Origin of the sequence: Streptomyces sp. NPDC015220 (assembly GCF_043079345.1) — a bacterium.
GTDB lineage: Bacteria > Actinomycetota > Actinomycetes > Streptomycetales > Streptomycetaceae > Streptomyces.
Window position 1 is genome coordinate 793,479 of sequence record NZ_JBIBUK010000002.1, and the last position, 57,671, is coordinate 851,149.

A 57,671-nucleotide genomic window follows, 5' to 3' on the forward strand; every position below is an offset into this window, starting at 1 on the left:
AGCGCGGCGAGCGCCGGGCCCCAGACGTCGGCGTAGGAGGGGAGGGCGACGACGGTGACGAGGATCAGGCCGGTGAAGCCGACCGCCTTGCCGACGACCGACAGGTAGGCGGCGATCGGCAGGGGCGCGCCCACATAGGTGTCGGGCACCCAGAAGTGGAAGGGGACGGCGGCCGTCTTGAAGGCGAAGCCGACGAGGGTGAGGACGACTCCGGTCTGGGCGAGGGTGTGGAACTGCCCGTCGACGTGCTGGACGCGGTCGGCGACCTGGGTGAGGTAGAGGGTGCCGGTGGTGGCGTAGACGAAGCTGATGCCCATGAGGCTGACGGCGGTGGCGGTGACCGACGACAGGAAGAACTTCAGCGCGGCGTCGGAGGACCTGCGGTCGCCGTGCCGGAGGCCGACGAGGGCGAAGGCGGGCAGGGAGGCGACCTCCAGGGCGACGATCAAGGTCGCCAGGTCGCGGGCGGCGGGCAGCAGGGCGGCGCCGGCGGCGGAGGACAGCAACAGGAACCAGTACTCCCCTTCGGGGAGTCCGCCGCGGGCGTCCTTGAGCGCGGTGACCGACAGCAGGGCGGTCAGGAGAGCTCCGCCGAGGACCAGGAACTGGATGACGAGGGCGAAGTGGTCGGCGGTGTAGCTGCAGACGCCCGGCCGCCCGGCGAGGCAGAAGGTGCTGCGGTCGCCGTCCAGGAGGGGGAGCAGCAGCAGCGCCGAGGCGGCGAGGCCCGCCACCGAGACCCAGCCGAGAAGGGGTTTGCGGGTCCTGGGCAGGAAGAGGTCGGCGACGAGCACCGCGAGGGCGATCACCGCGGTGAGGGTGGGGGGCGCGATGGCGAGCCAGTCGACGGACTGGACCGCCGACACGGCCGGCGACTGGGCCAGGGCGCTCATCGGGTGCCTCCTGCGAGGAGCTGCTGGACGGCCGGGTCGGTGAGCCCGAGCAGGGCCTTCGGCCAGAGTCCGGCGAGGACGGTGAGGGCGACGAGCGGGGTCCAGGCCGCGAACTCGAAGCCGTGCACGTCGGCGAGTTCCGGGGTCTCCCGCGGTCCGGCGCCCATGCAGACGCGGCGGACCACCGCGAGCATGTACGCGGCCGTCAGCAGGGTGCCGAACGCGCCGATCGCCATGAAGGCGAGGAAGGCGGGCCGGCTGAGGCCGGCGGCGGGCCGGAAGGAGCCGAACAGGGCGAGCATCTCGCCCCAGAACCCGGCCAGGCCGGGCAGGCCGAGCGAGGCGACGGCGGCGAAGGCGAGCAGGCCGCCCAGGCGGGGGGCTCTGCCGTAGAGCGCGGCGCCCGTCCGGACTTCGCCCGGCGCGGCGGAGTCGCTCGCCGGCCGGCGGTGGCCGGACGCGGGGAGGGCCAGGGCGTCCAGGTCGGTGGTGCCGGTGCGGTCCTTGATCGCGCCGACCAGGAAGAAGAGCAGGCCGGTGATGAGGCCGTGGGCGATGTTGGCGAACAGGGCGCCGTTGACGCCGGTCGGGGTCATGGTCGCGATGCCCAGCAGGACGAAGCCCATGTGGCCGACGGAGGAGTAGGCGATGAGCCGCTTCAGATCGCCCTTCGCGCCCTGCTTGGCCAGGGCCAGGCAGGCGAGCGACCCGTAGATGATCCCGGTGACGGCGAGGGCGGCGAGGTAGGGCGCGAAGGTGTGGAAGCCGTGCGGCGCGATGGGCAGCAGGATCCGGACGAACCCGTACGTGCCCATCTTCAGCAGGACGCCGGCCAGCAGGACGGAGCCGACGGTCGGGGCGGCGGTGTGGGCGTCCGGCAGCCAGCTGTGCAGGGGCCACATCGGCGTCTTGACGGCGAGCCCGACCGCGATCGCCAGAACGGCGACGACCTGCACGGACGCGGTCAGTGAGCGGCCGTTGTCAGTGGCGAGTGCCACCATGTCGAAGGTGCCGGCCTTGAGTCCGATCAGGAGCAGGCCGAGCAGCATGACGACCGAGCCGAGGAGGGTGTAGAGGATGAACCGCCAGGCGGCGGCCCGCCGCCCCTCGCCGCCCCAGCGGGCGATGAGGAAGTACATCGGGACGAGCACCGTCTCGAAGGCGAGGAAGAACAGCAGCAGGTCGAGGACGGCGAAGGTCGCGAGGGTGCCGGACTCCAGGAGCAGCAGCAGCGCGACGAAGGCCTTCGGTGTGGGCCCCGCGGGCGGCTTGAAGTAGGAGTACAGCGCGCAGAGGAAGGTCAGCAGCGCGGTCAGGACGACGAGGGGGAGGGAGATGCCGTCGATGCCGAGGTGGATGCGCACGTGGAGTGCGGGGATCCAGCTGATGTCGGTCGTGGCCTGCATCTTCGACGGGTGGCCGTGGTCGAAGCCGGCCGCGAGGACGATCGCGGCGAGGAGGACGGCGCCGGTGACGGTCACGCCGTGCCGGAGTACGGCCTGCTCGGGCGACTTCCCCTTCAGCCCGGGCGGGGCGGGCAGGAGAGCGGCGAGCGCCCCGAGGAGCGGGCCGACGACGACGAATGCGAGAAGGAACCGCATCACGGACTCGCTGATACCGATCACGCTCGCTCACGCTCCCGTGGCGACGAGGACGACGGCGACCGTCAGGACGACGGTGCCGGCGAGCAGCGCGCTCACATAGGTCTGCACATTGCCGGTCTGGGCGCGCCGTACGGCGGCTCCGAGCAGCCGGGGTAGGGCCCCCGCACCGCGTACGTAGGTCTCGACGACCTCGCGGTCGAGGAACCGGACGAGGTCGGCCGCGGCCAGGACCGGACGGACGAAGAGGGCCGCGTACCCGGCGTCCAGGTGGAAGCCCGCGGCGGCGTGCCGGTGCAGCGGGCCGAGCAGCAGCCGTCCGGGGTCCGCGGGGTCGGGCGCGTAGGCGATGTCGCCGTAGGCGGGCCGGTGGCTGGCGATGGCCTCGGCCTCGACGAGACCGGCGTCGGCCTCGGGGTGGGCCGCGACCGCGCCCAGCGGGACGCGGGCCGCCAGTGCGCCGGTGTGCCGCCAGGCGCCGTAGGCGACGATGCCGCCGGCCACGGCCAGGCCCGTGCCCAGCACGGAGGTGGTCGTCGTGGGGGCGAGGGAGCCGTTGTGGAACCAGTCGGGCAGCACGCGGAACGCGAGTCCGCCGAAGGCGAGGGAGGGCACGGCGAGCACCCAGAGCACGGCGTTCATGACCAGGGGCTGCTTGCCGTGGCCGGGGGCCTCGGCGCCCCGGCCGCGGAAGGCCAGCAGCCACAGGCGCATGGCGTAGGCGGCGGTGAGCACGGCGGTGACGAGACCGGCGACGAGCACGATCCAGCCGGCCGCGCCGGGCGCGTGGCCGGTGTGTCCGGTGGCGACGTGCTCGGCCGCACCGAGGACGGACTCCTTGGAGAAGAAGCCGCTGAAGGGAGGGATCGCGGCCAGTGCGAGGAGCGCGACGGTCATCGTCCAGTAGGCGTCCGGTACGCGGTCGCGCAGGCCGCCCATGCGGGACATGGCGGCCAGTGAGTTGGTGCCGGCGGCGTGGATGACCACGCCGGCCGCGAGGAACAGCAGTGCCTTGAAGGCGCCGTGGGACAGGAGGTGGAAGACGGCGGCGCCGCGGTCGCCGACGGCGAGCGCACCGGTCATGTAGCCGAGCTGGCCGATCGTCGAGTAGGCGAGGACGCGTTTGATGTCGTCCTGGGCGAGCGCGGCGAGCGCGCTGCCGGCCATCGTGACGGCCGCCATGACGGCGAGGACCACCATCGCGGCGGAGGAGGACTGGAAGACGGGGAGGAGCCGGGCGACGAAGTAGACACCGGCGGCGACCATCGTCGCGGCGTGGATCAGCGCGGAGACGGGCGTCGGGCCGGCCATCGCGTCGGGCAGCCAGGTGTGCAGCGGGAACTGCGCGGACTTGCCCGCCACGCCCGCCAGGAGCAGCAGGGCGGTCACGGTCGGGTGGTGCAGGCCGCCGTCGGCGACGGTGCCGAGGATCGTGGTGATGCGGAAGGAGCCGGCGTCGGCGGCGAGCGCGAACAGGCCGATGAGGAAGGGGACGTCGCCGAGCTTGGTGACCAGGAAGGCCTTGATGGAGGCGGCGCGGGCCTCGGGGGTCTCCCAGTAGTGGCCGACCAGGAAGTAGGAGCAGATGCCCATGACCTCCCAGCCGACCAGCAGCACCATCAGGTCGCCGGAGTAGACGACGAGGAACATCGCGGAGGTGAACAAGGAGACGAGAGCGGCGTAGGAGGGGTAGCGCGGGTCGTCGCGCAGATAGCCCGTCGAGTAGATCTGCACGCAGCCGGCGACGGTGCCGACCAGGACGGCGACGAGCGCGGCGAAGCCGTCGATGTGCAGGGCGAGCTCGATGGGGACCGAGCCGGTGGGCGTGAGTTCGGTGGCGGCGTCGATCGCCGGGCCGCCGCCCTGGCCGGCCGCGACCAGCACGGCCAGGACGAGCGAGGCCAGGGTCGGCAGGACCGCGAGCGGACGGACGAAGCCGGGGGCCGTGCGGCCGAGCAGCAGGCCGGCCGCGGCGCCGAGGAAGGGAAGGAGGGGGACGAGAACGGCGAGGGTGGTCGTGGTCACGCGGTGGCCTCAGCCTTCTCGGCGGCCGGGGCGGTCGCGGCGGCGTCGCTGTCGTGGCCGGGGTCGGTGTCGTCGTCGGGGCCCTCGGCGGCGTCGCGGAGCCGGTCGATGTCCGAGGTGCCGCGGTTGCGGTACACGGAGAGGACGATCGCCAGGCCGATGCCGATCTCGGCGGCGGCGATGGCGATGGTGAACAGGGTCAGGGCCTGACCGGAGTGCAGGGTCTCGCGGGCGGCCTTGCTGAGCCAGACGTCGAAGGCGACCAGGTTGAGGTTGACCGCGTTGAGCATCAGCTCGACGGACATCAGGACCAGGATCGCGTTGCGGCGGGCGAGGACGCCGTACAGGCCGGTTGAGAAGAGGAGGGCGGAGAGTACGGCGGGATAGGCGAGATGCATCAGCGGGCGCCTTCCTCGGCGGCCCGGCCGCCACGGGCTCCGGGGGCCTCGGGGGCGGGCTCCGGCACCTGTGCGGCGGCCTCCGCCCTGGCCTTGCGGGACAGGACGATCGCGCCGACCAGTGCGGCGAGGAGGAGGACGGAGAGCGCCTCGAAGGGCAGGACCCAGTTCCGGAACAGGCTCTCGCCGGTGACCTTCGTCGTGCCGGCGGCGGCGCCGTCCAGGTCGATCCAGGTGGTGCGGAAGGCGTCGACGACCACCCAGACCAGGGCGGCGGCGGCAGCGACGGCCACGGCGAGGGCGGCCCAGCGGTTGCCGGAGTCGGCGTCCGGGGAGTGGCCGATGGGGGCCTTGGTGAGCATGAGTCCGAACAGGAGGAGGACGACGACGGAACCGACGTAGATGAGGACCTGCACCCAGGCGATGAACTCGGCGGTGAGCAGGAGGTACTCGACGGCGAGGCCGCCGAGGGCGACCACCAGCCAGAGGGCGGCGTGCACCAGTTGCCTGGTGGTGACGGTGACGAGTGCGGCGCCGAAGGTGGCCAGGCCGACCAGGAGGAAGGCGATCTCGACGCCGGACGGGGAGAGGAAGCCGGGGTGCGCGGCTGCGAGGGTCACGATTCTCCTTCCCGCGGTTCGGCGGACGGGGCGGTGGTCCCGGCGGGCGGTTCGGCGGGCCCGGTGGACGGCTCGGCGGGCCCGGCCTGGGCGGCCTGCTGCTGGGCGGCCAGCTTCTCGGCGGTCTTGCGGGCCGCGGCGATCTCCTTCGGTTCCTCCGCGCCCGGGTCCAGGGCGGGCGGGGCCGGCACGGTCCACATCCACTCGCGGAGCTTGTCGCGCTCGTGGGTGAGGTCGCGGATGTCGGTCTCGGCGTACTCGAACTCCGGGGACCAGAACAGCGCGTCGAACGGACAGACCTCGATGCAGATACCGCAGTACATGCACAGGGAGAAGTCGATGGCGAAGCGGTCGAGGACGTTGCGGCTGCGTTCCCTGCCGCCGGGGGTCGCCGCGGGCACCGTCTCCTTGTGGGAGTCGATGTAGATGCACCAGTCGGGGCACTCGCGGGCGCACAGCATGCAGACCGTGCAGTTCTCCTCGAACAGGCCGATCACGCCACGGGTGCGGGGCGGCAGGTCGGGCAGGGTGTCCGGGTACTGCTCGGTGACGGTCTTCCTCGTCATCGTGCGCAGGGTGACGGCCAGACCCTTGGCGAGGCCGGAGCCGGGGATGCCGGACCGGGTGGCCGGGAGGGAACGGCGCCGGGAGGGCGGGGACTGCTCGGCCATGGCTAGGAGATCACCACCTTGACGATGCCGGTGAGGGCGATCTGGGCGAGGGAGAGGGGGACGAGGAGGGTCCAGGAGAGCTTCTGCAACTGGTCCTCGCGCAGCCGGGGGTAGGTGACGCGCAGCCAGATGACGAGGAAGGCGAGGACCGCGGCCTTCAGCAGCGTCCACACCCAGCCCAGACCGTCGGCTCCCCAGGGACCGTGCCAGCCGCCCAGGAAGAGGACGGTGGTCAGGCCGCACAGGACGACGATCCCGGCGTACTCGGCGAGCAGGAACAGGGCGAACCGCAGACCGGTGTACTCGGTGTACGCGCCGAAGATGATCTCCGAGTCGGCGACCGGCATGTCGAACGGCGGGCGTTGCAGTTCGGCGAGGCCGGCCACGAAGAAGACGACCGCGCCGATGATCTGCCAGGGCAGCCACCACCAGTGGAAGGCGTCGAGGATGCCGGGGAGGGAGACGGTGCCGGCCGCCATCGCCACGGAGGCGGCGGCGAGCAGCATCGGGAGTTCGTAGGCGAGCAGCTGGGCGGCGGTGCGCAGGCCGCCGAGGAGGGAGAACTTGTTGGCGGAGGCCCAGCCGGCCATGAGCGCCCCGAGGACGCCCACGCCCATCACCGCGAGCACGAAGAACACGCCCGCGTCCAGCACCTGGCCGACGGCGCCCTCGCCCGGGCCGATGGGGAGGGCGAGGAGGACGAGCAGGTACGGCAGGAGGGCCACGGCGGGAGCGAGCTGGAAGACGCGGCGGTCCGCGCCCGCCGGGACCACGTCCTCCTTCTGCGCGAACTTCACACCGTCCGCGACGAGCTGGGCCCAGCCGTGGAAGCCGCCGGCGTACATGGGGCCGAGGCGGCCCTGCATATGGGCCATCACCTTGTGCTCCGTCTGGCCGACGATCAGCGGGAAGGTGAGGAAGACCACGAAGACGACCAGGAGTCGCAGGGCGACGTCGACCGCGTCGTTCACTGCGGGCCTCCTTCGGGGTCGTCGGTGCCGGCGTCGCGGGCGCCGGGGATTTCGGCTTCGGGGGTCTCGGGTCCGGTTCCGGGGGTCTCGGGTCCGGTTGCGGGGGCCTCGGCTCCGGTCGCGGGGGCCTCGGGTCCGGTTCCGGGGGCCTCGGCTCCGGTTCCGGGGGCCTCGGGTCCGGTCGCGGGGGTCCCGGGTCCGGTCGCGGGGGTCCCGGGTCCGGTCGCGGGGGTCTCGGTTTCGGGAGTCTCGGTTTCGTTCCCGGAGGTGTCGGCTCCGGTCCTGGAGGCCCCGGTACCGCGGGTTCTCCCGGGGACTCCGGTCTCGGTGCCGCGGGTTCCGGAAGCTTCGGTTCCGGTGCCTGGGGTGTCCGGATCGTCGGCGCCGGGGTTGTCCGAGCCGGATTCCTCGACGGCGGGGGTCTTGGCACCGGGCTCCGCAGCGCGGAAAGCCTCGGCGTCCGAACTCCTGGCGCTGGATGCCCCGGTGCCGGGAGTGTCCGTCCCGGGCACATGGGGGCCCGGGGTGGTGGCGGCGCCGTCCTCGGTGGTCCGTTCCGGCTTCGGCTCGGGTTCGTCGAACGCCGGGCGCGCGTGGTGCCAGGGGGCGTCGGAGCCGCGTGGAGCCGACGGGGGCGTGGACGGCCCGGGCGTCCGGGAGGCCTCGGAGGCCGGTTCTCCGGTGGGCGACTGGGCCCGCTGGGACGCCGACCCCCCGGACGCGCTGCGCGCGCGGCGGGGCCGGGACGGTGCGCCCGCGGCCGTCCCCCGGGCCGGAGTGACCGGCTCGTGGGCCACCGAGGCCTCGGCGGACGGTCCGTCCGCCGCCGGGGTCCGGGTGGCGCCGCCTCCGGCCGCGGCCTGCTTCCCCGCCGCGGCGCTCTCGGCGGCCTCCGCGGCGTCGGCGCCCGGGGGCGTGCCCTCGGGACCGGGCGCCGTCTGGCTCACCGAACCCTGGCTCGCGCTCCGCGTCCGGCGCGGCCGGGCGGCGGCCGCCGCGGTCGCGCCCGGTGCCGGAGCCGTTCCGGCGCCCTCGGCGCCCGCCGTGCCGGTGGCGGCTTCGCCGGCTCCGGCGTCCGCTGCGGTCTGGCTCGCCGAGCCCTCGGCCGCCGTGCGGGCGCGGCGCACCGGACGGTCGCCGGCCGCACGGACCGGGCGTTCGGCCGCCGCCCGGCCCGCGCCGCGCGCCGGGCGGGCCGGAGCGGCCGGGAGACGGCCCTTCATGGGGCCCCATTCGTTGGGGTCGGGGACGCCCGGCGGCAGCATCTGACGGCGCTTGGGCCCCCCATGGTCCGATTCGCCGGGTTCCTTCGCTCCCGGCCACGCCTTGGCGACCCGGGCGGCGAGGACGAAGTCCTTGCGCAGCGGGTGCCCCTCGAAGGTGTCCGGCAGGAGGAGGTGGTCCAGGGCCGGGTGGCCCTGGAAGCCGACGCCGAACATCTCGTGGGTCTCGCGCTCGTGCCAGGCCGCGCCCGCGTAGACGTCCACCGCGGTGGGCAGGACGGGCGCCTCGTACGGGACCGTGGTGCGCAGCAGCAGCCGCCGTACCGGAGAGAGCGCGACGACATGGGCCGAGACACGGAAGCCCGCGCCCGGTTCGTCGACCGCGCTGAGCCAGTCGAAGTAGGTGCAGCCCAGCTCGTCGCGGGCGGTCCGCAGCGCGGACACCCAGGTGTCCGCCGGCACGTCGACCGTCAGGACCTCGTAGGACTCCTCCGCCGTGGCCTGGTCGCCGAAGAGTTCGCCGGCGGGTGCGGGCAGCCAGCCGACCCCGCTCATCGCGCGTCCCCTTCGCCGGGCCCTCCGGCCCGCTCGGACCCGGTGGGCCCGCCGGGCTGCCCGGCGGCCGGCGGCCTGACCAGTCCGCTCCGCAGCGCCGCCGTCGAGGGACGTGCCGTCCCGGTGCCGTACCGCTCGCCCAGCGACTCGCGCGCGATCTTCTCCTGGAGCTTGAGGATTCCCTGGAGCAGCGCCTCCGGGCGCGGCGGGCAGCCGGGGACGTAGACGTCCACCGGGATGATCTGGTCGACGCCCTTGGTGACGGAGTAGGAGTCCCAGTACGGGCCGCCGCAGTTGGAGCAGGCCCCGAAGGAGATGACGTACTTCGGCTCGGGCATCTGTTCGTACAGACGCTTGATCGCGGGGGCCATCTTGTCCGTGACCGTGCCGGACACCACCATCAGGTCGGCCTGGCGCGGGCCGGGCGCGAAGGGGATCACACCGAGCCGGATGAAGTCGTGGCGGGCCATCGACGCGGCGATGAACTCGATCGCGCAGCAGGCGAGGCCGAAGTTGAAGACCCAGAGCGAGTAGCGGCGGCCCCAGTTCAGGACGACCTTCATCGGCTCGGGGGCCAGACGGGAGAGCGCGCCCAGCCGCTTCGGCTCCGGCAGCGCGACGGGCTCGGGGTTCACGTCCATGCCAGGACGCCCTTCTTGTATGCGTACAGCAGGCCCACGGCCAGGAAGCCCAGGAAGACGAACATCTCCACGAGCGTCGCCGCGCCGTAGCCGGGGGCGGCGAAGACCGTCGCCCAGGGGAAGAGGAAGATCGAGTCGACGGCGAAGATCACGTACAGGAAGGCGTACACGTAGTAGCGGACCTGGGTGTGGGCCCAGCCCTCGCCGACGGGGTCGACGCCGCACTCGTAGGTCAGGAGTTTCTCGGGCGTGGGGACCACCGGGCGCAGCAGCCGCCCCGCGCCGAAGGCGACGGCGACGAACAGCACGCCCACGACGGCGAGCAGCCCGACGACGGAGTAGGAGTGGAAGTAGTCCGCCGCGACGACGGTCGACCCCCGCACCGTCTCCGGCAACGTCTCAGGCACCGTCGGTTCCTCGCTCCCTGGCCTCGTGATGTCCGTCGTGATGTCCGTGATGTCGGCGATGTCCGTGCCGCATGTTCGACGATCCGTACGCACGGGAGTCTAGGCCCTGATAAAGAGGGGGTAAGCAGCCCGTCACACCGTGAGACGCCGGGGTGGGGTTATCCCCCGCCGGACCAGGGCGGCCGACCTCATGGCGCGCGGGCGCACCGCACGGCACGCTAGCCGGTATGACCGCACCCATCTCCGTCGCCGGCCCGGCGGCGTCCGAAACCGGGGGCAGGGACCGGGACAGGGACCCGGACCCGCTGCCGCCCGCTCGTTTCGCCTACGACGTGCCCACCTGGAAGGAGATCACACATCTCCTGCTGAACCTGCCGGCGGCGCTGTTCGGCTTCGTCTACGTGATGTGCGTGCTGCTCACCGGCACCGCGCTGACGGTGACCGTGGTCGGCTTCCCGCTGCTGGCCGCCGGCCTGATGGGGGCCCGGCAGCTGGGCAGGCTGGAACGGACGCGGGCCCGGGCGCTGCTCGGGGTGCGGGTGGACGAGCCGAGCCGGCTGCCGCTGGGCCGCGCGCGGGGCCGGTCCAGCCGGCTGTGGCTGCTGCTGAAGGACCCGGTCGGCTGGCGTACGGCCCTGTACTGCTTCATCCGGCTGCCCTGGGGCGTCCTCACCTTCTGCCTCGTCCTTCCGTCGCTCTTCGTGCTGTGGCCGGTGCTGCCCTTCCTCGCGCGGGGGCTGGCGAACGTGGACCGGGTGATGGTGCGCGCGCTGCTGTCGCCCTCCGACGAGCTGGAGCGGCGGATCGCCGAGCTGGAGTCGGACCGGGGCGTCGTGGTGGACACCGCCGCCGCCGACCTGCGGCGCATCGAGCGGGACCTGCACGACGGGGCGCAGGCGCGGCTGGTCAATCTGGCCATGGGGCTGGGGCTGGCCAAGGAGAAGCTGCTGGAGGACCCGGACGCGGCGGCCGCGATGGTCGAGGAGGCGCACGGCGAGGTGAAGCTCGCGCTCCAGGAGCTGCGCGACCTGGCGCGCGGCATCCATCCGGCGGTGCTGACCGACCGCGGTCTGGACGCGGCCCTGTCCTCGGTCGCCTCGCGCTGCACGGTGCCGGTGAAGGTGACGGCCGACCTGGCCGAGCGACCGGCCGAGGCCATCGAGGGCATCGCCTACTTCACCGTCTCCGAGCTGCTGCAGAACGTCAGCAAGCACAGCGGGGCCAAGTCGGCCTCGGTGGAGGTGTGGCGGTCCGGCGACCGGCTGCTGATCCAGGTGTGGGACGACGGCCGCGGCGGCGCGCGGCTGGACGGCGGTACGGGGATGCGGGGCCTGGCGGAACGGCTGGGCGCGGTCGACGGGCTGTTCGTCGTCGAGTCGCCGCAGGGCGGCCCCACCACCGTCACGGCGGAACTGCCCTGGCGGGACCGCGCGGCGGGATCCGGACCGGGCTCCGGTTCCGGTCCGGCCGCGGGCGCCGCTCTCGGGAGGTAGGGAAAACCCCCGGGCCAAGAGGCCGACCCGCTCCATGGTCCCGCGACCCGCGGCCGAGCAGGCTGGTGGTGGAGCGGGACGAGCAGGCGAACGCGGCACACGAGACGACGCGGCACGCGCCGTGGCACACGAGGGGAACGGGACGACAGCGATGGCCACCCAGTACGGATCGCAGTACGGGCAGGGTTACGGACAGGGGTACGGGCCGGCCGGCGGGCCCGGGGCCCCCGGCCGGCGCGGGCACATCCTGCCCTCCGGGCTGCGGGCGCCGTTCGAGGCGCGCAGCTGGCGGGAGTTCGGCTACGTGCTGCTGGGCCTGCCGGTCGGCATCCTGCTCTTCACGTACGCCGTCACGATGGTGTCGCTGGGCGCCGGCCTGCTGGTCACGTTCCTCGGGATCCCGGTGCTGGCGGGGGCGCTCGCGGGCTGCCGGGGGTTCGGCACGCTGGAGCGCGCGCGGGCGCGCGGGCTGCTGGGCCTGGAGGTGGGCGAGCCGGAGCCGCTGCGGGCCAAGGGGCACGGCCTGCTGGCCTGGACGGGAGCGGTGCTCAGGAGCGGCGCCTCCTGGCGGGCCCTGCTCTACTCGGTTGTGCAGTTCCCGTGGGCGGTGTTCTCCTTCGTGGTCGCCGTGGTCTCCTGGACCATCGGCTGGTCGCTGCTGACCTACCCGCTGTGGTTCTGGGTCTTCCCGATGTGGGCGGGGCGGGGCGGCATCCAGCTCTACAGCGACGCGCACCACAACATCTACCTCGACAACCCGTTCGAGATCACGACGACCGGGCTGGTGGGGCTGCTGCTGACGCTGGTCACGCCGTGGATCGTACGGGCGCTGACGACGGTGGACCGGGTGCTGGTGCACGGACTGCTCGGGCCGTCGCGGCTGTCGGCGCGGGTGGTGGAGCTGGAGTCGGACCGGGGCGTCGTGGTGGACACCGCCGCCGCCGACCTGCGGCGCATCGAACGCGACCTGCACGACGGGGCGCAGGCCCGGTTGGTGGCGCTGGCGATGGATCTCGGGCTGGCCAAGGAGAAGCTGGCCGAGGACCCACGGGCCGCGGCACGGATGGTGGACGAGGCGCACGGCGAGGTGAAGACGGCGCTCCAGGAGCTGCGGGACCTGGCGCGCGGCATCCATCCGGCGGTGCTGACCGACCGGGGACTGGACGCGGCGCTGTCGGCGGTGGCCTCGCGCTGCACGGTGCCGGTACGGGTCGAGGTGGACCTGGCCGAGCGGCCGGCGCCGGCGATCGAGGGGATCGCGTACTTCACCGTCTCCGAGCTGTTGCAGAACATCAGCAAGCACAGCCGGGCCCGGTCCGCCACGGTGGACGTGTGGCGCTCCGAGGGCCGGTTGATGCTCCAGGTCGCGGACGACGGGGTCGGGGGCGCCGAGGCCGGCGCGGGCTCCGGTCTCGCCGGGCTGACCGAACGGCTGGACGCGGTGGACGGCGTCCTCCTGGTCGACTCTCCGGTCGGCGGGCCCACCCGGGTGACGGCGGAGCTGCCCTGGCGGCGCTGAGCGCCCGGGGAAGTCGCGGACGGCAGGCCGAGCACGTGGAGGACCTGGGGGCCCGCCCCCGAGCCTCTTCGGGGCGCCTCGCCCCCGGGCCCGACGAGGCTCGGCGGCGCGCCCTGCAGCGGACGCCCGCGCACCCGCCTGGCCCCCGAGCGCACACAACCGGTACCAGGCCGCCCGCAACCGGTCCCCCGGGCGCCCGGAACCAGCCACTGGAGCGCTCGGAACCGGCCTCGGCCGCCCGTGACGAGCCCCCCGGCGGCTCCGAGCGCCCCCCTGCTTCCCCCCGCTCGGGCGCGGCACGGTCCGGATGCTGGAATGCTGGACCATGTCGCCGTCACGCGGACGGCGTGGAGCGAGGCTGTGGGGGACCGAGGATCGTGGAGGACAGGGTGCGGGTGGTCATCGCCGAGGACTCGGTGCTGCTCAGAGAGGGCCTGACCCGGTTGCTGACCGACCGGGGGCACGACGTGGTGGCCGGTGTCGGCGACGCCGACGCGCTGATCAAGACCATCGCCGAGCTGCACGACGGGGGCGAGCTGCCCGACGTCGTCGTGGCGGACGTGCGGATGCCGCCGACGCACACCGACGAGGGGGTGCGGGCCGCGGTGCGGCTGCGCAAGGCCCATCCCGGGCTGGGCGTCCTGGTGCTCTCGCAGTACGTCGAGGAGCGGTACGCCACCGAGCTGCTCGCCGGTTCCAGCCGCGGGGTCGGCTATCTGCTGAAGGACCGCGTGGCCGAGGTGCGGGAGTTCGTCGACGCGGTGGTCCGGGTGGCCCAGGGGGGCACGGCCCTGGACCCGGAGGTGGTCGCCCAGCTGCTCGGACGCAGCCGCAAGCAGGACGTGCTGGCGGGTCTCACCCCGCGGGAGCGGGAGGTCCTGGGGCTGATGGCCGAGGGGCGGACCAACTCGGCGGTCGCCCGGCAGCTGGTGGTGAGCGACGGCGCGGTGGAGAAGCACGTCAGCAACATCTTCCTGAAACTCGGCCTCTCCCAGAGTGACGGGGATCACCGGCGTGTTCTCGCCGTCCTCACCTATCTGAACTCCTGATCGGTTGACACTGAGTCAGTAACAGGCACGGACGTCGAGTCGATCACGAGCACGCGGCGAGTACGGGGGCGGAGCATTCCGAAGGAGGTCCGGCGGATCGGCACGGCGTGACAGCGCGACACGTCCAGGCGTCGGACCGTCTCACGGGTACGTCCAGCATGCGATCGGTGCGGAGAAGGCGAACCTGACGGTCGTAGGGTTGAAACCGGGAATGGTCTTCGGGAAGTCCGCTCCCACACAGCCGCCTCGAAGGAGGTCCAGTTCAGTGACCAGCCAGGTCAGCAGTCCAGCGGAACAGGCCGACGGAGCCGTCGTGGGAGAGCAGCGCAAGGCGGCCGGGGTGAAGGACGTACGCCGTCTGGAGCGGGTGATCATCCGGTTCGCGGGCGACTCGGGTGACGGCATGCAGCTCACGGGCGACCGGTTCACCTCCGAGACGGCGTCGTTCGGCAACGACCTGTCCACGCTGCCGAACTTCCCGGCGGAGATCCGCGCCCCCGCAGGCACCCTGCCGGGCGTCTCCTCCTTCCAGCTGCACTTCGCCGACCACGACATCCTCACCCCGGGAGACGCGCCCAACGTGCTGGTCGCGATGAACCCGGCCGCCCTGAAGGCGAACATCGGCGACCTGCCGCGCGGCGCGGAGATCATCGTCAACACCGACGAGTTCACCAAGCGCGCGATGCAGAAGGTCGGCTACGCCGCCTCCCCGCTGGAGGACGGCTCGCTGGACGGCTACCAGCTGCACCCGGTGCCGCTGACCACCCTGACCGTCGAGGCGCTGAAGGAGTTCGACCTCTCCCGCAAGGAGGCCGAGCGCAGCAAGAACATGTTCGCCCTGGGGCTGCTGTCGTGGATGTACCACCGGCCGACCGAGGGCACCGAGAAGTTCCTGCGGAGCAAGTTCGCCAAGAAGCCGGACATCGCGGCGGCGAACATCGCCGCCTTCCGGGCGGGCTGGAACTTCGGCGAGACGACGGAGGACTTCGCCGTCTCCTACGAGGTCGCCCCGGCCACCAAGGCGTTCCCGGTCGGCACCTACCGCAACATCTCCGGGAACCTGGCCCTGGCCTACGGCCTGGTGGCCGCCTCCCGCCAGGCGGACCTGCCGCTGTACCTGGGCTCCTACCCGATCACCCCGGCCTCGGACATCCTGCACGAGCTGTCCAAGCACAAGAACTTCGGCGTCCGCACCTTCCAGGCCGAGGACGAGATCGCCGGCATCGGCGCGGCCCTGGGGGCCGCCTTCGGCGGTTCGCTGGCGGTCACGACGACCAGCGGCCCGGGCGTGGCGCTGAAGTCGGAGACGATCGGCCTGGCCGTGTCGCTGGAGCTGCCGCTGCTGATCGTGGACATCCAGCGCGGCGGCCCGTCCACGGGCCTGCCGACCAAGACGGAGCAGGCGGACCTGCTGCAGGCGATGTACGGGCGCAACGGCGAGGCCCCGGTCCCGGTCGTCGCCCCGCGCACCCCGGCCGACTGCTTCGACGCCGCCCTGGACGCGGCGCGGATCGCGCTGACCTACCGCACGCCGGTGTTCCTGCTGTCCGACGGCTACCTGGCCAACGGCTCCGAACCGTGGCGGATCCCGGAGACGGCGGAGCTGCCCGACCTGACCGTGCGGTTCGCGCAGGGCCCCAACCACACCCTCGCCGACGGCACCGAGGTGTTCTGGCCCTACAAGCGGGACGCCAGGACACTGGCCCGCCCGTGGGCCGTCCCGGGCACGCCGGGCCTGGAGCACCGCATCGGCGGCATCGAGAAGCAGGACGGCACGGGCAACATCTCCTACGACCCGGCCAACCACGACTTCATGGTCCGCACCCGCCAGGCCAAGATCGACGGCATCGAGGTGCCGGACGTCGAGGTGGACGACCCGGACGGGGCGCGCACGCTGGTGCTCGGCTGGGGATCGACGTACGGGCCCGTGACCGCGGCCGTACGCCGGCTGCGCACGGAAGGCGTGGCCATCGCGCAGGCCCATCTGCGCCACCTCAACCCGTTCCCGAAGAACCTCGGCACGGTCCTGCGCGGCTACGACAAGGTCGTCATCCCGGAGATGAACCTCGGACAGCTCGCCACCCTCGTCCGGGCGAAGTACCTGGTGGACGCCCACTCCTACAACCAGGTCAACGGCATGCCGTTCAAGGCGGAACAGCTCGCCACGGCTCTCAAGGAGGCCATCGATGGCTGAGACGTCCACGGAAGGCAGGACCGCCGGCACGGCCCAGGCGCTCTCCCTGGTGCCGAAGGCCGAGGCCAGACAGTCCATGAAGGACTTCAAGTCGGACCAGGAAGTGCGCTGGTGCCCCGGCTGCGGCGACTACGCCATCCTCGCCGCCGTCCAGGGCTTCATGCCGGAGCTGGGCCTGGCCAAGGAGAACATCGTCTTCGTCTCCGGCATCGGCTGCTCCTCCCGTTTCCCGTACTACATGAACACCTACGGGATGCACTCCATCCACGGCCGGGCGCCGGCGATCGCGACGGGCCTGGCGACCTCGCGGCGCGACCTGAGCGTGTGGGTGGTCACCGGTGACGGCGACGCGCTGTCGATCGGCGGCAACCACCTGATCCACGCCCTGCGCCGCAACGTCAACCTGAAGATCCTGCTGTTCAACAACCGGATCTACGGCCTGACCAAGGGCCAGTACTCGCCGACCTCCGAGATCGGCAAGATCACCAAGTCGACGCCCATGGGCTCGCTGGACGCGCCCTTCAACCCGGTCTCGCTGGCCCTCGGCGCGGAGGCGTCCTTCGTGGCGCGCACCATCGACTCCGACCGCAAGCACCTCACGCAGGTGCTGCGCCAGGCCGCCGACCACCCCGGCACCGCGCTCATCGAGATCTACCAGAACTGCAACATCTTCAACGACGGAGCCTTCGACGCCCTGAAGGACAAGGAACGGGCCGAGGAGGCCCTGATCCGTCTGGAGCACGGGCAGCCGATCCGCTTCGGCCGGGACGGCGGCCGCGGGGTCGTGCGCAACCGGGACACCGGCGACCTCGAGGTCGTCACGGTCACGGCCGGCAACGAGGCGGACCTCCTCGTCCACGACGCCCACGCCGCCTCGCCGACCACCGCCTTCGCGCTGTCCCGCCTCGCCGACCCGGACACCCTGCACCAGACCCCGATCGGCGTGTTCCGGTCCGTGGAGCGCCCGGTCTACGACACCCTGATGTCCGACCAGCTCGACACCGCGGTCGAGCAGCGCGGCAAGGGCGACCTGGCCGCACTGCTGGCCGGCGGCGACACCTGGACGGTCATCGGCTGACCCTCGGGTCCGTCGAGTTCACCAGGCCCGGGCACGCGCACGACGCGGCCCGGGCCTGCTGCCCGCCTGCCCCGCCGTGCCGGGGCCTCCCGCCTGCCCCACCGTGCCCGGCCTGCCGGGTCTCGTCGTACTCACGCCTCGTGGCGGGCGCGGGCGTTCGCCCGCCGGACCTCGTCCGGCCTACGCCTCGCGGGCCACGTCGTTCGCCCGCCTGGCCTCGTCGTACGCCTGCCGGGCCTGCTCGACGTCCGCCATGCGGTCCTGGGTCCACCGGGCGAGCACCCGTACCTGCTCGGCGGCCTCGCGGCCGAGGCCGGTGAGGGAGTAGTCGACGCGCGGCGGGATCACGGGCTTCGCGTCGCGGTGCACCAGGCCGTCGCGCTCCAGGGTCTGCAACGTCTGGGCCAGCATCTTCTCGCTGACGCCCCGCCCGCTCACCCGGCCGACGGCCCGGCGCAGCTCACTGAAGCGGTGCGGCCCCTCCAGCAGCTCGATCAGGACGAGCACCCCCCAGCGACTGGTGACGTGCTCCAGGACGAGCCGGTACGGGCACATCGCCGCGTCCTCGTTCCTCCGCGCGGCACCTGCCGCCGCCCCTCCCGCACTTACCGTCATGTATGTACCTTACTTCAAGGTGGGTACTTTCCGATAGTTAGCGCACCTCCTAGGGTGAGTGCCACAAGGCACCCCACAAGGAGATCCCCCTCATGAGCATCGTCGTCACCGGAGCCACCGGACACCTCGGCCGTCTTGTCGTGGAGCAGCTGCTGGAGCAGGTCCCGGCCGATCGGATCACCGCGGTCGTCCGCACCCCGGAGAAGGCCGCCGACCTCGCCGGGCGCGGCGTGCGGATCGCGGTCGCCGACTACAACGCCCCCGAGACCTTCGACGGCCTGTTCGCGGCGGGCGACAGGGTGCTGCTCGTCTCCGGCAACGAGTTCGACAAGGGCCGCGTCCAGCAGCACCGGGTCGTCATCGACGCCGCCAGGGCGGCCGGTGTCGCGCTGCTCGCCTACACCAGCGCCCCCGGCAGCCTGCGGGCCGCGCTCGCCGACGACCACCGCGGCACCGAGGAGGCCCTGCTCGCCTCCGGACTGCCGTACACGCTGCTGCGCAACGGCTGGTACCACGAGAACTACACCGAGAACCTCGCGCCCGTCCTGGCGCACGGCGCCATCGTGCAGGCGGCCGGGGAGGGACGGCTCTCCTCCGCCGCGCGCGCCGACTACGCGGCCGCCGCCGTCGCGGTGCTCACCGGCGAGGGACATGAGAACAAGACGTACGAGCTGGGCGGGGACGAGGCGTGGGGCTTCGCCGAGTTCGCCGCCGAGCTGAGCCGGCGGACCGGCCGGGAGATCGGGTACCGGCAGGTCTCCGTCGAGGAGTACCAGGGCATCCTGGCCGGGGCTGGGCTGCCGGAGCCGGTCGCGGCGATCCTGGCGGGTGTGGACGCCTCCATCGAGAAGGGGGAACTGGTGGTCGACAGCGGCGACCTGTCCCGCCTGACCGGCCGCCCCACCACCCCGCTGGCCGAGGCGATCACCGCCGCGCTCGAGGACTGATCCCTCCCGGCAGGACGCCCGTGCCCCACGGCCCCCTCTGTCATGACCGTATTGCGATACGGGCATGACAGAGGGGGCCGCCCGGCGCTACCTTCTTGCCTGCTGCACGGACGCAGCCAGGCAGGCATGAAGGAGGGGCCGTGACCGACAAGCCGAGCGGCGAGCGGCGCACAGGACTGGTGAACGGCTTCGCGGCCTACGGGATGTGGGGCCTCGTCCCGCTCTTCTGGCCACTGCTCAAGCCCGCCGGAGCGGTGGAGATCCTCGCCCACCGGATGGTGTGGTCCCTCGCCTTCGTGGCCGTCGCCCTGATCGTGGTACGCCGCTGGGCCTGGGCCGGAGAACTGCTGCGGCAGCCGCGCAAGCTCGGGCTGATCGTGGTCGCCGCCGCGGTGATCACCGTCAACTGGGGCGTCTACATATGGGCCGTCAACAGCGGCCATGTGGTCGAGGCCTCGCTCGGCTACTTCATCAACCCGCTCGTCACCATCGCGATGGGCGTGCTGATCCTCAAGGAACGGCTGCGGCCCGTGCAGTGGGCGGCGGTCGCCACCGGCGCCGCCTCCGTGCTCGTGCTCGCCGTCGGCTCCGGCCGGCCGCCGTGGATCTCCCTCTGCCTCGCCTTCTCCTTCGCCACGTACGGGCTGGTGAAGAAGAAGGTCAACCTCGGCGGCGTCGAGTCACTGGCGGCCGAGACCGCCGTGCAGTTCCTGCCCGCGCTCGGCTATCTGCTGTGGCTGGGCGCGCACGGCGACGCCACGTTCACGAGCGAGGGCGCCGGGCACGCCGCGCTGCTCGCCTCCACCGGCGTCGTCACCGCGGTGCCGCTGGTCTGCTTCGGCGCCGCCGCGATCCGTGTGCCGCTGTCCACGCTGGGCCTGCTGCAGTACCTCGCCCCCGTCTTCCAGTTCCTGCTCGGGGTCGTCTACTTCCACGAGTCCATGCCCGCCGAACGCTGGGCCGGGTTCGCCCTGGTGTGGCTCGCGCTGACGATGCTGACCTGGGACGGACTGCGCTCGGCGCGTCGGGCGGCCCGGCTCCGGGCCGAGCTCGCCGCCGACCTGACCGGCACGCCCCCGGCCGGAGCACCCCGGATCCAAGCGCCCCGGGCCGGCGGTCCGGCAGCCGGCGCGACCGGTGCGGTGGCGGCGGGGCAGGCGCCGGCGCCCGGCTCCGGCCCGGCGGACACCCGTCCCAGCTCCGATCCCGTGGGGGCCTGAGACTCCAGCGTCCTCCGCTCGGACGGGACCGGAAGCGCGCCCGGTCCGAACGGAGAAACCCAAGTGGTTCCGCTCCCGCGGGCGCGGTGCGTGCGCCCGCGCCTGAATCGGTCACCCCCGGCCGCGGGCGCGTTCGGATCAGGCGGCCGGCCCCGGCCCGGCCGCCTGCCGGCGGGCCCGTTCGGTGAGGCGGCCCATCCGGGCGCGGGCGGAGTCCAGTTCCTCGATGTCCTCGGCGGCCGGGCCGTCCTCGGCGGTGAGCTCCGTCCACAGGCCGATCAGCTCGCGGCCGAGACCGAGGCCCCGGTCGGGGTCACGGACCGCGCGCCAGGCGGTGGCCGCGCTCAGTACGTCGCCGTAGGCGCCCTCCTCGTCCCCCGCGCGGCGGTGGACGCGGGCCAGGTCGAGCGAGATCCGGAAGGCCCGCAGCGGGTCACCGGACAGGTAGGCGATGTAGGCGGAGAGCTCCCGCAGCCGCAGCACCTCCGGGTGGTCGGGACCGAGCGTCGCGGAGGCTTCCGTGAGGGTGCTGTCCGCCAGGGCCGCCGCCTCCTCGATCCGGCCCGCCCCGACGGCCTCGTTGACCCGCGCCAGCGGCTGGGCGAGCAGGACGGGGCCCGAGTCGCCCGGGGCGTTCCTCGGGTCCTCCCCCAGGACCGCCTCGGCCACGGCGTCGAAACCGCGGACCGGGGTGGGCTTCGGATCGGGATCGACGACGGCCTCGGGGCCGACGACGGTGTCCGCGAGGTCGGCGGCCTCCGGGGCGGCGCCAGGTGCCGGGGCTGCGCCGGATGCCGTACCAGCGGCGGCCGGACCGGCGTCCATCACCGGCGGCGGGCCGAACTGTCCCGTGGGGGCCGTCGCCGTGCCCGGCGGCGTACCCGGGACAGCGGCCGGGAAGGCGGCCCGGGACACGGTGGGGCCCGCGCCGTCCGGCTGCCCGGGGACGGCGGGCGGTGCGAAGACCGGGGCGGGCTCGTCGGCGGACCTCGACCGGGGCACCGCGCGCAGCGGGAAGGTCGGCGCCGGCTCGTGCGCCGGCGCCGGCACCCGCCGCAGCACGTGCGTGGCCGTGTCCTCCTGCGGCCGCGCCCCCCGCGGTGTCCCCGGAGGCGTCTCCCGGGACGGCGTCCCGGGGTGCGCGGCCCGGCTCGGCCACGGTGCCGCTCCGGCCGACTCGGGGACGGCGGTGCGCCGGGGCTCGGCGGTGAAGGTGCTGGAACCGTCCGCGTGGACCTGGAGGGGGACGACGTAGCCGATGCGTTCGTCGGTGACGGTGGCGAGGACCGGGCGGCCGGTGGCGAGGGCGATGCGGTGCAGGTGGTTCAGCACGGCCTGCTGGATCTCCTCGCCGGGGGCCGGGTGGATCCGTACGCCGCCGACCGAGGCCCAGGCCCCGGCCAGGGGCCCGGAGCCGGCCCCGTCCGCGGGCACGTGGACGGCGATCGGCGCCGCCACGGACGCCGTCGAACGCACGGCGCGCTTCTCTTCCCGCTTCTTCTCGCGGCTCAGTCGAGACATCGTCTCCCTCACTCGGATGCGAGCCATCCGGCCCTACGCGTACTGTCGAGTTTCTCCGCTCGCCTGCGCTCCCCGCGTCACCACGACGTCACAGACTCGCACCAGGAACCGTGCCCCTGTGACCGGGGTAACGCTCCGAGCGCCAGGACCGTCGGGATGACGAGAGAGGGAACGGGCATGCGAACCGGCGTGCAACAGGGACCGGAGATCTGGATCCGCGGGCCGGTGGCCGCCGCTCACGCCCGCGCCGGCGCCCGCCCCGGCGCCGAGAGCGCGACCGGCGCCGTCGCCGACACACCGGAACGTATGCCCGGTCACCCCGTCGGCATACCCACCGGCATACCGCCCGCGGCCCCGCGGCGGTTCTCCTGGGTGGCCGCGCACGGCGGCGCGGGCACGACCACGCTCGCCGCCGTGTACGGCGGTCGCGACTGCGGACGCGACTGGCCCGGACCCGACGCGCCGCGGACGGTGCTGCTCGTCGCCCGGACACACGCGGCCGGGCTGGAGGCCGTCGTGCGGGTGCTGGAGGGGTTCCGCCGGGGCGAGGCCCCGGCCGGCCTCGACCTCGACTCCGTGGTGCTCGTCGCGGACGCGCCGGGCCGGCTGCCGCGGCAGCTCGCCCAGCGCGTGCGGCCGATCGAGGCCGTCGTGGGCGTCCACCGCGTCCCGTGGGTGTCCGGCTGGCGGCTCGGCGACCTGAGCGGCCGGCCGCCCCGCGGGACCGAGCCGCTGGCCCGCCTCACCGGAGCGGCGGGACGGTCCCGCTGACCGCTCGTCACCGTCGGAGCCCTACGCGGTGATGTCCTTGGTCGTGAACCGCGCCCAGGCCGCCGAGCCGAACACGGCCGCGTACAGCGCCTGGAGCTCCAGGTTCCTCACCAGGTCGTCCCAGTAGACCGGCTCGCGCATGAGGTCGGCGAAGGACAGCCAGCCGTGCGAGAAGAGGTACGGCTGAATCGCGTGCAACTGCGGTATCTGGTCGAGGATCTGAACGGTGATCAGCAGTCCCACGGTGGTCGCCATCGCCGCGATGCCGCTGTTGGTCAGCGTCGAGACGAACAGGCCGAGGGCCGCCAGGCCGGTCAGGGAGGCGGCGACGACGAGGGCGATGAGCAAGGCCCGGCCCAGCCCCTCGCCGAAGCCGATCCGCGTGCCGGAGATGGTCGTCAGGTCGCCGAGCGGAAAGAGCAGCGCGCCCACGGCGAGAGCCGAGACGGCGACCACGAGGGTCGCGACCAGGCAGAAGGCCATCACCGTGGCGTACTTGGTGAGCAGCAGGCGGGTGCGGCCGGCCGGGGCCACCAGCAGGTAGCGCAGGGTGCCCGCGTTGGCCTCGCCGGCGATCGAGTCGCCCGCGACCACTCCCACCGCCAGCGGCAGGAACACCGGCAGCGTGGCCGCCAGCGCGGTGAAGACCAGGAAGAGTCCGTTGTTGGTGATCTGGGCGATGAACGCCGGCCCCTCGCCGCCCCCGCGTGCCGCCGGCGAGCCTCCCCGCGTCTCGATCCGGACGGCCACCCCGACGAGGACCGGCACGGCGGCCAGCACCCCGAGCAGGGCGAGGGTGCGCCAGCGCCGGAAGGTGATCGCCAGCTCGCTGCGCAGCAGCCCGAGCGTCCACAACGGCCTCGCGGCCTCCGCGCCGGCCCGGCCCCAGGCCGTCGCCGCCTCAGCCCGCGACATCGAAACCCTCCCCCGTGAGTGCCACGAACGCGTCCTCCAGCGAGGCCCGTTCGACGCCGAAGCCGCGGACCCGGACGCCCGCCGTCACCAGCGCGGCGTTCACCTCGGCGAGGTCGCGGTCCGGTGGCTCGCCGGTCACCCGGTCGCCGACGACGGCGATGTCGCCGACGCCCTGCTCCTTCAGCACCCCGGCCGCCTCACCCGGGTCGGGTGTGGTGACCACGAGCCGGCCGCGCGCCCCGGCCGCCAGCTCGGCCACCGGCCCCTGGACGACGAGCCTGCCCTGTGCCATGACCGCCGCGTGCGTGCACACCTGCTCGATCTCGTCGAGCAGGTGGGAGGAGAGGAAAACGGTCGTTCCGTCGGAGGCCAGCTCCCGGACCAGGGTGCGGATCTCCCGCATGCCCTGCGGGTCGAGGCCGTTGGTCGGCTCGTCCAGGACGAGCAGTCGGCGCGGCCGGAGCAGCGCGGCGGCCAGACCGAGACGCTGCTTCATGCCCAGGGAGTACGCCCTGGCCTTCTTGCCGGCGGCGGCCGTCAGGCCCACCCGCTCCAGCGCGGCGGCGACGCGGCGGTGCCGGTCGCGCGGGTCGGCGGTCGGGTCGGCGGCGTCCTGGCGCAGCAGGTTGTCCCGGCCGGAGAGGAAGCCGTACAGGGCCGGCCCCTCGATGAGCGCGCCGACGTGCGGGAGCACGGCGCGCGCCGAGCGGGGCATGGGCTGCCCCAGCACCCGGGCCGTGCCGGAGGTGGGCTCGATGAGCCCCATCAGCATGCGGATGGTGGTGGTCTTGCCGGAGCCGTTCGGACCGAGGAAGCCGAAGACGCTGCCCGCCGGGACGGTCAGGTCGAGACCGTCGACGGCGAGCTGCCCGCCGCGGTAGCGCTTGGTGAGCCCACGGGTGCGGATGACGCCGTCGTCCGCGTCCCGCGCCACCGGTCCCGGAGCCGGGTCCGGGACCGATCGCGGCTCCGCCGCCGTCACCGTCCGCGGTTCCGCGGCGGACGCCTCGTCCATCGGCTCCCTCGATCCGTCGTGCCTCTCGCCTGCTTACCGCCCGGCGTCCGCCGCCTTCACCAGCACGTCCTTGGTGACGGTGCCGACGTAGGCCTTGCCGTCGTCCGTGATCAGGGCGTTGACCAGTCGGGTGGAGAAGACCGTGCCCTTGCCGAACTCGCCGCTCACCTGGTCACCGAGCGAGCCGAGGAAACCGCCCAGGGCGCCGTCGCCGGAGGACGACGGTATGCCGCCCTTGGCGCCGGTGTCGAAGACGGCGATGGAGTTCCAGCCCTTGCCGAGGACCTTCATCCCGTCCCCGCCCGCGGCGAGACCCTCCAGCGGGGAGGCGTCCTTGCGGGGGGCGCCGGGCGTGCGGGCGTGCTCACCCGCCCCGGCGTCCTCGCCCTCGGTGACCTTCGCGCCCTTGGGCGGGGTGAAGTCGAAGGTGGCGGCGGCCGGCTCGGCAAAGCTGATCCGCGTGAAGCCGGCGTCGACGACCGCGGCGCCGCCGCCCGCCGGGGTGAGCGTGAACTTCAGCGGCAGCCCGGTCGTGGAGTCCACCGCGATGCTGATCGCGCCGACCGTGGTGCCCGAGGCCTGCTTGGGCTTGACGACCAGTCGGTAGGCGTCCCGGCCGGCGACCTGCGCGGTGCCGCCGACCGTCACCGAGGTGGTGTCGTCGACCGACTTCAGGATCTCGTCGGCGAAGTCCTTGGGCGTGACGGGCGCCTCGTCCTTCCCCTTCTTCCCGTCCTGGGCCGCGGTGCCGTGGTAGACCTCGTCGGACTTGCTGTCGTAGCCCCAGACGTCCTTGCCGTTGTGGATCAGGCTGTACTCGGCGGCGCTCTCGATCAGCGAGACCTTCTGCCGGTCCTGCCCGTCGGCGGCGACCCGCAGGGTGTGCGTGCCGGAGGCCAGCTCGGTCAGCTTGGAGGCCGGGTCGGCGGACGATCCGGAACCGTCCTTGACGGCGCCGGAGGCGAGGCCGCTCTCCAGACCCCCGAGGTTCGGCAGGCCGAGGTCGGTGCTGATCCTGACGGTGCCGGACAGCCGCTGGACGTCCGACTTGGCGATCTTCTCGATGAGCTGCTGCGCGGTGATCTTCGGCAGATCGGGGTCGCCGGAGTCGGCGAGGGCCGGGACGAGCCCGATGGTCGCCGCCGCCACCCCCACCACCGCGACCGGGACGCCGTACCGCGCTGCCTTGCGCCGCGCCGAGTACCGGCCGTCGGCCTCCTCGGCGCCCCTGCTGTCGTCGGATTCGTACGGTGCCATGTGTGCCCTACCTCCGTCGTCGGCGGCGGCTGCCCGTCTCTCGTACTGCTCCCACCCCGAGCCGCCATTCTCACCCGAATCGGTGAGGAGTGGTGTGGTCCGTGGTTCCATCTGACCAAATCGGCGGCGTGGAAGCGTCAGACCGCGGAGCCAACTCCGCGTACGCCTGCGGTATGACACACAAGGGCGGCACCCTCCCCCTCCCCGTAGGGGTCGGGGTGGAGAGCGCCGTTCGCACGGGAGCGCCGACCCGGTGCCCGGCGGCCTCCGGGGCGGGCGGCGGAACGTGCCCAGGGGGCGGGCAGGGGCGGGAGGCTCCCGGTTCCGGTCTAGCCGGCCCGGTGCACCACCGCGTCGCACAGTTGCAGCAGGGCCGCCTTCGCGTCGCACTCCCGCAGCGGGGCCAGCGCGGCCCGCGCCTCCTCCGCGTAGCGCACGGTGTCCCGGCGGGCCTGCTCCAGGGCCGGGTGCGCGCGCAGCGCCGCCAGCGCCTGCGCGTGCCGCGCGTCGTCACTCAGGTCGGAGTCCAGCAGCTCGCACAGCGCGATGTCCTCGGCCAGCCCCAGCCGCGCCACGCGCTCGCGCAGCCGCAGCACGGGCAGCGTCGCGATGCCCTCGCGCAGATCGGTGCCCGGCGTCTTGCCGGACTCGTGCGAGTCGGAGGCGATGTCCAGCACGTCGTCCGCGAGCTGGAAGGCGACGCCGAGCCGCTCGCCGTACTGGGTCAGCACGTCCACGACCGTCTCGTCGGCCCCCGACATCATCGCCCCGAACCGGCACGAGACGGCCACCAGCGACCCCGTCTTGCCGCCCAGCACGTCCAGGTAGTGGTCGACCGGGTCCCGGCCGTCCTGCGGGCCCGCCGTCTCCAGGATCTGCCCGGTGACCAGGCGTTCGAACGCCAGGGCCTGCACCCGGACCGCCTCCGGTCCGAGGTCGGCGAGGATCTGGGAGGCGCGGGCGAACAGGAAGTCGCCGGTCAGGACCGCGACCGAGTTGCCCCATCGGGTGTTCGCGCTGGCCACCCCGCGGCGCACCGCGGCCTCGTCCATCACGTCGTCGTGGTAGAGCGTCGCCAGGTGGGTCAGCTCCACGACCACGGCCGACGGCACGATGCCCGGCGCGTACGGGTCGCCGAACTGCGCCGCGAGCATCACGAGCAGCGGCCGAAACCGCTTCCCGCCCGCCTTGACGAGGTGCTGCGCGGCCTCCGTGATGAACGGGACCTCGCTCTTGGTGGCTTCGAGCAACCCTTCCTCGACAGCCGTCAACCCGGCCTGGACATCGGCTTCGACAGCCTGGTCCCGCACGCTCAGCCCGAATGGCCCGACGACGGTCACGAGGGGTCTCCTGTCTGCTGGTGTCTGCTGGCGATTACACGGTTTGTCGATAGGTCGCTGCCATCACTCAAGTCAGCGTATCCGGTCAGGTTTCGATCACCGCTAGCGCCCACCGATACAGGGCGGGCGGTATCGGAGCTCACCCGATATGCCATCGATCACCACATATGCACAGATATTTATCGACTCACTCCTCCCTACCCACGGCCACTCCGCTCGCACACACGCCCACAGGTACAGGCGTACGACAGGGCCATGGCGTCACGCGAAGTGACGACCGCCACATCCGTTCGCCCCATAGTCCGATTTAACCCTATTGACATTGCAATTCCGGTTAGCCGTAATTGCTCCCGCTGTCAGCAAACCGTGAGTTGGGTCACGCCCCACCTCCGACCCCTCCCGTCTCGACCGCGACCTCTTTCCCGTTCCCCGCAAGCCAGTTGACACTTGGCGACTGCAAAGGATCAAGCATCCCAAAAGCCTCAGACCAAGGTCAACTAGGGCGATGTGTGAATTCGGCACTTGTCCGGGAGATGTGCTCTCGCATACGTTCCGGGCCGTCGGGCGGACGCCGAATCCTGCCGCCGCCCGGAATCCATCGACCCAGCACCACGGCAGGAGCGGGGGACCCAGGTAAGTCGCCGGGCCGGAGCGCCGTACGTCGTCCTACGTCGTACGCCGTGCCGGAACGGCTCGGGGTGAAGCCGTGCCCTTCGGGGCGCGGCCGGGCACCTCCCCGCCCGAACCCGACAGCTCACCTCGCAGGCGACGGAGAGGAATTACCCATGCCCGCAATCGGTCAGCGCCGTACCCGCACCGCCCGCATCCTCCGCACCCTCGCCGTGAGCGGCACGGGTGCCGCCGTCCTCGCCGTCCCGCTCATCGGCGCCACCAGCGCCTCCGCGGCGCCCGCGACCACCACGGCCGTGAGCTCGGCCGCCTACTCGAACAACCTCGACGGCTGGATCCGGGAATCTCTCGCGATCATGGCTCAGAAGGGCATCCCGGGCAGCTACAACGGCATCTACCGCAACGTGATCCGCGAGTCGTCCGGCAACCCGAAGGCCATCAACCTCTGGGACTCCAACGCGGCCAAGGGCATCCCGTCCAAGGGCCTGCTGCAGGTCATCCAGCCGACCTTCAACACCTACCACGTGTCCGGCACGTCGCTCGACATCTACGACCCGGTCGCGAACATCACGGCCGCGTGCAACTACGCGGCGGCCCGGTACGGCTCGATCGACAACGTCAACAGCGCGTACTGACGGACGGGCCCCGGCCGACGAGGCCGGCCCGGATCGGACCTGACCGGGGCCTGACCGGCCTTAAGGAAACAAACGTTCGAGGACGACGGCGATGCCGTCGTCCTCGTTCGACATGGTGACCTCGTCGGCCACCGCCTTGAGTTCGGGGTGGGCGTTGGCCATGGCGACACCCCGGGCGGCCCACTGGAACATGGGGATGTCGTTCGGCATGTCGCCGAAGGCGAGGGCGCTCGCCCGGTCCAGCCCCAGTCGCTCGGCGGCCAGCGCGAGGCCGGTGGCCTTGGTGATGCCGCAGGGCTGGAGCTCGACGGTCCCCGGGCCCGACATGGTGACCGTGGCCAGGGAACCGACCGCGCCGCGGGCCGCCTCGGCCAACTCGTCGTCGGACAGCGACGGATGGCGCAGCAGCACCTTGCTGATGGGCGCGCGCCACAGGTCGTCGCGCCGCTCGACCCGTGCGGCGGGCAGGGTCGGGTGCGGCATCCGGTACCCCGGCTCGATGAGCGTGAGCCCGTCCACCCCGTCCTGGTCGACCGCGGCGTACACCTCCCCCACCTCGGCCTCGATCTTGCCGAGCGCGGTCTCGGCCGTCTCCCGGTCCAGGGTGACCGACCACAGCAGCCGGTCCGCCCCGGCGTCGTAGAGCTGGGCGCCCTGACCGCACACCGCGAGCCCCGTGGTGCCCAGGGCCGCCAGCAGCGGCCGCACCCTCGGCGCCGGCCGCCCCGTCACGACCAGGTGCCGGACACCGGCCGTCGCCACCCGCGCGAGCGCGGCGAGGGACCGCTCGGACACGGTGTCGTCGCCGCGCAGCAGCGTTCCGTCCAGGTCAGTGGCGATGAGGGCATATGCGAGGGGAGCGGCCATGCCCAGAGAATACGGACCCGTCGCACCGTCGGACCCTCGGGAACCGGACGACGACGGAGAGCACAGCCGCCCCTGCCGTCTTCCCCAACTCCCCTTCCCCGGGACCGGCATGCTCCGATGCGCCCGGAACGACCCGCGGTGTGCGGGGTGACGCGCCGTACGGGACGGTGAGCCGTCTCCGGGGCGGTCAGGCGTCTTTGGGGTGGTGCGCCGTGCTCGCGCGGTGCGCCGTGCTCGCGCGGTGCGCCGTGCTCGCGCGGTGCGCCGTGCTCGCGCCGCGTCGCGGGAGCGGACCCGCGCTTTCCGCCGGCGCTGACCCGGCCGGGACAGCCGGCACGGCCGGCCGCGCCGCCGCCGCGGTCCCGCCACAACCGGGGCATCACGGACTCTTTGGGCACTGCCCAAGACAGCACACGCCGCCGTAACGTGTGGCCCGACCACATGAACGTGTGGCCCGACCCCGCATGGAACGCACGGCACACGAAAGAGAGGCAGTACCCGATGCCCCCCTTCGAGGTCCCCGAGGGCGACCCCTTCGGTCCGCACAACCTTCCCTACGGCGTCTTCTCCCGCGCCGGATCACAGGAGAAGACCGTCGGCGTCCGGCTCGGCGACCACGTCCTTGACGCGGGCGCGGCGGCGGTGGCGCTCGGTTCGCCGTACGCCGCCCTGCTCGCGCGGCCGACCCTGAACCCGCTCCTGGCCGCCGGCCGCACCGCCTGGTCGGACGTGCGCCGTGCGCTGACCGCGTGGCTGACGGTGCCGTCCCACCAGGAGACCGTCGCGCCGTTCCTGCACCCGCTGTCCTCGGTGACCCTGCACCTGCCCTTCGAGGTCGCGGACTACGTCGACTTCTACGCCTCCGAGCACCACGCGCGGAACGTGGGCCAGATCTTCCGGCCGGACACCGCCGCGCTGACCCCCAACTGGAAGCACCTGCCGATCGGCTACCACGGCCGCTCGGGCACGGTGGTGGTCTCGGGCACGGACGTCGTACGCCCCTCGGGCCAGCGGAAGGCCCCGGCCGACCCCGCTCCGGTGTTCGGACCCTCCGTCCGGCTGGACATCGAGGCCGAGGTCGGCTTCGTGGTGGGCGTGCCGTCGCGGCTCGGCCGGCCGGTGCCGCTGGAGGACTTCCGGGAGCACGTCTTCGGGCTGTGCCTGCTCAACGACTGGTCGGCGCGTGACATCCAGGCCTGGGAGTACGTCCCCCTGGGCCCGTTCCTCGGCAAGTCCTTCACCACGTCGGTGTCGGCGTGGATCACGCCGCTGGACGCGCTGGAGGACGCCCGGGTGGCCCCGCCGGAGCGGACGCACCCGCTGCTGCCCTACCTGGACGACTCCGCGGACGAGCCCGGCGGTTACGACCTGCGGATCTCCGTCGCGATCAACGGACACGTGGTCGCCGAGCCACCCTTTGCGACCATGTACTGGACGGCCGCCCAGCAACTGGCCCACATGACGGTCAACGGCGCCTGCCTGCGCACCGGCGACCTGTACGGTTCGGGCACGGTGAGCGGACCGGAGCGCGCGCAGCGCGGCTCGCTGCTGGAGCTCACCTGGAACGGCCGGGACCCGCTCGAACTCCCGGACGGCAAGCGCGCGTTCCTCGAGGACGGCGACGTGGTGACGCTGTCGGCCTGGGCGCCGGGCGCGGCCGGAGCCCGCGTGGGCCTGGGAGAGGTCACCGGGCGCATCGTGTCGGGCTGACCGTCCCGAGCCCGCCGGACCGAACGAGCCCGGACCGTGAGAACCCGCCCGGCCCCACGTCGAGGCCGGGCGGAGCCGTCCGTGCCCCGCCGGGTATCCGGACACCCGGCACCGCCCGGCGTCCGGCCCCTGCCTGGTGTCCGGGCGACCGGCGGGCACCGCCCGGCAATTGGTCCGCCCCGAGTCCTGACTCGCGCCGCCCGTCACCGTCATACTGGCGGCAGACCGAGCGCGGGCGCCGCGCCGGCCGCCCCGAGCACCACCCGAGACCCGCCCCCCTCTCCGATCAAGGATCCGGAGTCCGTGGCATGACCGTCTGCCTGCTCCTGCTGTGCGCCGTCGCCCTGACGGCCGCCGTGCCGGTCCCCCGCGCGCTGACCCGGGCGGTGTGGCCCGAACGGGAACCCGTCGTCGCGCTGTGGGTGTGGCAGTGCCTGGTCGCCACCGTCCTGCTGTGCTGCCTGGCCGCCCTGGTCCTGGGCGCCGCGGCCGTCTTCCGCACCGTGCACGACCGGGTGTTCGCGCCCGCGCCGCCCGCCGTGACCGCTGCCTACGACCTCTCGACCGCGCCGGTCTGGGCCGCGGCCCTCACCCTGCTGCTGGCGTGCGGCGCCGCCTGGACCACGGCGATGCTCGGCCGGGAGCTCGCCGAGGCCCGCCGGAGCCGCGGCCAGGCCCGCGCGCACCTGCGGGAACGGGCCCCGGACCTGCCCGCCGGGCTGACCGCGACCCGCGGCCCGATGCTGGTCCTGGAGGACGAGTACCCCGACGCCTGGTGGATGCCGGGTCATCCACCCCAGCTCATCGTCACCACCGGCGCCCTGCGGCGGCTGACCGGGCATCAGCTCGACGCCGTCCTCGCCCATGAGCGCGGGCACGCCCGCGCCCACCACGACTGGCTGCTGCACCTGTCGACCGCCCTGGCGACCGGCTTCCCGCGCGTCCCGCTGTTCGCGCACTTCTGCGACCAGACGCACCGCCTGGTCGAACTGGCCGCCGACGACACGGCCTCCCGGCGGCACGGCCACCTCACCACCGCCCTGGCCCTGATCGAACTCAACCAGCACCGCGGGGTCCTCTCCTGTGCCTCCAGCCACCGTCTGCTCGGCGAGCGCGTGGTCCGTCTTCTCGAACCCCCGCCCCGGCTGGACCGCAGGCGCAGGGCCCTGACGACGACCGCGGCCGCCCTGGTGCCGCTGCTGCCGCTGCTGATCACCTTCGCACCCGGGCTGACGGCGCTCGGCTGAACCTCGGGGCCGTCCCGAGCGGCGTCCCGCCGGTGGCGGAACTCCCCGGCACCACCGGTGAATCCCCAGGTGGGAGCGGCTTTTAGAAGCCCCCTGCCTGGCGCAACACTTCAGCAACACGACTTTCCCCACCAGGTCGGTATGGTTCGAGCCATGCCAGCCGCCGACCGCATCCGGGACCACGCCGCCCAGGGCGCCGCGACCACCGTCGCCGCCCACCGGGCCCGGCGCCGGCTGCGTGCCGACCGTGCCCGGCAACTCGCCGACCTGCTCCGCCGGCAACTGCTGACCGGCGCCTTCCCCGGCGGCGCGCTGCCCCACGAGGACACGCTCGCCGCCGACTACCGCGCCTCCCGCAACACCGTCCGCCAGGCCCTCGACCTGCTCCGCGCCGAAGGCCTCGTCGACCGCCTCCCCGGCGTCGGCACGGTGGTCGTCGGCCAGAAGTACCCGCACGGACTCGACCGGCTGATGGGGCTCGCCGAGACCCTCCGCGAGCACGGCCGCGTCACCAACGAGGTCCGCACCGCGGGTCCCGCTCCCGCGCCCGCCCCGGTCGCCGAACGCCTCGGCGTCCCGGCCGGCGCCGACGTCCTCTGCATCGAACGCCTGCGCCGTCTGAACGGCCTCCCGCTCTCGCTCGACCTCAGCTACGTCCCGCTCGACATCGGCACCGCGCTGCTCGACGCCGACCTGGAGAACAACGATGTCTTCCGTCTCCTGGAGGCCGTCACGGGCCGGCCCCTCGGCCATGCCGAGATCACCCTGGAGGCGGTGAACGCGGACGCCCACTCCGCCGCCGTGCTCCAGGCCCCGCGCGGCGCCGCCGTCCTGATGCTGGAACGCCTCACGCACCTCGCCGACGGCCGCCCGGTGGACCTGGAGTTCATCCGCTTCCGCGGCGACCGCATCACCATGAGCGGCCTGCTGCGCCGCTCCCTGTGACCCGCCTGCCGCTCTCCCCCTTCCTCTCTCACCGACGTACGACCTCCCCGGAGACAGCCATGCCCTTGGCGCCCCAGCGGGCCGACGTGCCCGTGACCATCGACGAGTCGAAGTGCATCGACGGCTGCACGCTGTGCGTGGACATGTGCCCGCTGGACTCCCTCGCCATCGACACCAGCAGCGGCAAGGCGTACATGCACGTCGACGAGTGCTGGTACTGCGGTCCGTGCGCGGCCCGCTGTCCCACCGGAGCCGTGACGGTCAACATGCCCTATCTGCTGCGGTGAGAGGCCCCACCCCATGAGACGCACACCAGTCGTCCTGAGCGCCGCCGCCCTGCTCCTGCCGCTGTCCGCCTGCGGCGGAACCGCGGCGGCCGGCGGTGACGGCACCACGGTCACGGTCACCGTCGGCTACCAGTCCAGGACCATCAACACCGTCACCGCCGGGACGCTCCTGCGCTCCCTGGGCTACTTCGAGAAGCAGCTCAACGCCCGCCACGACGGCCACACCTACAAGGTCTCCTGGCAGGACTACGCCACCGGCGCCCCCATCACCGCGCAGATGACCGCCGGGAAGATCGACATCGGCTCGATGGGCGACTTCCCGTTGCTGATCAACGCGGCCCGCGGCAAGCAGCTCGACCGTCCCACCCGGCTGGTGTCGGTGACCGGCTACAACCTGCGCGGCGGCCTGAACACCATCGTCACCGCGCCCGACTCCCAGCTCACCTCCCTGACGGACCTCAAGGGCAGGAAGGTCTCCACCAGCATCGGCTCCGCCGCCGACGGCACCCTCGTACGCGCCCTGCGCCGCGCCGGCGTGGACCCGGACAAGGGGATCGAGAAGCTGAACCAGCAGCCGGCGGTGGGCGCCTCGGCACTGGCCGGGGGCAGCGTGGACGCGCTGTCGCAGTTCGTCGCCTGGCCCGGCCTGCTCGCCTACCAGGGCAAGGCGAAGGCCCTCTACGACGGCGCCCAGTCCGACCTGCCCACCTTCCACGGCGTCGCCGTCCGCGCCGACTTCGCCGAGAAGCACACCGCCGTCCTGGAGGCGTTCCTCAAGGCGCAGGCCGAGACGACGGAGTACCTCCACGCCCACCCGGTCGACGCGGCCGAGCGGGTCGCCGGGGCCACCGGCCTGCCCGCCGAGGTGGTCTACCTCTACAACGGCGCCCACGGCATCGCCACCTTCGACCCGGCCGTCAGACCCGAGCTGGTGTCCGCCCTGAAGCAGGACGTGCCGATCCTCAAGTCCGCCGGGCTGACCGGCGACATCGACGTGGACTCCTTCGTCGACGACCGGTACGTGAGGAAGGCCCTCGGCACGGCGTACTCGAAGGCCCTCGCCGCCACGCCGCCGCCCGCCACGAGCGAGGTGTGGGAGAAGGGCGCCTCCCGCACCCGCGCCTTCGATTCGCCGAGACGTCTGCTGGCCCATGTTGCCGAGCACGGCGGCGGCATCCGCGCCGCGTACGTTCCCGACGCCACGACCGGCACGCCGTGGTTCGCCGACAAGGCGGTGTGGGTCGCCGACGGAACCGAACTGCTGCCGTTCGTCGCACCGGCCACCGCCCGGGCGTACGTCGCCGCGCACCCGGGGGGCCGTACGGTCTCCTACGCCGAGGCGCTGGAGCGGGCGTCATGACCGGGCGGGCTCCGCGGGCCGACCGGTCCGCACGACCAGTCCGGCCCCCACGACCCGCGCGACCCGGCCGGAGCGCCCACGCCGGCCGGCGCTCCGCACGCGCGGGCCGGTACGCGCTGCGGCTCCTCTCCCTGGCGGCCGCGCTCGGTCTGTGGCAGGCGCTGACCAGCCTGAAGATCGATGTGTGGCTGCGCTTCTCGCAGTTCCCGACGGTCGCCGAGGTGGCCCGCGCCCTGGCCGCCCGGCTGGCCGGCCCGGACTACTGGACGGACCTGACCGACAGCCTCACCCGGATCGTCACCGGCTTCGCGCTGGCCGCCGTGCTGGGCGTGGCCACGGGCGTGCTCGTGGCCCGCTCCCGGCTCGCCGAGGACCTGCTCGGTCCGCTCCTGGAGGTGGTCCGCCCGATCCCGGCGATCGCCCTCGTCCCCGTCGCCATCCTCCTCTTCCCCTCCAACGAGCAGGGCATCGTCTTCATCACCTGCACCGCCGCCTTCTTCCCGGTCCTGGTCTCCACCCGGCACGCGGTCCGCGCGCTCACCCCGGTGTGGGAGGAGGCGGTGCGCACGATGGGCGGCGGCCGGTGGCGCGTGCTGGGATCGGTGGTGCTGCCGGGCGCGCTGCCCGGCATCTTCGGCGGCCTGTCGGTCGGCATCGGCGTCTCGTGGATCTGCGTGATCTCCGCCGAGATGATCTCCGGCCAGTACGGCGTCGGCTACCGCACCTGGCAGGACTACACGGTCGTGGACTACCCGGACGTCTTCGTCGGCATGGTCACCATCGGCGTGCTCGGCTGGCTGACCTCCACGGCCGTGGAACTCCTGGGCCGCCGTCTGACGCGCTGGCTGCCGCGCGCCTCCCGCGCCCCCACCGCCCGGCCCCGCCCGCGACGGCCCGCCGCACCACCGCCCACCCCCGCCACCGTGCACGAGGAACCCGAGGAGGAGGCGCGCGATGAGCACCTCGTCTGAGACACAGGCGCCCGCCGCCGGGCGGACGACGACGCCGTCCGCACCGGAACAGGGCATCCGGCTCGCCCTGCGCGGCGCCGTGCTGGGCCGCCCGGACTCCCCCGCTGTGGACGGCGTCGACCTGGACGTCGCCCCCGGCGAGATCCTCACCGTCGTGGGCCCCTCGGGCTGCGGCAAGTCGACGCTGCTGCGCACCCTGGCCGGTCTGCTGCCGCCCCTCGACGGGACGGTCACCGAGGACGGGCGGCCGCTGACCGCGCCCGCCGCCGAACGTGCCCTGGTCTTCCAGGAGGACGCCCTGCTCCCCTGGCGCTCCCTGCGGGCCAACGTCGAACTCCCGCTGGCCATCGCGGGCCTGCCCCGCACCGAGCGGCGCGCCCGGGCCGAGTCCTGGCTGGGCCGGGTCCAACTGGCTGAGCAGGCCGGAAAGTTGCCCCACCGTGTCTCCGGCGGGCAGCGCCAGCGCGCCCAACTGGCCCGCGCGCTGGCCGGCAGCCCCCGCGCGGTCCTGATGGACGAACCGTTCGGCGCCCTCGACGCCCAGACCCGCGCCGGCATGCAGGACCTGCTGGTGGACGTGCTGAACGGCACGGGGGCGACGGTCGTCTTCGTCACCCACGACGTCGACGAGGCCCTCTTCCTCGGCGACCGCGTGGCGCTGCTCGGCGCCGGACGCCTGCTCGCCGTGCGCGACGTGCCGCGTCCGCGTGAGCGGGCGGCCCACGACGACCCGGCGCGCACGGCCCTCAGGCGCGACGTCCTGTCCTCCCTCGGTATCTGAAAGGCCCCCAGGTGGAGATCCCCGCCCTCACCGACGCCGAAGAACTGACCTGCGACGTCCTGGTCATCGGCGGCGGCACCGCCGGCACCATGGCCGCCCTGACCGCCGCCGAGCGCGGCGCCGACGTGCTGCTGCTGGAGAAGGCGCACGTCCGGCACTCCGGCGCGCTCGCCATGGGCATGGACGGCGTCAACAACGCGGTCGTCCCCGGCCGCGCCGAACCCGACGACTACGTCGCCGAGATCACCCGCGCCAACGACGGCATCGTCGACCAGTCCACCGTCCGCCAGACCGCCACCCGCGGCTTCGCCATGGTGCGGCGACTGGAGTCGTACGGGGTGAAGTTCGAGAAGGACGAGCACGGCGAGTACGCGGTCCGGCAGGTGCACCGCTCCGGCTCCTACGTGCTGCCGATGCCCGAGGGCAAGGACGTGAAGAAGGTCCTGTACCGGCAGCTGCGGCGACGCGAGATGCGCGAGCGCATCCGGATCGAGAACCGCCTCATGCCGGTCCGGGTGCTGACGGCCGGTGAGGACGGCCGGGCGGTGGGCGCGGCCGCCCTGCACACCCGCACCGGCGCGTTCGTCGTCGTGCGCGCGGGCGCGGTGATCCTCGCGACCGGCCCCTGCGGCCGCCTGGGCCTGCCCGCCTCCGGCTACCTGTACGGCACCTACGAGAACCCGACCAACGCGGGCGACGGCTACGCCATGGCCTATCACGCCGGCGCCGAGCTCACCGGCATCGAGTGCTTCCAGATCAACCCGCTGATCAAGGACTACAACGGCCCGGCCTGCGCCTATGTCGCCAACCCCTTCGGCGGCTACCAGGTCAACCGGCACGGCGAGCGGTTCGTCGACTCCGACTACTGGTCCGGCCAGATGATGGCGGAGTTCGCCGCGGAGGTCGCCTCCGACCGGGGACCGGTCTACCTGAAGCTGAGCCACCTGCCCGAGGAGTCCGTCTCGGCGCTGGAGTCGATCCTGCACTCCACCGAACGTCCCACCCGCGGCACCTTCCACTCCGGCCGCGGCCACGACTACCGCACCCACGACGTGGAGATGCACATCTCCGAGATCGGCCTGTGCGGCGGCCACTCCGCCTCGGGCGTCCGCGTCGACGACCACGCGCGGACCACCGTCCCGCGCCTGTACGCCGCCGGGGACCTGGCCTGTGTGCCGCACAACTACATGATCGGCGCCTTCGTCTTCGGGGAGCTGGCGGGCCAGGACGCGGCCCGGTACCGCCCCTACCGGGGCGAACTGCCCGGCGACCAGCTGCGTGCGGCCCACGAGCTGGTCTACCGCCCGCTGCGCAACCCCGACGGTCCGCCGCAGACCCAGGTCGAGTACAAGCTGCGCCGCCTCGTCAACGACTACGTGGCCCCGCCGAAGTCGGGCGCCCGGCTGTCGCTCGCCCTGGAGGCCTTCGAACGGATGCGGGCCGACATCGCCTCGATGGGCGCGCGCACCCCGCACGAGCTGATGCGCTGCGCGGAGGTCACCTTCATCCGCGACTGCGCGGAGATGGCCGCCCGCGCCTCGCTGGCCCGCACGGAGTCCCGCTGGGGCCTCTACCACGACCGCCTCGACCATCCGCGGCGCGACGACGCGTCCTGGTTCCACCATCTCGATCTGCGCAAGTCCCCCTCCGGTGCGATGGAGTTCACGGCTCGCCCGGTGGCCCCCTATCTGGTGCCGGTGGACGGCTTCGCCCCCGTGGGCGGTCCCTCCCGGCACCTGGGCGAGGTGCACGCCGAGGACGTGGCGACCGCCGGGTCCCGGGACGCCGCCCCCGCGCCGCTCGGCGGCACCCCCGCGCCCGGCACCGCGGCCCCCGGCCCGGCGGTCGCCCCGGTCGCTCCGGTCGCTCCGGTCACCCGGGACTCCGGCGCCGCCTCCGCACGGCTCCTGGAACTGGTCGCCCTGGCCGACGAGGCGCCGGAGCTGACCGCTCTGCGCCCCTATCTGGCCGACCCCGACGCCGACGTGCGGCGGGCCGCGGTCGGTGTGCTCACCGAGACCGTGCCGGCCGGAACCGGCGCCGCCCTCGCCGAAGCACTGCGCGACCCGCACGGCGACGTCCGCGCCGCCGCGGCGGCGTCCCTGCGGGAACTGGTCGAGACCCTGCCCCCCGACCCCGCCCTGCGCGGCGGTCTCACCGAGGCGCTGGCCGGACCCGACCCGGTGGTCCGGGCCGCCGCCCTGGACGTGCTGCGCGCGCTGCGCCTCGGCGGCGCCGAGCTGTTCGCCGCCGCCCTGGCCGACCCGGAGCAGGCCGTGCGCATCGAGGCCGTGCGCGCCCTGGTCTCGGTCGACGCCGTCGAGCCGCTGACGCGCGCGGCCGGCGATCCGTCCCGCGAGGTCCGCGTCACGGTGGCCAAGGCCCTGGCCGGCGTGGACGGCGGGCGCCTCGCCGCCACCACGCTGGTGGGCTTGACCGAGGACCCGGACGCCCTGGTGCGCGGCGCGGCGTTCGAGGCGCTGGGCGCCGCCGGGTGCCCGCCCGCGCCGGCCGGGCGCGCCGTGGCGGCCCTGGACGACCCGGCCTGGCAGGTCAGGGCGGGCGCCGCGACAGCCCTGTCCGCCGCGGACGCCGACACCGCCGTGCCGGCTCTGGCCAAGGCGCTCGCCGATCCCAACGCGGACGTCCGCAAGGCCGCCGTCCTGGCCCTGGCCCGGCACACCGGCTCGCATGCCGCCCGCGCCGCCCTGGCCACCGCCACGGCGGATTCGGACGCGGACGTCAGGGCGTACGCGTCGCGGGCCATGTGACCGACCGCCGGCTCCGGTCGCTCGCGCCCTCGCCCCGGCGGATACCCGGTCGCGGTCACCCGGTGAGCCGCCCCCCGGACGCCTACACCCGGGGGACGGACACTTGGAGGTCACCACCCGGTCGCCCCGGACCGGTGAGCTCGCGCCGGTCGCCGCCGCCCGGTGAGTCGGTCCCCGATCACACCGGAACGACGAGCCGGTCCCCGGACGCCTGCGCCCGGGGGACGGACACCCGGTCGCCCCGGACCGGTGAGCTCGCGCCGGTCGCCGCCGCCCGGTGAGCCGGTCCCCGGACGCCATCGCCCGGGGGCATTACCCGGACGCCCTGGTCCGAGGCCGGTGTCCGTCCGTCCGGGCCGCCTGCGGTCCGCCACCCGGGCCCGGCGGCCGGACGCGGCCGCCGGACCGCGGCCGCCCTGATCAGGTGCCGGGCCGGGCCGCGCGGGGCCTCATGTCCAGTCCGGCTCGGGCTCCGGGTCCGGTTCGGGCCACTCCTCCGGCTCCGGTTCGTCCTGGTCGGCCGTCCCCGAGCCGGACGGCCCGCCCAGCGACTCCAACACCCCGAGGACACCCTCGCCGTACGTGGCCAGCTTCTTCTCGCCGACCCCGCCGACCGTGCCCAGTTGCGCCACCGACGTGGGCCAGGCCGTGACGATCTCGCGGAGCGTCGCGTCGTGGAAGATGACGTACGCCGGGACGCCCTGCTCGCGGGCCTGTTCGGCACGCCAGGCGCGCAGGGCCTCGAAGGCGGGCTGGAGCTCCTCCGGCAGTTCGGCCGCGACGGCCTTGCCCCTGGCCCGTCCCGAAGCGGACGGCGAGGCGCCCTGCCGGGCCGCGGACGGCCGCTTCGGCTCCTTGCGCAACGGCACCTCCCGTTCGCCGCGCAGCACCGACGCGCTCGCTTCGGTCAGCACCAGCGTGCCGTACTCGCCCTCGACCGCGAGCAGGCCCTGGGCCAGCGCCTGCCGCACGACGCCACGCCATTCGCCCTCGGTCAGGTCCTCGCCGATGCCGAAGACGGAGAGCTGGTCGTGGTCGAACTGGATGACCTTGCCGGTGCGCTTGCCGAGCAGGATGTCGATGATCTGTCCCGCCCCGAACTTCTGTCCCCGCTCGCGCTGCAGCCGGACCACCGTCGACAGCACCTTCTGGGCCGCGACCGTGCCGTCCCAGGTCTCCGGCGGGGTCAGACAGGTGTCGCAGTTGCCGCAGCCGGCCGGGTCCGGGTCCTGGCCGAAGTAGGTGAGGAGCCGGCCGCGGCGGCACTGGGCCGTCTCGCACAGCGCGAGCATCGAGTCCAGGTGGGCGGCGGCCCGACGGCGGAACGCCTCGTCGCCCTCGCCGGACTGGATCAGCTTGCGCTGCTGTATGACGTCGTTCAGGCCGTAGGCCATCCACGCCGTGGACGGCAGTCCGTCCCGGCCCGCGCGGCCGGTCTCCTGGTAGTAGCCCTCGACCGACTTGGGCAGGTCCAGGTGGGCGACGAAGCGTACGTCCGGCTTGTCGATGCCCATGCCGAAGGCGATCGTGGCGACGACGACCAGGCCGTCCTCCCGCAGGAACCGGGACTGGTGCGCGGCGCGGGTGGCCGCGTCCAGGCCCGCGTGGTAGGGCACCGCCGCGATGCCGTTGCCCGTCAGGAACTCAGCCGTCCGCTCCACCGAGTTCCGCGAGAGGCAGTACACGATGCCCGCGTCGCCCGGGTGCTCCTCGCGCAGGAAGGCCAGCAACTGCTTCCTGGGGTCGGCCTTGGGCACGATCCGGTACTGGATGTTGGGCCGGTCGAAGCTCGCCACGAAGTGCCGGGCCCGCGGCATGCCCAGCCGCTGGGTGATCTCCTGGTGCGTGGCGTGCGTGGCGGTCGCCGTGAGGGCGATGCGGGGCACGTCCGGCCAGCGCTCGCCGAGCAGCGACAGCGCGAGGTAGTCGGGGCGGAAGTCGTGGCCCCACTGGGACACGCAGTGCGCCTCGTCGATGGCGAAGACGGAGATCTTGCCGCGGGACAGCAGGTCGAGCGTGGCGTCCAGGCGCAGTCGCTCCGGCGCCAGGTAGAGCAGGTCCAGCTCGCCCGCCAGGAACTCCGCCTCCACCACGCGCCGCTCGTCGAAGTCCTGAGTGGAGTTGACGAAGCCGGCGCGCACGCCCAGCGCGCGCAGGGCGTCCACCTGGTCCTGCATCAGCGCGATCAGCGGCGAGACCACGATGCCCGTACCGGGTCTGACCAGGGCCGGAATCTGGTAGCACAGCGACTTGCCGCCACCGGTGGGCATGAGGACGACGGCATCGCCGCCCGCCACCACATGCTCGATGACCGCTTCCTGCTCGCCCCGGAATGCCTCGTATCCGAAGACCCGGCGCAGCGTGGCCAGCGCCTCGCTGTCCGTCACTGGCATCTCGGTGACACCACCCGTCCCGCTCATCGTCTCGTTCCCCGTACGTCGTCCCTCGACCACTGCCTCAACGATAGGGGTCCGCGCCGACAGCCCCGGGAGTTGTCCACAGGCCGCTGGACCGGACATCCGTACATACGACTGCCCGGCCCTCCGCTGTCGGAGGCGCCGGGCAGCCGCGGGGCGCGGAGGCGGACCGGCTCAGCGCACGAAGACCCCCGCCTGGTTCGCCAGGTCCAGGAAGTACTGCGGGGCCACGCCGAGGACCACCGTGACCGCCACGCCCACGCCGATCGCGGTCATCGTCAGCGGCGAGGGCACCGCCACCGTCGGGCCCTCCGGCCGCGGCTCGCTGAAGAACATCAGCACGATCACCCGGATGTAGAAGAAGGCCGCGATCGCGGACGAGATCACACCGATCACCACCAGCGGAGCCGCGCCGCCCTCCGCCGCGGCCTTGAACACGGCGAACTTCCCGGCGAACCCGGAGGTCAGCGGGATGCCGGCGAAGGCCAGCAGGAACACCGCGAACACCGCCGCCACCAGGGGCGAGCGGCGGCCCAGCCCGGCCCACTTCGACAGGTGCGTCGCCTCGCCGCCCGCGTCGCGCACCAGCGTGACCACGGCGAACGCGCCGATCGTCACGAAGGAGTACGCGGCCAGGTAGAAGAGGACGGAGGAGACGCCGTCCTTCGAGGTGGCGATGACACCGGCGAGGATGAAGCCGGCGTGCGCGATGGACGAGTAGGCCAGCAGGCGCTTGATGTCGGTCTGGGTGATCGCGACGATCGCACCGCCCAGCATGGTGATGATAGCCACGCCCCACATGACCGGCCGCCAGTCCCAGCGCATCCCCGGCAGCACCACGTACAGCAGCCGCAGCAGCGCGCCGAACGCCGCCACCTTGGTCGCGGCCGCCATGAACCCGGTGACCGGGGTCGGCGCGCCCTGGTAGACGTCCGGCGTCCACATGTGGAACGGCACCGCGCCCACCTTGAACAGCAGGCCCATGACGACCATCGCGGTGCCGACCAGGAGCAGCGCGTCGTTGCCCATGGTGTTGGCGAGCGCCGGGTCGACGTTCGGCACGTTCCCCTCGACCACCCGCGCGATCGTCGCGTACGACACCGAGCCCGCGTAGCCGTACAGCAGTGCGATGCCGAACAGGGTGAAGGCGGAGGCGAACGCACCGAGCAGGAAGTACTTGACCGCGGCCTCCTGCGACATGAGCCGCTTGCGGCGGGCCAGCGCGCACAGCAGGTAGAGCGGGAGGGAGAAGACCTCCAGGGCCACGAACAGCGTCAGCAGGTCGTTCGCCGCGGGGAACACCAGCATGCCGGCGACGGCGAAGAGCAGCAGCGGGAAGACCTCGGTCGTGGTGAAACCGGCCTTCACCGCGGCCTGCTCGCCGTCGCTGCCCGGCACGGACGACGCCTGGGCGGCGAAGGAGTCGACCCGGTTGCCGTGCGCCGCCGGGTCCAGCCGCCGCTCGGCGAAGGTGAACAGGCCGACCAGGCCCGACAGCAGGATCGTGCCCTGGAGGAACAGCGACGGGCCGTCGACGGCGACGGCGCCCATCGCCGCGATGTGCGCCTTGGTGGTGCCGTACCCGTCCGCCGCCAGCGCGATCACCGCGGCGAAGCCGGCGCAGAGCGCCACGGCGGACACGAACACCTGCGCGTAGTAGCGGGACCTGCGCGGGACGAACGCCTCGACGAGCACCCCCACGATCGCCGCGCCGACGACGATCAGGGTGGGCGAGAGCTGCCCGTATTCGATCTTCGGCGCGTCGATCTTCGAGATCGGGTCGGCCGCTGTTGTCCACAGGCTGTGGACGGCTGCTGCGCTCACTTGGCCGCCTCCACCGCGGGCTTGGGGTCGGTCTTGTGTACGTCCGACATGGTCTGCTTGACCGCCGGGTTGACGATGTCCGTGACGGGCTTCGGATAGACGCCCAGGAAGATCAGCAGCACGATCAGCGGCGCCACCACCACCAGCTCGCGCACCCGCAGGTCCGGCATGGCCGAGACCTCGGGCTTCACCGGGCCGGTCATCGTCCGCTGGTAGAGGACGAGGGTGTACAGCGCGGCCAGCACGATGCCGAGGGTGGCGATGACGCCGATGGCCGGATGCCGGGTGAACGTGCCGACCAGGACCAGGAACTCACTGACGAAGGGCGCCAGCCCCGGCAGCGACAGGGTCGCCAGTCCGCCGACCAGGAAGGTCCCGGCCAGTACCGGCGCGACCTTCTGGACGCCGCCGTAGTCGGCGATGAGCCGGGAGCCGCGCCGGGAGATCAGGAACCCGGCGACCAGCAGGAGCGCTGCCGTCGAGATGCCGTGGTTGACCATGTAGAGCGTCGCACCGGACTGGCCCTGGCTGGTCATCGCGAAGATGCCCATGATGATGAAGCCGAAGTGCGAGATCGACGCGTACGCGATCAGGCGCTTGATGTCCCGCTGGCCCACCGCGAGCAGCGCCCCGTAGATGATGCTGATCACGGCCAGCACGAGGATCACCGGCGTGGCCCACTTGCTGGCCTCGGGGAAGAGCTGGAGGCAGAAGCGGAGCATCGCGAAGGTGCCGACCTTGTCGACCACCGCCGTGATGAGCACGGCGACCGGGGCGGTGGCCTCCCCCATCGCGTTGGGCAGCCAGGTGTGCAGCGGCCACAGCGGCGCCTTCACCGCGAAGGCGAAGAAGAAGCCGAGGAACAGCCACCGTTCGGTGCTGGTGGCCATGTGCAGGGAGCCGCTGGCGCGGGCGTGCGCGATCTCGGTGAGCGAGAAGTTCCCGGCGACCACGTACAGGCCGATCACCGCGGCCAGCATGATCAGACCGCCGGCCAGGTTGTAGAGGAGGAACTTCACCGCCGCGTACGACCGCTGGGTCGACGCCGCCTCCTCCCCGTGCTCGTGGGCACGGTCCCCGAAGCCGCCGATGAGGAAGTACATCGGGATGAGCATGGCCTCGAAGAAGACGTAGAAGAGGAAGACGTCGGTGGCCTCGAAGGAGACGATCACCATCGCCTCGACGGCCAGGATCAGCGCGAAGAAGCCCTGCGTCGGCCGCCAGTGGTAAGGCCGGCCGCTCTCCTTGGCGCCTTCCCCGCCCGAACGGCTCCGAGAGCCCGGGGAGGTGTCGGCGTCGTGCCAGCCCGCGAGGACGACGAACGGGATCAGCAGGGCGGTCAGCGCGACCAGCGCCACCCCGATCCCGTCCACGCCCAGTTCGTATCTGACCCCGAAGGCCGCGATCCACGAGTGGGACTCGGTGAGCTGGTAGCGGGCGCCGCCCGGGTCGAAGCGGACCAGGACGACGACGGCCAGCGCCAGCGTGGCGAGCGAGACGAGGAGCGCCAGCCACTTGGCGGCGGCGCGCCGCGCGGCAGGTACGGCGGCCGTGGCGACGGCCCCGAGGGCCGGGAGCACCGCCGTCGCTGTCAGCAGGGGAAAGGACATCGGTATCAGACCGCCCTCATCAGCAGGGTCGCGGCGACCAGCAGCGCCGCACCGCCGAACATCGAGACCGCGTACGAACGCGCGAAGCCGTTCTGCAGCCGGCGCATCCGCCCGGACAGGCCGCCCATCGAGGCCGCCGTGCCGTTGACGACACCGTCGACCAGGGTGTGGTCGACGTACACCAGCGAACGCGTGAGGTGCTCGCCGCCGCGGACGAGGACGACGTGGTTGAAGTCGTCCTGGAGCAGGTCGCGCCGGGCGGCCCGGGTGAGCAGCGACCCGCGCGGGGCCACGGCCGGGACCGGCTTGCGGCCGTACTGGGCCCAGGCGATGGCGACGCCGGCCACCAGGCACACCATGGTCGCGCCGGTGATCACCGCGGCACTCAGCGGCGAGTCGCCCTCGCTGTGCCCGGTGACCGGCTCCAGCCAGTGCAGGAAGCGGTCGCCGATGCTGAAGAACGCGCCGCCGAAGACCGACCCGACGGCCAGCACGATCATCGGGATCGTCATGACCCCGGGCGACTCGTGCGGGTGCGGCTCGGCATGGGCGCCGCGCTCCTCGGCGGCCGGTTCCACACCGGGCTCCGCGGGAGAGGCGGTCGGCCGGTTCCTCCAGCGCTCCTCGCCGAAGAACGTCATCAGCATCACGCGCGTCATGTAGAACGCCGTGATCGCCGCGCCCAGCAGGGCCGCTCCGCCGAGGATCCAGCCCTCGGTGCCGCCCTTGGCGAAGGCCGCCTCAATGATCTTGTCCTTGGAGAAGAAGCCGGACAGGCCGGGGAAACCGATGATGGCGAGGTAACCGAGGCCGAAGGTGATGAACGTGACCGGCATGTACTTGCGCAGGCCGCCGTACCTGCGCATGTCGACCTCGTCGTTCATGCCGTGCATGACCGAACCGGCGCCGAGGAACAGCCCGGCCTTGAAGAAGCCGTGGGTCACCAGGTGCATGATCGCGAAGACGTAGCCGATGGGGCCGAGGCCGGCGGCCAGCACCATGTAGCCGATCTGCGACATCGTCGAGCCGGCCAGCGCCTTCTTGATGTCGTCCTTCGCGCAACCGACGATCGCACCGAACAGCAGCGTGACCGCACCGACCACGGTGACGACGAGCTGGGCGTCGGGCGCGGCGTTGAAGATCGCTCCGGAGCGGACGATCAGGTAGACGCCCGCGGTGACCATGGTGGCCGCGTGGATGAGGGCGGACACCGGGGTCGGGCCCTCCATCGCGTCCCCGAGCCAGGACTGCAGCGGCACCTGGGCGGACTTGCCGCAGGCGGCGAGCAGCAGCATCAGGGCGATGGCGGTGAGCCTGCCCTCGCCGGTGCCGCCCGTGTGGCTCAGGACCGGGCCGAAGGCGAAGGTCCCGAAGGTCGTGAACATCAGCATGATCGCGATCGACAGGCCCATGTCGCCGACGCGGTTGACCAGGAAGGCCTTCTTCGCGGCGGTGGCGGCGCTGGGCTTGTGCTGCCAGAAGCCGATCAGCAGGTAGGAGGCGAGACCGACGCCCTCCCAGCCGACGTACAGCAGCAGGTAGTTGTCGGCGAGGACGAGCAGCAGCATCGCCGCGAGGAACAGGTTCAGATAGCCGAAGAAGCGGCGGCGCCGCTCGTCGTGCTCCATGTACCCGATCGAGTACAGGTGGATCAGCGAGCCGACGCCCGTGATCAGCAGCACGAACGTCATCGACAACTGGTCGAGCCGGAAGGTGACGTCGGCCTGGAAGCCGGCCACCGGGATCCAGCTGAACAGGTGCTGGACCATGGTCCGGTGCTCGGCCCCCTTGCCGAGCAGGTCGGCGAAGAGGACCAGGCCGATCCCGAAGGAGACGGCCGCGAGCAGGGTGCCGAGCCAGTGGCCGACCGCGTCGAGCCGCCGGCCGCCGACCAGGAGGACGGCCGCTCCGAGCAGGGGCGCCGCGATCAGCAGCGCAATCAGGTTCTCCACGATTCTTCCGACCCCTTACAGCTTCATCAGGCTGGCGTCGTCGACCGAGGCCGAGTGGCGGGAGCGGAACAGCGACACGATGATCGCGAGCCCGACCACGACCTCCGCTGCGGCGACGACCATCGTGAAGAAGGCGATGATCTGGCCGTCGAGGTTGCCGTGCATCCGCGAGAAGACGACGAACGCGAGGTTGCAGGCGTTCAGCATCAGCTCGACGCACATGAAGACCACGATGGCGTTGCGCCGGATCAGCACGCCGGTGGCGCCGATCGTGAACAGCAGAGCGGCGAGATAGAGGTAGTTGACCGGGTTCACTTCGACGCCTCCTCGGGCCGCTTCCCGCGGGTCACCGGCTCGCTCCCGGTGCGCTCCAGACGTTCCTCGGCACGCTGCTCCAGGGCCTTCAGCTCGCCCAGTGCCTCGGCCGAGACGTCACGGATCTGGCCGCGCTCGCGCAGCGTGCTGCTGACGGTGAGCTCGGAGGGGGTGCCGTCGGGCAGCAGACCGGCGATGTCCACGGCGTTGTGCCGGGCGTAGACGCCGGGCGCGGGCAGCGGCGGCAGGTGCTTCCCCTCGCGCACACGCTGTTCGGACAGCTCGCGCTGGGTCCGGGCGCGCTCGGTGCGCTCGCGGTGGGTGAGCACCATGGCGCCGATGGTGGCCGTGATGAGCAGGGCGCCGGTGAGTTCGAACGCGTAGACGTACTTGGTGAAGATGAGGGAGGCCAGTCCCTCCACGTTGCCGCTGGCGTTCGCCCTGCCGGTTCCGGCGAAGTCCTTCAGCGAGGCGTTGGCGATGCCCGCGAAGAGCAGGATGCCGAAGCCGAGACCGCACGCCAGGGCCAGCCAGCGCTGGCCCTTGATGGTCTCCTTGAGGGAGTCCGCGGCGGTCACGCCGATGAGCATCACCACGAACAGGAACAACATCATGATCGCGCCGGTGTAGACGACGATCTGCACGATGCCCAGGAAGTAGGCGCCGTTGGCGAGGTAGAACACCGCCAGGACGATCATGGTGCCGGCCAGGCAGAGCGCGCTGTGCACGGTCTTCTTCATGAAGACGGTGCACAGGGCGCCGATCACCGCGACGGTGCCGAGGACCCAGAACTGGAAGGCCTCACCGGTGGAGGTGGTGTAGGCGGCGAGCTGTGCGGTCATCGGCCGATCACCTTCTTGGAGGCCGGCTCGTCCGCACCCGTGGCGGCGGACGCGTCCTGGGGGGACTCGCCCTGGGAGACGGCCGTCTGGCGCACCGTGCCGGGCGCGGCCTCGGTCACCAGCCCCCGGTAGTAGTCCTGTTCGTCCGTCCCGGGGTAGATGGCGTGCGGCGTGTCGACCATGCCGTCCTCGAGGCCGGCGAGCAGCTGCTCCTTGGTGTAGATGAGGTTCGCGCGGCTGGAGTCGGCCAGCTCGAACTCGTTGGTCATCGTCAGCGCGCGCGTGGGGCACGCCTCGATGCACAGGCCGCACAGGATGCAGCGGGCGTAGTTGATCTGGTAGACGCGGCCGTACCGCTCGCCCGGCGAGTAGCGCTCCTCGTCGGTGTTGTCCGCGCCCTCCACGTAGATGGCGTCGGCGGGGCAGGCCCAGGCGCACAGCTCACAGCCGACGCACTTCTCCAGGCCGTCCGGATGGCGGTTGAGCTGGTGCCGTCCGTGGAAACGCGGAGCGGTGGTCTTCTTCTGCTCCGGGTACTGCTCGGTCAGCCGCTTCTTGAACATGGCCTTGAAGGTCACGCCGAAGCCGCCCACGGGGTTCAGGAAACCGGGCTGGGTCTCCTTGGGCTCCTCAGCCATCGGACGCCTCCTTTCCATCCAGAGATCCGTCACTGACAGTGTCCGGCCCGCCACTGACAATCAGCTCCCGCTCGCGGCGCGGGCGGCGCCTGGGCACCGGCGGCAGTTCCTGTCCCGGCATCGGCGGAACGGGGAAACCGCCGGCCATCGGGTCGAACGCGGCGGGCCGGGCGGCGGGCGGTTCGGCCGTCTTCGCCTTCTCGCGGAACATGTCGGCGACGAAGGACAGGACCAGCAGGGCCAGTACGCCGCCGCCCACGTAGAGGGCGATGTCGGCGAAGTCGTAGTGCTGGTTGCGCAGGGTCCGCACGGTCGCGACGAGCATCAGCCAGACCACGGAGACCGGGATGAGCACCTTCCAGCCGAGCTTCATGAGCTGGTCGTAGCGGACGCGCGGGAGCGTGGCGCGCAGCCAGATGAAGAAGAACAGCAGCAGCTGCACCTTGATCACGAACCAGAGCAGCGGCCACCAGCCGTGGTTGGCGCCCTCCCAGAAGGTGCTGATCGGCCAGGGCGCCCGCCAGCCGCCCAGGAAGAGCGTGGTCGACACGGCCGAGACCGTGACCATGTTGACGTACTCGGCGAGCATGAACATCGCGAACTTGATCGACGAGTACTCGGTGTTGAAGCCGCCGACCAGGTCGCCCTCGGACTCCGGCATGTCGAAGGGTGCCCGGTTGGTCTCGCCCACCATCGTGACGATGTAGAGCACGAAGGAGACCGGCAGCAGCAGGATGTACCAGCGGTCGTGCTGCTGCTCGACGATCGTCGAGGTGGACATCGATCCGGAGTACAGGAACACCGAGGCGAACGCGGCGCCCATGGCGATCTCGTACGAGATCATCTGGGCGCAGGAGCGCAGACCGCCGAGGAGCGGGTAGGTGGAACCGGAGCTCCAGCCCGCCAGGACGATGCCGTAGATGCCGACGGAGGCGGCCGCGAGGACGTAGAGCATCGCGATCGGCAGGTCGGTGAGCTGCATCGCCGTGCGGTGGCCGAACACCGAGATCTCGTTGTCCGCCGGCCCGAAGGGGATCACCGCGATCGCCATGAAGGCCGGGATGGCCGCGACGATCGGCGCGAGGACGTAGACGGCCTTGTCCGCGCGCTTGACGACGAGGTCCTCCTTCAGCATCAGCTTCACGCCGTCGGCCAGCGACTGGAGCATGCCCCAGGGGCCGTTCCGGTTGGGGCCGATGCGCAACTGCATCCAGCCGACGACCTTGCGCTCCCAGACGATGGAGAACAGCACGGTCACCATCAGGAAGGCGAAGCAGAACACCGCCTTGACGACCACGAGCCACCAGGGGTCGGTGCCGAACATGGAGAGGTTCTCCGCGGCGAGGTACGGGCTCATGCCTCCACCTCCTTGGGGGCCCCGGTCGCGCGCGTCGCCGGGCCGATGCGGACGAGGGAGCCGGGCTGTGCACCGGTGTCGGAGGCGACTCCGGCGCCGACGGAGTTCAGCGGGAGCCACACCACCCGGTCGGGCATGTCGGTGATCTCCAGCGGGAGTTCGACCGCTCCGTCGGGACCGGTCACGGTGATCGCCCCGCCGTCCGCCACCCCGGCCTCGGCGGCCGTGGCGGCCGACAGACGGGCGCGTGCGGCGTGCCGGGTGCCGGCGAGCGCCTCGTCGCCCTCCTGGAGGACGCCGTGGTCGAGGAGTAGCCGGTGGCCGGCGAGGACGGCCTCCCCGGCGGCCGGCCGGGGCAGCGCCCCCGCGCTCTCCGCGGGGTCGGCGGCGCGCGGCCCGGTCCAGGCACCGAGCCGGTCCAGCTCGGCGTGCGCGGTCCGCAGGTCCGGCAGGCCCAGGTGCACATCCATGGTGTCGGCCAGCATCTGCAGCACCCGCAGGTCGCTGGGGGCCAGACGGCGGGTCATCTGGTCGGGCTTGAGCGCGGCCTCGAAGAAGCGCACCCTGCCCTCCCAGTTCAGGAAGGAACCGGCCTTCTCGGCGACGGCCGCGACCGGCAGGACGACGTCGGCGTGCTCGCTGACCTCGCTGGGCCGCAGCTCCAGCGACACCAGGAAGCCGACCTCGCTCAGGGCGGCACGCGCGCGGGCCGGATCGGGCAGGTCGGCGATCTCCACACCGGCGACGAGCAGCGCCTGGAGTTCGCCGTCCGCCGCGGCCCGGACGATCTCGCCGGTGTCGCGGCCGTAGCGGTGCGGGAGCTCGGCCACGCCCCAGACGGCCGCGACCTCCTCCCGTGCGCGCGGGTCGGTGGCCGGGCGGCCGCCCGGCAGCAGCGACGGCAGCGCGCCCGCCTCGATCGCGCCGCGCTCGCCCGCCCGGCGCGGGATCCACACCAGCCGGGCCCCGGTCGCGGACGCGGCCCGGACCGCGGCGCTGAGCCCGCCCGCCACGGAGGCCAGCCGCTCGCCGACGACGAGCACCGCGCCCTCGGCGCGCAGCGCCTGGGCGGCCTGGCTGCCGGTGTCCTCCAGCCCGACGCCGCTCGCCAGCGCGTTCAGCCACTCGGTCTCGGTGCCGGGCGCGGCCGGCAGCAGCGTGCCGCCCGCCTTCAGCAGGCCCCGCGTGGCGTGCGTGGCCAGCGCGAACACCCGCTGCCCGTGCTTGCGCCAGGCCTTGCGCAGCCGCAGGAAGACGCCGGGCGCCTCCTCCTCGGACTCGAAGCCGACGAGCAGGACGGCGGGCGCCTTCTCCAGATCGGTGTACGTGACGCCCGTGCCGTTCACGTCCCGGCCGCGGCCGGCGACGCGGGCGGCCAGGAAGTCGGCCTCCTCGGCGCTGTGCACGCGGGCACGGAAGTCGATGTCGTTGGTGTCCAGCGCCACGCGCGCGAACTTGCTGTACGCGTAGGCGTCCTCGACGGTGAGCCGGCCGCCGGTGAGGACGCCGGTCCGGCCGCGCGAGGCGAGCAGCCCCTGGGCGGCGATCTCCAGCGCCTCCGGCCAGGACGCCGGCACCAGTTCGCCCTCGGGGTCGCGCACCAGCGGCGTCGTCAGCCGGTCCTTGAGCTGCGCGTAGCGGAAGGCGAACCGCCCCTTGTCGCAGATCCACTCCTCGTTGACCTCGGGGTCCTCGGCGGCGAGCCGTCGCATGACCTTGCCTCGCCGGTGGTCGGTGCGGGTCGCGCAGCCTCCCGAGCAGTGCTCGCACACGGACGGCGAGGAGACGAGGTCGAAGGGGCGGGAGCGGAACCGGTACGCCGCGGAGGTGAGCGCGCCGACCGGGCAGATCTGGATGGTGTTGCCGGAGAAGTACGACTCGAAGGGATCGCCCTCGCCGGTGCCGACCTGCTGCAGCGCACCCCGTTCGACCAGCTCGATCATCGGGTCGCCGGCGATCTGGTTGGAGAACCGGGTGCAGCGGGCGCACAGCACGCACCGCTCGCGGTCCAGCAGCACCTGCGTCGAGATCGGGACGGGCTTGTCGTAGGTCCGCTTCTTGCCTTCGAAGCGGGACTCGGCGTTGCCGTGCGACATGGCCTGGTTCTGCAGCGGGCACTCGCCGCCCTTGTCGCAGACCGGGCAGTCCAGCGGGTGGTTGATGAGCAGCAGCTCCATCACACCGTGCTGGGCCTTCTCGGCGACCGGTGAGGTCAGGTGGGTCTTGACCACCATCCCGTCGGTGCAGGTGATGGTGCAGGACGCCATGGGCTTGCGCTGGCCCTCGACCTCGACGATGCACTGGCGGCAGGCGCCGGCCGGGTCGAGCAGCGGGTGGTCGCAGAACCGGGGGATCTCGATGCCGAGCTGCTCGGCGGCCCGGATCACCAGGGTGCCCTTGGGCACGCTGATCTCCACGCCGTCGATCGTCAGCGTCACGAGGTCTTCCGGCGGGAGGGCCGCCTCGCCGCCCGAGGAGGGGGCGTTGGTGGTCACGGTCATGCGGGCACCTCCGTGTGCTGGTCCGCCCAGGCCGTCGACTTGGCCGGGTCGAAGGGGCAGCCGCGGCCCGTGATGTGCTCCTCGTACTCCTCGCGGAAGTACTTCAGGGAGGAGAAGATCGGTGAGGCCGCTCCGTCGCCGAGGGCGCAGAAGGACTTGCCGTTGATGTTGTCGGCGATGTCGTTCAGCTTGTCGAGGTCGGCCATGGCGCCCTTGCCGGCCTCGATGTCCCGCAGCAACTGCACGAGCCAGTAGGTCCCTTCACGGCACGGCGTGCACTTGCCGCAGGACTCGTGGGCGTAGAACTCGGTCCAGCGGGTCACCGCCCGCACCACGCAGGTCGTCTCGTCGAAGCACTGCAGCGCCTTGGTGCCGAGCATGGAACCCGCTGCCCCCACCCCTTCGTAGTCGAGGGGGACGTCGAGGTGCTCGTCGGTGAACATCGGCGTCGAGGAGCCGCCCGGGGTCCAGAACTTCAGCCGGTGCCCGGGCCGCATGCCGCCGCTCATGTCGAGCAGCTGGCGCAGGGTGATGCCGAGCGGGGCCTCGTACTGGCCGGGGCTCGCGACGTGGCCGCTGAGCGAGTACAGCGTGAAGCCCGGGGACTTCTCGCTGCCCATCGACCTGAACCATTCCTTGCCGTTGTTCAGGATGGCGGGAACCGACGCGATCGACTCGACGTTGTTCACTACGGTCGGGCACGCGTAGAGGCCCGCGACGGCGGGGAAGGGGGGACGGAGCCGCGGTTGGCCACGACGGCCCTCGAGCGAGTCCAGCAGTGCCGTCTCCTCGCCGCAGATGTACGCGCCCGCGCCGGCGTGCACGGTGATGTCGAGGTCCAGTCCGCTGCCCAGGATGTTCCTGCCGAGGTAACCGGCCTCGTACGCCTCGCGTACGGCCGAGTGCAGCCGGCGCAGCACGGGGACGACCTCACCACGCAGATAGATGAACGCGTGCGAGGACCTGATGGCGTGGCACGCGATCACGATGCCTTCGACGAGGCTGTGCGGGTTGGCGAACAGGAGCGGGATGTCCTTGCAGGTCCCCGGCTCCGACTCGTCGGCGTTGACGACCAGGTAGTGCGGCTTTCCATCGCCCTGGGGGATGAACTGCCACTTCATCCCGGTCGGGAACCCCGCGCCGCCGCGCCCGCGCAGACCGGACTCCTTGACGTAGGCGATCACGTCGTCCGGGGACATGGCCAGCGCCTTGCGGAGTCCTTCGTACCCCCCGTGCCTGCCGTACACGTCCAGCGTCCAGGACCGGTCCTCGTCCCAGAAGGCCGACAGCACGGGTGCGAGCAGCTTCTCGGGGCTCGACCCTCCTCCGGCCTCCGGCTGGGAGGCGCCCCCGTATTCCGTGGACAATGTCATCACTCCCCCTCCTCTGCGACGGGTCCCGCGGCGTGGGACGGGTCGGAGGCCGATGTGTCCTGCGGCGCGTCGTGGGAGCTCAGGTGCTCCGTGGGCGACGGCTCGTGCACCGCGGCGTCCCGCGGTTCGTCGTGCGGGCCGCCCTCGCGGGGATGGACCACGCGCGCGGGCGCGGTCTCTCCCCTGGCCAGGCGCAGGCCCGCCAGCGAGGCGGGCCCGGCGCTGCCGCCGGCGTCGGCGGCCCCCTCCCGCTCGTCGGGGAAGCCCGCCAGGATCCGGGCGGTCTCCTTGAAGGTGCACAGCGGCGCGCCGCGGGTCGGTGTCACCGGCCGTCCCGCGCGGAGGTCGTCGACCAGCCGCCGGACGCCGGCCGGGGTCTGGTTGTCGAAGAACTCCCAGTTGACCATCACGACCGGCGCGAAGTCGCAGGCCGCGTTGCACTCGATGTGCTCCAGGGTGACCTTGCCGTCGTCGGTGGTCTCGCCGTTGCCGACGCCCAGGTGCTCCTGGAGGGTCTCGAAGATGGCGTCGCCGCCCATCACCGCGCACAGGGTGTTGGTGCAGACGCCCACCTGGTAGTCGCCGCTCGGCTTGCGCCGGTACATGGTGTAGAAGGTGGCGACGGCGCTGACCTCGGCCGTGGTCAGGCCGAGCACGTCCGCGCAGAACCGCATCCCGGTACGCGTGACGTGCCCCTCCTCGGACTGCACCAGGTGCAGCATCGGCAGGAGGGCGGACCTGGAGTCGGGGTAGCGGGCGATGATCTCGTGCGCGTCCCGCTCGAGCCGGGCGCGGACGTCGTCCGGGTAGCCGGGCGCGGGCAGTTCGGGCATGCCCAGGCTGACGCCCCGCTCCGAAGAAGAGGTGGTCACCGGTCGACGCCTCCCATCACGGGGTCGATGGACGCGACGGCGACGATGACGTCGGCGACCTGGCCGCCCTCGCACATCGCCGCCATGGACTGCAGGTTGGTGAAGGACGGGTCGCGGAAGTGGACCCGGAAGGGACGGGTGCCGCCGTCGGACACGGCGTGCACGCCGAGTTCGCCCTTGGGCGACTCCACCGCCGCGTACACCTGACCCGGTGGCACCCGGAAGCCCTCGGTGACCAGCTTGAAGTGGTGGATCAGGGCCTCCATGGAAGTGCCCATGATCTTCTTGATGTGGTCGAGGGAGTTGCCCAGGCCGTCCGGGCCCAGGGCGAGCTGGGCGGGCCAGGCGATCTTCTTGTCGGCGACCATGACCGGGCCGGGCTGGAGCCGGTCCAGGCACTGCTCGACGATCCTGAGCGACTGGTGCATCTCCTCCACGCGGATCAGGAAACGGCCGTAGGCGTCGCAGGAGTCGGCGGTGGGGACGTCGAAGTCGTACGTCTCGTAGTCGCAGTACGGCTGGGTCTTGCGCAGGTCGTGCGGCAGGCCGGTGGAGCGCAGGACCGGGCCGGTGGCGCCGAGGGCCATGCAGCCGGCCAGGTCGAGGTAGCCGACGTCCTGCAGCCGGGCCTTGAAGATGGGGTTCCCGGTGGCGAGCTTGTCGTACTCCGGGAGGTTCTTCTTCATCTTCTTCACGAACTCGCGGATCTGGTCCACCGCGCCGGGCGGCAGGTCCTGGGCGAGTCCGCCGGGCCGGATGTACGCGTGGTTCATCCTCAGGCCGGTGACCAGCTCGTAGATGTCGAGGATCATCTCGCGGTCACGGAATCCGTAGACCATGACCGTGGTGGCGCCGAGCTCCATGCCGCCGGTGGCGATGCACACCAGGTGCGAGGAGAGCCGGTTCAGCTCCATCAGGAGCACCCGGATGATCTTGGCGCGCTCGGTGATCTGCTCCTCGATGCCGAGCAGTTTCTCGACGGCCAGGCAGTAGGCGGTCTCGTTGAAGAAGGACGTCAGGTAGTCCATGCGCGTCACGAACGTGGTGCCCTGCGTCCAGGTGCGGAACTCGAGGTTCTTCTCGATGCCGGTGTGCAGGTAGCCGATGCCGCAGCGGGCCTCGGTGACGGTCTCGCCCTCGATCTCCAGGATCAGCCGCAGCACTCCGTGGGTGGAGGGGTGCTGGGGGCCCATGTTGACGACGATGCGCTCGTCGTCGGCGCGGGCCGCGGACTGGACGACCTCGTCCCAGTCGCCGCCGGTGACCGTGTAGACGGTGCCCTCGGTGGTCTCGCGGGGAGACCCCTGCGCCGCGAAGGGGTCCGCTGGGGGCTGGTGGGCGGAGGAGGGGGTGTGCGTGCTCATGAGTACGACCTCCGCTGGTCCGGAGCCGGGATCTGGGCGCCCTTGTACTCGACGGCGATGCCGCCGAGGGGGTAGTCCTTGCGCTGCGGGTGGCCCTGCCAGTCGTCCGGCATCATGATCCGGGTCAGGGCCGGGTGACCGTCGAAGACGATCCCGAAGAAGTCCCAGGTCTCCCGCTCGTGCCAGTCGTTCGTCGGGTAGACGGCGACCAGCGACGGGATGTGCGGATCGCCGTCGGGGGCGCTGACCTCCAGGCGGATCAGCCGGTTGTGGCTGATCGAGCGCAGGTGGTACACGGCGTGCAGTTCCCGCCCCTTGTCGTGCGGGTAGTGGACGCCGCTGACGCCCGTGCACAGCTCGAAGCGCAGGGCGGGGTCGTCGCGCAGGGTGCGGGCGACGCGGACCAGGTGCTCGCGCTCGATGTGGAAGGTGAGTTCGCCGCGGTCGACGACCGTCTTCTCGATCGCGTTCTCGGGCAGCAGGCCCTGTTCCTCCAGCGCGCCCTCGAGTTCGTCGGCGACCTCGTCGAACCAGCCGCCGTAGGGCCGGCCGGACGGCCCCGGGAGGCGGACCGAGCGGACCAGGCCGCCGTAGCCAGAGGTGTCGCCGCCGTTGGCGGCGCCGAACATGCCGCGCTGGACGCGGATCTCCTCACCGCCCTGGCCGCGCCGGCCGGGGAGGTTGTCGGCGGCGAGGTCCGTTTCGGGGTTGACCCCGTTCGCGGAACCGTTCGCGCCGCCCGCGCCATGGGTGCCGTTCGCGTCGCTCACCGCAGCAGCCCCTTCATCTCGATCGTGGGCAGGGCCTTGAGCGCCGCCTCCTCCGCCTCGCGGGCCGCCTCCTCGGCGTTCACGCCGAGCTTGGTGGACTGGATCTTCTGGTGGAGCTTGAGGATCGCGTCCATCAGCATCTCGGGGCGCGGCGGACAGCCGGGCAGGTAGATGTCGACGGGGACGATGTGGTCGACGCCCTGGACGATCGCGTAGTTGTTGAACATGCCGCCCGAGGAGGCGCAGACGCCCATGGAGATCACCCACTTGGGGTTGGGCATCTGGTCGTAGACCTGCCTCAGGACCGGCGCCATCTTCTGGCTGACCCGGCCGGCCACGATCATCAGATCCGCCTGCCGGGGCGAGCCGCGGAAGACCTCCATGCCGAAGCGCGCCAGGTCGTAACGGCCGGCGCCGGTGGTCATCATCTCGATCGCGCAGCAGGCGAGGCCGAAGGTGGCCGGGAAGATGGACGCCTTGCGCACCCAGCCCGCGGCCTGTTCGACGGTGGTGAGCAGGAAACCGCTCGGCAGCTTTTCTTCGAGTCCCATGTCTTATATGGCCCCTCAGTCCCATTCCAGGCCGCCGCGCCGCCATACGTACGCGTACGCGACGAAGACGGTGAGCACGAAGAGCAGCATCTCCACGAGCCCGAAAACACCCAGGGCGTCGAAGGTGACGGCCCAGGGGTAG

General features: G+C 72.5%; 49 protein-coding genes and 1 riboswitch (2 of these 50 cut by a window edge). Of the genes, 17 read left to right on the forward strand and 32 right to left on the reverse strand.

All coding sequences use genetic code 11. The annotated features are described in order from the left end of the window. The 10 genes in view from ACF061_RS08460 to ACF061_RS08505 are tightly spaced (at most 6 nt apart) and all read right to left on the reverse strand, a layout consistent with a single transcriptional unit that may run on beyond the window. A protein-coding gene (locus tag ACF061_RS08460; protein ID WP_392266017.1) for an NADH-quinone oxidoreductase subunit N crosses the window boundary here: on the reverse strand, positions 1–893 show its 5' portion. Its footprint begins 631 nt before the window's first position; 893 of the gene's 1,524 nt are visible here — the first part of the coding sequence; the start codon lies at positions 891–893; its stop codon lies beyond the left edge, outside the window. Next, a complete protein-coding gene (locus tag ACF061_RS08465) occupies positions 890–2,518 on the reverse strand; it encodes a NuoM family protein (protein ID WP_392266018.1) in 1,629 nt (542 codons plus the stop codon). Before ACF061_RS08465 ends, ACF061_RS08460 begins: the two co-directional genes overlap by 4 nt. A 6-nt stretch (positions 2,519–2,524) precedes the next feature. Next, positions 2,525–4,519, reverse strand: a complete 1,995-nt coding sequence (locus ACF061_RS08470; RefSeq protein WP_392266019.1) for an NADH-quinone oxidoreductase subunit L — start codon at positions 4,517–4,519, stop codon at positions 2,525–2,527. Beyond that, positions 4,516–4,917, reverse strand: a complete 402-nt coding sequence (nuoK, locus tag ACF061_RS08475; protein WP_392266020.1) for an NADH-quinone oxidoreductase subunit NuoK — start codon at positions 4,915–4,917, stop codon at positions 4,516–4,518. The genes ACF061_RS08470 and nuoK (ACF061_RS08475) overlap by 4 nt, the downstream gene beginning before the upstream one ends. Then, complete coding sequence (locus tag ACF061_RS08480) at positions 4,917–5,537, reverse strand: NADH-quinone oxidoreductase subunit J (protein ID WP_392266021.1); 621 nt, start codon at positions 5,535–5,537, stop codon at positions 4,917–4,919. Before ACF061_RS08480 ends, nuoK (ACF061_RS08475) begins: the two co-directional genes overlap by 1 nt. Further along, entirely contained in the window at positions 5,534–6,208 is a 675-nt protein-coding gene (locus ACF061_RS08485; RefSeq protein ID WP_392266022.1) for a NuoI/complex I 23 kDa subunit family protein, read from the reverse strand. The genes ACF061_RS08480 and ACF061_RS08485 overlap by 4 nt, the downstream gene beginning before the upstream one ends. 2 nt (positions 6,209–6,210) lie before the next feature. Continuing rightward, entirely contained in the window at positions 6,211–7,179 is a 969-nt protein-coding gene (locus tag ACF061_RS08490; RefSeq protein WP_392266023.1) for an NADH-quinone oxidoreductase subunit H, read from the reverse strand. Continuing rightward, positions 7,176–8,957: an NADH-quinone oxidoreductase subunit C gene (locus tag ACF061_RS08495; protein ID WP_392266024.1), complete on the reverse strand. Its 1,782-nt coding sequence runs from the start codon at positions 8,955–8,957 to the stop codon at positions 7,176–7,178. Before ACF061_RS08495 ends, ACF061_RS08490 begins: the two co-directional genes overlap by 4 nt. Then, on the reverse strand, positions 8,954–9,598 hold the full coding sequence (locus ACF061_RS08500) for an NADH-quinone oxidoreductase subunit B (RefSeq protein ID WP_392266025.1): 645 nt from the start codon (positions 9,596–9,598) through the stop codon (positions 8,954–8,956). Before ACF061_RS08500 ends, ACF061_RS08495 begins: the two co-directional genes overlap by 4 nt. Beyond that, entirely contained in the window at positions 9,589–10,005 is a 417-nt protein-coding gene (locus ACF061_RS08505; protein WP_392266026.1) for an NADH-quinone oxidoreductase subunit A, read from the reverse strand. Before ACF061_RS08505 ends, ACF061_RS08500 begins: the two co-directional genes overlap by 10 nt. Positions 10,006–10,232: 227 nt before the next feature. Between ACF061_RS08505 and ACF061_RS08510 the strand changes: the two genes are divergently transcribed. The 5 genes from ACF061_RS08510 to ACF061_RS08530 all read left to right on the forward strand — a co-directional run bounded on the left by ACF061_RS08510 (position 10,233) and on the right by ACF061_RS08530 (position 17,338). Next, a complete protein-coding gene (locus ACF061_RS08510; RefSeq protein WP_392266027.1) occupies positions 10,233–11,498 on the forward strand; it encodes a sensor histidine kinase in 1,266 nt (421 codons plus the stop codon). Between the two features lie 151 nt (positions 11,499–11,649). Beyond that, a complete protein-coding gene (locus ACF061_RS08515) occupies positions 11,650–13,017 on the forward strand; it encodes a sensor histidine kinase (RefSeq protein ID WP_392266028.1) in 1,368 nt (455 codons plus the stop codon). A gap of 377 nt (positions 13,018–13,394) precedes the next feature. After that, entirely contained in the window at positions 13,395–14,066 is a 672-nt protein-coding gene (locus tag ACF061_RS08520) for a LuxR C-terminal-related transcriptional regulator (RefSeq protein ID WP_392266029.1), read from the forward strand. 265 nt (positions 14,067–14,331) lie between these two features. Continuing rightward, positions 14,332–16,260 (forward strand): 2-oxoacid:acceptor oxidoreductase subunit alpha, encoded by a 1,929-nt coding sequence (locus ACF061_RS08525; RefSeq protein WP_392266030.1) that lies wholly within the window; start codon positions 14,332–14,334, stop codon positions 16,258–16,260. Further along, entirely contained in the window at positions 16,253–17,338 is a 1,086-nt protein-coding gene (locus tag ACF061_RS08530; RefSeq protein ID WP_392266031.1) for a 2-oxoacid:ferredoxin oxidoreductase subunit beta, read from the forward strand. Before ACF061_RS08525 ends, ACF061_RS08530 begins: the two co-directional genes overlap by 8 nt. Positions 17,339–17,518: 180 nt before the next feature. Here ACF061_RS08530 and ACF061_RS08535 read toward each other — a convergent pair whose 3' ends face one another. After that, positions 17,519–17,953: a winged helix-turn-helix transcriptional regulator gene (locus tag ACF061_RS08535; protein ID WP_392266032.1), complete on the reverse strand. Its 435-nt coding sequence runs from the start codon at positions 17,951–17,953 to the stop codon at positions 17,519–17,521. A gap of 92 nt (positions 17,954–18,045) precedes the next feature. On the opposite strand from ACF061_RS08535, the gene ACF061_RS08540 reads away from it, so the two are divergent. Both ACF061_RS08540 and rarD read left to right on the forward strand, forming a co-directional pair. Further along, positions 18,046–18,900 (forward strand): SDR family oxidoreductase, encoded by an 855-nt coding sequence (locus tag ACF061_RS08540; protein ID WP_392266033.1) that lies wholly within the window; start codon positions 18,046–18,048, stop codon positions 18,898–18,900. A gap of 140 nt (positions 18,901–19,040) precedes the next feature. Next, positions 19,041–20,120 carry an EamA family transporter RarD gene (rarD, locus tag ACF061_RS08545; RefSeq protein ID WP_392266034.1) on the forward strand — a complete coding sequence of 360 codons (1,080 nt, stop codon included), beginning with the start codon at positions 19,041–19,043 and terminating at the stop codon, positions 20,118–20,120. A 138-nt stretch (positions 20,121–20,258) separates the two neighbouring features. Here rarD and ACF061_RS08550 read toward each other — a convergent pair whose 3' ends face one another. Beyond that, a complete protein-coding gene (locus ACF061_RS08550) occupies positions 20,259–21,641 on the reverse strand; it encodes a tetratricopeptide repeat protein (protein ID WP_392266035.1) in 1,383 nt (460 codons plus the stop codon). 177 nt (positions 21,642–21,818) lie between these two features. Between ACF061_RS08550 and ACF061_RS08555 the strand changes: the two genes are divergently transcribed. Then, on the forward strand, positions 21,819–22,412 hold the full coding sequence (locus ACF061_RS08555; RefSeq protein ID WP_392266036.1) for a DUF6668 family protein: 594 nt from the start codon (positions 21,819–21,821) through the stop codon (positions 22,410–22,412). 21 nt (positions 22,413–22,433) lie between these two features. On the opposite strand, the gene ACF061_RS08560 is transcribed toward ACF061_RS08555, so the two are convergent. From ACF061_RS08560 to ACF061_RS08575, 4 genes are all read right to left on the reverse strand, one after another. After that, entirely contained in the window at positions 22,434–23,327 is an 894-nt protein-coding gene (locus ACF061_RS08560) for an ABC transporter permease (RefSeq protein WP_392266037.1), read from the reverse strand. Next, positions 23,314–24,342: an ABC transporter ATP-binding protein gene (locus ACF061_RS08565; protein WP_392266038.1), complete on the reverse strand. Its 1,029-nt coding sequence runs from the start codon at positions 24,340–24,342 to the stop codon at positions 23,314–23,316. Before ACF061_RS08565 ends, ACF061_RS08560 begins: the two co-directional genes overlap by 14 nt. Positions 24,343–24,375: 33 nt before the next feature. Further along, positions 24,376–25,599: an outer membrane lipoprotein carrier protein LolA gene (locus ACF061_RS08570; RefSeq protein ID WP_392266039.1), complete on the reverse strand. Its 1,224-nt coding sequence runs from the start codon at positions 25,597–25,599 to the stop codon at positions 24,376–24,378. 329 nt (positions 25,600–25,928) lie between these two features. Next, on the reverse strand, positions 25,929–26,939 hold the full coding sequence (locus ACF061_RS08575; protein ID WP_392266040.1) for a polyprenyl synthetase family protein: 1,011 nt from the start codon (positions 26,937–26,939) through the stop codon (positions 25,929–25,931). 575 nt (positions 26,940–27,514) lie between these two features. Next, positions 27,515–27,720: riboswitch (cyclic di-AMP (ydaO/yuaA leader) on the forward strand. Between the two features lie 4 nt (positions 27,721–27,724). On the opposite strand from ACF061_RS08575, the gene ACF061_RS08580 reads away from it, so the two are divergent. Then, positions 27,725–28,204, forward strand: coding sequence for a transglycosylase SLT domain-containing protein (locus ACF061_RS08580; RefSeq protein ID WP_392266041.1), 480 nt, complete (start codon positions 27,725–27,727; stop codon positions 28,202–28,204). 60 nt (positions 28,205–28,264) lie between these two features. On the opposite strand, the gene ACF061_RS08585 is transcribed toward ACF061_RS08580, so the two are convergent. Continuing rightward, positions 28,265–29,071, reverse strand: coding sequence for an HAD family hydrolase (locus ACF061_RS08585; RefSeq protein WP_392266042.1), 807 nt, complete (start codon positions 29,069–29,071; stop codon positions 28,265–28,267). 501 nt (positions 29,072–29,572) lie between these two features. On the opposite strand from ACF061_RS08585, the gene fahA reads away from it, so the two are divergent. The 8 genes from fahA (at position 29,573) to ACF061_RS08625 (ending at position 39,143) form a co-directional block, all read left to right on the forward strand. Further along, a complete protein-coding gene (gene fahA, locus ACF061_RS08590) occupies positions 29,573–30,781 on the forward strand; it encodes a fumarylacetoacetase (RefSeq protein ID WP_392266043.1) in 1,209 nt (402 codons plus the stop codon). A gap of 308 nt (positions 30,782–31,089) precedes the next feature. After that, the gene (locus tag ACF061_RS08595) at positions 31,090–32,028 is read left to right on the forward strand and encodes a M56 family metallopeptidase (protein WP_392266044.1); all 939 of its coding nucleotides are present in this window, start codon (positions 31,090–31,092) and stop codon (positions 32,026–32,028) included. Positions 32,029–32,181: 153 nt separating this feature from the next. Beyond that, positions 32,182–32,973 carry a GntR family transcriptional regulator gene (locus ACF061_RS08600; RefSeq protein WP_392266045.1) on the forward strand — a complete coding sequence of 264 codons (792 nt, stop codon included), beginning with the start codon at positions 32,182–32,184 and terminating at the stop codon, positions 32,971–32,973. Between the two features lie 59 nt (positions 32,974–33,032). Next, entirely contained in the window at positions 33,033–33,260 is a 228-nt protein-coding gene (locus ACF061_RS08605) for a ferredoxin family protein (protein WP_018568287.1), read from the forward strand. A 13-nt stretch (positions 33,261–33,273) separates the two neighbouring features. Then, entirely contained in the window at positions 33,274–34,620 is a 1,347-nt protein-coding gene (locus ACF061_RS08610; protein WP_392266046.1) for an ABC transporter substrate-binding protein, read from the forward strand. Beyond that, positions 34,617–35,591, forward strand: coding sequence for an ABC transporter permease (locus ACF061_RS08615; protein WP_392266047.1), 975 nt, complete (start codon positions 34,617–34,619; stop codon positions 35,589–35,591). Before ACF061_RS08610 ends, ACF061_RS08615 begins: the two co-directional genes overlap by 4 nt. Further along, positions 35,575–36,372: an ABC transporter ATP-binding protein gene (locus ACF061_RS08620; RefSeq protein ID WP_392266048.1), complete on the forward strand. Its 798-nt coding sequence runs from the start codon at positions 35,575–35,577 to the stop codon at positions 36,370–36,372. The genes ACF061_RS08615 and ACF061_RS08620 overlap by 17 nt, the downstream gene beginning before the upstream one ends. 11 nt (positions 36,373–36,383) lie before the next feature. After that, the gene (locus ACF061_RS08625; RefSeq protein WP_392266049.1) at positions 36,384–39,143 is read left to right on the forward strand and encodes a fumarate reductase/succinate dehydrogenase flavoprotein subunit; all 2,760 of its coding nucleotides are present in this window, start codon (positions 36,384–36,386) and stop codon (positions 39,141–39,143) included. A gap of 449 nt (positions 39,144–39,592) precedes the next feature. On the opposite strand, the gene recQ is transcribed toward ACF061_RS08625, so the two are convergent. The 15 genes from recQ to ACF061_RS08700 form a co-directional block, all read right to left on the reverse strand. Beyond that, positions 39,593–41,563 carry a DNA helicase RecQ gene (gene recQ / locus ACF061_RS08630; protein ID WP_392266050.1) on the reverse strand — a complete coding sequence of 657 codons (1,971 nt, stop codon included), beginning with the start codon at positions 41,561–41,563 and terminating at the stop codon, positions 39,593–39,595. 171 nt (positions 41,564–41,734) lie between these two features. Then, entirely contained in the window at positions 41,735–43,384 is a 1,650-nt protein-coding gene (nuoN, locus tag ACF061_RS08635; protein ID WP_392266051.1) for an NADH-quinone oxidoreductase subunit NuoN, read from the reverse strand. Continuing rightward, complete coding sequence (locus tag ACF061_RS08640) at positions 43,381–44,994, reverse strand: NADH-quinone oxidoreductase subunit M (RefSeq protein ID WP_392266052.1); 1,614 nt, start codon at positions 44,992–44,994, stop codon at positions 43,381–43,383. Before ACF061_RS08640 ends, nuoN begins: the two co-directional genes overlap by 4 nt. A gap of 5 nt (positions 44,995–44,999) precedes the next feature. Then, a complete protein-coding gene (nuoL, locus tag ACF061_RS08645; RefSeq protein ID WP_392266053.1) occupies positions 45,000–46,946 on the reverse strand; it encodes an NADH-quinone oxidoreductase subunit L in 1,947 nt (648 codons plus the stop codon). Between the two features lie 15 nt (positions 46,947–46,961). Then, the gene (nuoK, locus tag ACF061_RS08650; protein WP_018568277.1) at positions 46,962–47,261 is read right to left on the reverse strand and encodes an NADH-quinone oxidoreductase subunit NuoK; all 300 of its coding nucleotides are present in this window, start codon (positions 47,259–47,261) and stop codon (positions 46,962–46,964) included. Beyond that, a complete protein-coding gene (locus ACF061_RS08655; RefSeq protein ID WP_392266054.1) occupies positions 47,258–48,103 on the reverse strand; it encodes an NADH-quinone oxidoreductase subunit J in 846 nt (281 codons plus the stop codon). Before ACF061_RS08655 ends, nuoK (ACF061_RS08650) begins: the two co-directional genes overlap by 4 nt. Beyond that, positions 48,100–48,741 (reverse strand): NADH-quinone oxidoreductase subunit NuoI, encoded by a 642-nt coding sequence (nuoI, locus tag ACF061_RS08660; RefSeq protein WP_392266055.1) that lies wholly within the window; start codon positions 48,739–48,741, stop codon positions 48,100–48,102. The genes ACF061_RS08655 and nuoI overlap by 4 nt, the downstream gene beginning before the upstream one ends. Beyond that, entirely contained in the window at positions 48,734–50,098 is a 1,365-nt protein-coding gene (nuoH, locus tag ACF061_RS08665) for an NADH-quinone oxidoreductase subunit NuoH (RefSeq protein ID WP_392266056.1), read from the reverse strand. Before nuoH ends, nuoI begins: the two co-directional genes overlap by 8 nt. Beyond that, positions 50,095–52,599: an NADH-quinone oxidoreductase subunit G gene (locus ACF061_RS08670; RefSeq protein WP_392266057.1), complete on the reverse strand. Its 2,505-nt coding sequence runs from the start codon at positions 52,597–52,599 to the stop codon at positions 50,095–50,097. The genes nuoH and ACF061_RS08670 overlap by 4 nt, the downstream gene beginning before the upstream one ends. Beyond that, positions 52,596–53,972: an NADH-quinone oxidoreductase subunit NuoF gene (gene nuoF / locus ACF061_RS08675; RefSeq protein WP_392266058.1), complete on the reverse strand. Its 1,377-nt coding sequence runs from the start codon at positions 53,970–53,972 to the stop codon at positions 52,596–52,598. The genes ACF061_RS08670 and nuoF overlap by 4 nt, the downstream gene beginning before the upstream one ends. Then, positions 53,972–54,844: an NADH-quinone oxidoreductase subunit NuoE gene (nuoE, locus tag ACF061_RS08680; protein WP_392266059.1), complete on the reverse strand. Its 873-nt coding sequence runs from the start codon at positions 54,842–54,844 to the stop codon at positions 53,972–53,974. The genes nuoF and nuoE overlap by 1 nt, the downstream gene beginning before the upstream one ends. Further along, positions 54,841–56,208: an NADH-quinone oxidoreductase subunit D gene (locus ACF061_RS08685; protein ID WP_392266060.1), complete on the reverse strand. Its 1,368-nt coding sequence runs from the start codon at positions 56,206–56,208 to the stop codon at positions 54,841–54,843. The genes nuoE and ACF061_RS08685 overlap by 4 nt, the downstream gene beginning before the upstream one ends. Then, positions 56,205–56,978: an NADH-quinone oxidoreductase subunit C gene (locus ACF061_RS08690; RefSeq protein WP_392266061.1), complete on the reverse strand. Its 774-nt coding sequence runs from the start codon at positions 56,976–56,978 to the stop codon at positions 56,205–56,207. Before ACF061_RS08690 ends, ACF061_RS08685 begins: the two co-directional genes overlap by 4 nt. Then, a complete protein-coding gene (locus tag ACF061_RS08695) occupies positions 56,975–57,529 on the reverse strand; it encodes a NuoB/complex I 20 kDa subunit family protein (RefSeq protein ID WP_392266062.1) in 555 nt (184 codons plus the stop codon). The genes ACF061_RS08690 and ACF061_RS08695 overlap by 4 nt, the downstream gene beginning before the upstream one ends. A 15-nt stretch (positions 57,530–57,544) precedes the next feature. After that, positions 57,545–57,671, reverse strand: partial view of an NADH-quinone oxidoreductase subunit A gene (locus ACF061_RS08700; RefSeq protein WP_392266063.1) — the end only. 233 nt of this gene lie beyond the right edge of the window; only the last 127 of its 360 coding nucleotides appear in the window; its start codon lies off the right edge, out of view — the gene reads right to left on this strand; the stop codon is at positions 57,545–57,547.

Coding starts and splice junctions, on each gene's coding strand:
- ACF061_RS08610 (WP_392266046.1), top strand. CDS start 33,274: ATGAGACGCACACCAGTCGTCCTGAGCGCCGCCGCCCTGCTCCTGCCG.
- ACF061_RS08540 (WP_392266033.1), top strand. CDS start 18,046: ATGAGCATCGTCGTCACCGGAGCCACCGGACACCTCGGCCGTCTTGTC.
- ACF061_RS08605 (WP_018568287.1), top strand. CDS start 33,033: ATGCCCTTGGCGCCCCAGCGGGCCGACGTGCCCGTGACCATCGACGAG.
- ACF061_RS08655 (WP_392266054.1), bottom strand. CDS start 48,103: ATGACCGCACAGCTCGCCGCCTACACCACCTCCACCGGTGAGGCCTTC.
- ACF061_RS08510 (WP_392266027.1), top strand. CDS start 10,233: ATGACCGCACCCATCTCCGTCGCCGGCCCGGCGGCGTCCGAAACCGGG.
- ACF061_RS08570 (WP_392266039.1), bottom strand. CDS start 25,599: ATGGCACCGTACGAATCCGACGACAGCAGGGGCGCCGAGGAGGCCGAC.
- ACF061_RS08530 (WP_392266031.1), top strand. CDS start 16,253: ATGGCTGAGACGTCCACGGAAGGCAGGACCGCCGGCACGGCCCAGGCG.
- ACF061_RS08640 (WP_392266052.1), bottom strand. CDS start 44,994: ATGTCCTTTCCCCTGCTGACAGCGACGGCGGTGCTCCCGGCCCTCGGG.
- ACF061_RS08615 (WP_392266047.1), top strand. CDS start 34,617: ATGACCGGGCGGGCTCCGCGGGCCGACCGGTCCGCACGACCAGTCCGG.
- ACF061_RS08595 (WP_392266044.1), top strand. CDS start 31,090: ATGACCGTCTGCCTGCTCCTGCTGTGCGCCGTCGCCCTGACGGCCGCC.
- ACF061_RS08550 (WP_392266035.1), bottom strand. CDS start 21,641: ATGTCTCGACTGAGCCGCGAGAAGAAGCGGGAAGAGAAGCGCGCCGTG.
- ACF061_RS08670 (WP_392266057.1), bottom strand. CDS start 52,599: ATGACCGTGACCACCAACGCCCCCTCCTCGGGCGGCGAGGCGGCCCTC.
- ACF061_RS08555 (WP_392266036.1), top strand. CDS start 21,819: ATGCGAACCGGCGTGCAACAGGGACCGGAGATCTGGATCCGCGGGCCG.
- ACF061_RS08515 (WP_392266028.1), top strand. CDS start 11,650: ATGGCCACCCAGTACGGATCGCAGTACGGGCAGGGTTACGGACAGGGG.
- ACF061_RS08500 (WP_392266025.1), bottom strand. CDS start 9,598: ATGGACGTGAACCCCGAGCCCGTCGCGCTGCCGGAGCCGAAGCGGCTG.
- ACF061_RS08580 (WP_392266041.1), top strand. CDS start 27,725: ATGCCCGCAATCGGTCAGCGCCGTACCCGCACCGCCCGCATCCTCCGC.
- ACF061_RS08495 (WP_392266024.1), bottom strand. CDS start 8,957: ATGAGCGGGGTCGGCTGGCTGCCCGCACCCGCCGGCGAACTCTTCGGC.
- nuoH (WP_392266056.1), bottom strand. CDS start 50,098: ATGAGCCCGTACCTCGCCGCGGAGAACCTCTCCATGTTCGGCACCGAC.
- nuoF (WP_392266058.1), bottom strand. CDS start 53,972: ATGACATTGTCCACGGAATACGGGGGCGCCTCCCAGCCGGAGGCCGGA.
- ACF061_RS08485 (WP_392266022.1), bottom strand. CDS start 6,208: ATGGCCGAGCAGTCCCCGCCCTCCCGGCGCCGTTCCCTCCCGGCCACC.
- ACF061_RS08685 (WP_392266060.1), bottom strand. CDS start 56,208: ATGAGCACGCACACCCCCTCCTCCGCCCACCAGCCCCCAGCGGACCCC.
- ACF061_RS08600 (WP_392266045.1), top strand. CDS start 32,182: ATGCCAGCCGCCGACCGCATCCGGGACCACGCCGCCCAGGGCGCCGCG.
- ACF061_RS08585 (WP_392266042.1), bottom strand. CDS start 29,071: ATGGCCGCTCCCCTCGCATATGCCCTCATCGCCACTGACCTGGACGGA.
- ACF061_RS08535 (WP_392266032.1), bottom strand. CDS start 17,953: ATGACGGTAAGTGCGGGAGGGGCGGCGGCAGGTGCCGCGCGGAGGAAC.
- ACF061_RS08695 (WP_392266062.1), bottom strand. CDS start 57,529: ATGGGACTCGAAGAAAAGCTGCCGAGCGGTTTCCTGCTCACCACCGTC.
- ACF061_RS08620 (WP_392266048.1), top strand. CDS start 35,575: ATGAGCACCTCGTCTGAGACACAGGCGCCCGCCGCCGGGCGGACGACG.
- ACF061_RS08560 (WP_392266037.1), bottom strand. CDS start 23,327: ATGTCGCGGGCTGAGGCGGCGACGGCCTGGGGCCGGGCCGGCGCGGAG.
- nuoK (WP_392266020.1), bottom strand. CDS start 4,917: ATGCATCTCGCCTATCCCGCCGTACTCTCCGCCCTCCTCTTCTCAACC.
- fahA (WP_392266043.1), top strand. CDS start 29,573: ATGCCCCCCTTCGAGGTCCCCGAGGGCGACCCCTTCGGTCCGCACAAC.
- nuoI (WP_392266055.1), bottom strand. CDS start 48,741: ATGGCTGAGGAGCCCAAGGAGACCCAGCCCGGTTTCCTGAACCCCGTG.
- recQ (WP_392266050.1), bottom strand. CDS start 41,563: ATGAGCGGGACGGGTGGTGTCACCGAGATGCCAGTGACGGACAGCGAG.
- ACF061_RS08565 (WP_392266038.1), bottom strand. CDS start 24,342: ATGGACGAGGCGTCCGCCGCGGAACCGCGGACGGTGACGGCGGCGGAG.